43 protein-coding genes, 4 pseudogenes and 1 riboswitch (1 of these 48 running past the window's edge) are annotated in these 57,671 nt (G+C 36.2%); of the genes and pseudogenes, 10 read left to right on the top strand and 37 right to left on the bottom strand.

The features are described from left to right. From mgtA to GQ593_RS14215, 8 genes and pseudogenes are all read right to left on the bottom strand, one after another. Positions 1-1,765, bottom strand: partial view of a magnesium-translocating P-type ATPase gene (gene mgtA, locus GQ593_RS07860; RefSeq protein WP_202115420.1) — the 5' portion only. The gene continues 944 nt to the left of window position 1, outside the view; the window shows 1,765 of its 2,709 coding nt (coding positions 1-1,765); the start codon lies at positions 1,763-1,765; its stop codon lies off the left edge, out of view. A 368-nt stretch (positions 1,766-2,133) separates the two neighbouring features. Further along, the gene (locus GQ593_RS07855) at positions 2,134-2,307 is read right to left on the bottom strand and encodes a hypothetical protein (protein ID WP_160431542.1); all 174 of its coding nucleotides are present in this window, start codon (positions 2,305-2,307) and stop codon (positions 2,134-2,136) included. Between the two features lie 625 nt (positions 2,308-2,932). Beyond that, positions 2,933-4,825 (bottom strand): DNA topoisomerase III, encoded by a 1,893-nt coding sequence (locus GQ593_RS07850; RefSeq protein WP_160431541.1) that lies wholly within the window; start codon positions 4,823-4,825, stop codon positions 2,933-2,935. A 71-nt stretch (positions 4,826-4,896) separates the two neighbouring features. Further along, on the bottom strand, positions 4,897-5,898 hold the full coding sequence (zntB, locus tag GQ593_RS07845) for a zinc transporter ZntB (RefSeq protein WP_160431540.1): 1,002 nt from the start codon (positions 5,896-5,898) through the stop codon (positions 4,897-4,899). A 630-nt stretch (positions 5,899-6,528) separates the two neighbouring features. Continuing rightward, positions 6,529-7,296: an endonuclease gene (locus GQ593_RS07840; RefSeq protein WP_160431539.1), complete on the bottom strand. Its 768-nt coding sequence runs from the start codon at positions 7,294-7,296 to the stop codon at positions 6,529-6,531. A gap of 495 nt (positions 7,297-7,791) precedes the next feature. Then, complete coding sequence (locus tag GQ593_RS07835; RefSeq protein WP_160431538.1) at positions 7,792-8,070, bottom strand: DUF6966 domain-containing protein; 279 nt, start codon at positions 8,068-8,070, stop codon at positions 7,792-7,794. 332 nt (positions 8,071-8,402) lie between these two features. Next, positions 8,403-8,659 (bottom strand): annotated as a pseudogene (locus GQ593_RS14220) (IS3 family transposase); the annotation flags it as partial. 76 nt (positions 8,660-8,735) lie between these two features. Further along, a pseudogene (locus GQ593_RS14215) lies at positions 8,736-8,954 on the bottom strand (transposase); the annotation flags it as partial. A gap of 151 nt (positions 8,955-9,105) precedes the next feature. Here GQ593_RS14215 and GQ593_RS07820 point away from each other — a divergent pair. After that, the gene (locus GQ593_RS07820) at positions 9,106-10,386 is read left to right on the top strand and encodes a hypothetical protein (protein ID WP_160431535.1); all 1,281 of its coding nucleotides are present in this window, start codon (positions 9,106-9,108) and stop codon (positions 10,384-10,386) included. Positions 10,387-10,526: 140 nt separating this feature from the next. Here the strand turns inward: GQ593_RS07820 and GQ593_RS07815 are convergent, their stop codons facing one another. The 10 genes from GQ593_RS07815 to ilvI all read right to left on the bottom strand — a co-directional run bounded on the left by GQ593_RS07815 (position 10,527) and on the right by ilvI (position 28,497). After that, positions 10,527-11,435, bottom strand: coding sequence for a lysine exporter LysO family protein (locus GQ593_RS07815; RefSeq protein WP_160431534.1), 909 nt, complete (start codon positions 11,433-11,435; stop codon positions 10,527-10,529). An 80-nt stretch (positions 11,436-11,515) separates the two neighbouring features. Continuing rightward, entirely contained in the window at positions 11,516-12,460 is a 945-nt protein-coding gene (locus tag GQ593_RS07810; protein WP_160431533.1) for a VirK/YbjX family protein, read from the bottom strand. A gap of 228 nt (positions 12,461-12,688) precedes the next feature. After that, a complete protein-coding gene (eno, locus tag GQ593_RS07805; RefSeq protein ID WP_160431532.1) occupies positions 12,689-13,990 on the bottom strand; it encodes a phosphopyruvate hydratase in 1,302 nt (433 codons plus the stop codon). 47 nt (positions 13,991-14,037) lie between these two features. Further along, a complete protein-coding gene (gene pyrG, locus GQ593_RS07800; protein WP_160431531.1) occupies positions 14,038-15,675 on the bottom strand; it encodes a glutamine hydrolyzing CTP synthase in 1,638 nt (545 codons plus the stop codon). Positions 15,676-16,353: 678 nt separating this feature from the next. Further along, on the bottom strand, positions 16,354-18,471 hold the full coding sequence (locus GQ593_RS07795) for a TonB-dependent receptor (protein WP_160431530.1): 2,118 nt from the start codon (positions 18,469-18,471) through the stop codon (positions 16,354-16,356). An 875-nt stretch (positions 18,472-19,346) separates the two neighbouring features. Then, on the bottom strand, positions 19,347-20,747 hold the full coding sequence (locus GQ593_RS07790) for a hypothetical protein (RefSeq protein ID WP_160431529.1): 1,401 nt from the start codon (positions 20,745-20,747) through the stop codon (positions 19,347-19,349). A gap of 572 nt (positions 20,748-21,319) precedes the next feature. Beyond that, positions 21,320-23,884: an IgaA/UmoB family intracellular growth attenuator gene (locus GQ593_RS07785; protein ID WP_160431528.1), complete on the bottom strand. Its 2,565-nt coding sequence runs from the start codon at positions 23,882-23,884 to the stop codon at positions 21,320-21,322. 114 nt (positions 23,885-23,998) lie between these two features. Beyond that, positions 23,999-26,182, bottom strand: a complete 2,184-nt coding sequence (locus GQ593_RS07780) for an IgaA/UmoB family intracellular growth attenuator (RefSeq protein WP_160431527.1) — start codon at positions 26,180-26,182, stop codon at positions 23,999-24,001. A 102-nt stretch (positions 26,183-26,284) separates the two neighbouring features. Further along, positions 26,285-26,779, bottom strand: coding sequence for an acetolactate synthase small subunit (gene ilvN, locus GQ593_RS07775; RefSeq protein WP_065586122.1), 495 nt, complete (start codon positions 26,777-26,779; stop codon positions 26,285-26,287). After that, positions 26,779-28,497 carry an acetolactate synthase 3 large subunit gene (gene ilvI, locus GQ593_RS07770; RefSeq protein ID WP_160431526.1) on the bottom strand — a complete coding sequence of 573 codons (1,719 nt, stop codon included), beginning with the start codon at positions 28,495-28,497 and terminating at the stop codon, positions 26,779-26,781. Before ilvI ends, ilvN begins: the two co-directional genes overlap by 1 nt. Before the next feature lie 280 nt (positions 28,498-28,777). On the opposite strand from ilvI, the gene ygfZ reads away from it, so the two are divergent. Continuing rightward, positions 28,778-29,653, top strand: coding sequence for a tRNA-modifying protein YgfZ (gene ygfZ, locus GQ593_RS07765; protein ID WP_160431525.1), 876 nt, complete (start codon positions 28,778-28,780; stop codon positions 29,651-29,653). A 70-nt stretch (positions 29,654-29,723) separates the two neighbouring features. Here the strand turns inward: ygfZ and GQ593_RS07760 are convergent, their stop codons facing one another. The 5 genes from GQ593_RS07760 to ppdD all read right to left on the bottom strand — a co-directional run bounded on the left by GQ593_RS07760 (position 29,724) and on the right by ppdD (position 35,222). Beyond that, complete coding sequence (locus GQ593_RS07760; protein WP_160431524.1) at positions 29,724-30,881, bottom strand: M20 aminoacylase family protein; 1,158 nt, start codon at positions 30,879-30,881, stop codon at positions 29,724-29,726. Between the two features lie 839 nt (positions 30,882-31,720). Further along, a complete protein-coding gene (locus GQ593_RS07755) occupies positions 31,721-32,470 on the bottom strand; it encodes a prepilin peptidase (RefSeq protein WP_160431523.1) in 750 nt (249 codons plus the stop codon). Further along, positions 32,470-33,645: a protein transport protein HofC gene (gene hofC / locus GQ593_RS07750; RefSeq protein ID WP_160431522.1), complete on the bottom strand. Its 1,176-nt coding sequence runs from the start codon at positions 33,643-33,645 to the stop codon at positions 32,470-32,472. Before hofC ends, GQ593_RS07755 begins: the two co-directional genes overlap by 1 nt. Continuing rightward, positions 33,642-34,751 (bottom strand): ATPase, T2SS/T4P/T4SS family, encoded by a 1,110-nt coding sequence (locus GQ593_RS07745; RefSeq protein WP_160431521.1) that lies wholly within the window; start codon positions 34,749-34,751, stop codon positions 33,642-33,644. The genes hofC and GQ593_RS07745 overlap by 4 nt, the downstream gene beginning before the upstream one ends. Positions 34,752-34,790: 39 nt before the next feature. After that, positions 34,791-35,222: a prepilin peptidase-dependent pilin gene (gene ppdD, locus GQ593_RS07740; protein ID WP_160431520.1), complete on the bottom strand. Its 432-nt coding sequence runs from the start codon at positions 35,220-35,222 to the stop codon at positions 34,791-34,793. A 201-nt stretch (positions 35,223-35,423) separates the two neighbouring features. On the opposite strand from ppdD, the pseudogene ampD reads away from it, so the two are divergent. Further along, a pseudogene (gene ampD / locus GQ593_RS14210) lies at positions 35,424-35,972 on the top strand (1,6-anhydro-N-acetylmuramyl-L-alanine amidase AmpD); the annotation flags it as partial. Then, positions 35,952-36,275, top strand: coding sequence for a YqcC family protein (locus GQ593_RS14205; RefSeq protein ID WP_442903599.1), 324 nt, complete (start codon positions 35,952-35,954; stop codon positions 36,273-36,275). The pseudogene ampD and the gene GQ593_RS14205, both read left to right, overlap by 21 nt. 122 nt (positions 36,276-36,397) lie before the next feature. Here the strand turns inward: GQ593_RS14205 and mltG are convergent, their stop codons facing one another. From mltG to GQ593_RS07720, 3 genes are all read right to left on the bottom strand, one after another. Further along, the gene (gene mltG, locus GQ593_RS07730; RefSeq protein WP_160431518.1) at positions 36,398-37,420 is read right to left on the bottom strand and encodes an endolytic transglycosylase MltG; all 1,023 of its coding nucleotides are present in this window, start codon (positions 37,418-37,420) and stop codon (positions 36,398-36,400) included. A 7-nt stretch (positions 37,421-37,427) separates the two neighbouring features. After that, positions 37,428-38,513: an alanine racemase gene (gene alr, locus GQ593_RS07725; protein WP_160431517.1), complete on the bottom strand. Its 1,086-nt coding sequence runs from the start codon at positions 38,511-38,513 to the stop codon at positions 37,428-37,430. Between the two features lie 209 nt (positions 38,514-38,722). Further along, on the bottom strand, positions 38,723-39,052 hold the full coding sequence (locus GQ593_RS07720) for a nitrous oxide-stimulated promoter family protein (RefSeq protein WP_160431516.1): 330 nt from the start codon (positions 39,050-39,052) through the stop codon (positions 38,723-38,725). Positions 39,053-39,122: 70 nt separating this feature from the next. Between GQ593_RS07720 and GQ593_RS07715 the strand changes: the two genes are divergently transcribed. Then, positions 39,123-39,953, top strand: a complete 831-nt coding sequence (locus GQ593_RS07715) for a shikimate 5-dehydrogenase (RefSeq protein ID WP_160431515.1) — start codon at positions 39,123-39,125, stop codon at positions 39,951-39,953. Positions 39,954-40,007: 54 nt separating this feature from the next. Here GQ593_RS07715 and ycaO read toward each other — a convergent pair whose 3' ends face one another. The 5 genes from ycaO to coaE form a co-directional block, all read right to left on the bottom strand. Beyond that, positions 40,008-41,771: a 30S ribosomal protein S12 methylthiotransferase accessory factor YcaO gene (gene ycaO, locus GQ593_RS07710; RefSeq protein ID WP_160431514.1), complete on the bottom strand. Its 1,764-nt coding sequence runs from the start codon at positions 41,769-41,771 to the stop codon at positions 40,008-40,010. A gap of 564 nt (positions 41,772-42,335) precedes the next feature. Beyond that, the gene (gene tsaD, locus GQ593_RS07705; RefSeq protein ID WP_160431513.1) at positions 42,336-43,361 is read right to left on the bottom strand and encodes a tRNA (adenosine(37)-N6)-threonylcarbamoyltransferase complex transferase subunit TsaD; all 1,026 of its coding nucleotides are present in this window, start codon (positions 43,359-43,361) and stop codon (positions 42,336-42,338) included. Continuing rightward, a complete protein-coding gene (gene yacG / locus GQ593_RS07700) occupies positions 43,361-43,579 on the bottom strand; it encodes a DNA gyrase inhibitor YacG (protein WP_160431512.1) in 219 nt (72 codons plus the stop codon). Before yacG ends, tsaD begins: the two co-directional genes overlap by 1 nt. 39 nt (positions 43,580-43,618) lie before the next feature. Then, on the bottom strand, positions 43,619-44,356 hold the full coding sequence (gene zapD / locus GQ593_RS07695; protein ID WP_160431511.1) for a cell division protein ZapD: 738 nt from the start codon (positions 44,354-44,356) through the stop codon (positions 43,619-43,621). A gap of 4 nt (positions 44,357-44,360) precedes the next feature. Continuing rightward, positions 44,361-44,966 carry a dephospho-CoA kinase gene (gene coaE, locus GQ593_RS07690; RefSeq protein ID WP_160431510.1) on the bottom strand — a complete coding sequence of 202 codons (606 nt, stop codon included), beginning with the start codon at positions 44,964-44,966 and terminating at the stop codon, positions 44,361-44,363. Between the two features lie 254 nt (positions 44,967-45,220). On the opposite strand from coaE, the gene lexA reads away from it, so the two are divergent. Together lexA and GQ593_RS07680 are read left to right on the top strand one after the other, a co-directional pair. Beyond that, positions 45,221-45,847 (top strand): transcriptional repressor LexA, encoded by a 627-nt coding sequence (gene lexA / locus GQ593_RS07685; RefSeq protein WP_160431509.1) that lies wholly within the window; start codon positions 45,221-45,223, stop codon positions 45,845-45,847. Positions 45,848-45,939: 92 nt separating this feature from the next. Then, positions 45,940-46,317 (top strand): hypothetical protein, encoded by a 378-nt coding sequence (locus GQ593_RS07680; RefSeq protein WP_160431508.1) that lies wholly within the window; start codon positions 45,940-45,942, stop codon positions 46,315-46,317. Between the two features lie 645 nt (positions 46,318-46,962). Here the strand turns inward: GQ593_RS07680 and GQ593_RS07675 are convergent. From GQ593_RS07675 to clpB, 3 genes are all read right to left on the bottom strand, one after another. Next, positions 46,963-47,883 carry a hypothetical protein gene (locus GQ593_RS07675; RefSeq protein ID WP_160431507.1) on the bottom strand — a complete coding sequence of 307 codons (921 nt, stop codon included), beginning with the start codon at positions 47,881-47,883 and terminating at the stop codon, positions 46,963-46,965. Positions 47,884-48,450: 567 nt separating this feature from the next. Further along, the gene (locus GQ593_RS07670) at positions 48,451-49,614 is read right to left on the bottom strand and encodes a hypothetical protein (protein ID WP_160431506.1); all 1,164 of its coding nucleotides are present in this window, start codon (positions 49,612-49,614) and stop codon (positions 48,451-48,453) included. Between the two features lie 532 nt (positions 49,615-50,146). Continuing rightward, positions 50,147-52,717 (bottom strand): ATP-dependent chaperone ClpB, encoded by a 2,571-nt coding sequence (gene clpB / locus GQ593_RS07665; RefSeq protein ID WP_160431505.1) that lies wholly within the window; start codon positions 52,715-52,717, stop codon positions 50,147-50,149. A 286-nt stretch (positions 52,718-53,003) separates the two neighbouring features. Further along, a riboswitch (PreQ1 riboswitch) is annotated at positions 53,004-53,049 on the top strand. Between the two features lie 3 nt (positions 53,050-53,052). Between clpB and queD the strand changes: the two genes are divergently transcribed. Continuing rightward, positions 53,053-53,481, top strand: a complete 429-nt coding sequence (gene queD, locus GQ593_RS07660; protein WP_160431504.1) for a 6-carboxytetrahydropterin synthase QueD — start codon at positions 53,053-53,055, stop codon at positions 53,479-53,481. Next, positions 53,478-54,092, top strand: a complete 615-nt coding sequence (locus GQ593_RS07655) for a 7-carboxy-7-deazaguanine synthase QueE (RefSeq protein ID WP_160431503.1) — start codon at positions 53,478-53,480, stop codon at positions 54,090-54,092. Before queD ends, GQ593_RS07655 begins: the two co-directional genes overlap by 4 nt. A gap of 234 nt (positions 54,093-54,326) precedes the next feature. On the opposite strand, the gene pgeF is transcribed toward GQ593_RS07655, so the two are convergent. Continuing rightward, entirely contained in the window at positions 54,327-55,082 is a 756-nt protein-coding gene (gene pgeF, locus GQ593_RS07650; protein WP_160431549.1) for a peptidoglycan editing factor PgeF, read from the bottom strand. Between the two features lie 8 nt (positions 55,083-55,090). Beyond that, positions 55,091-56,065 (bottom strand): 23S rRNA pseudouridine(1911/1915/1917) synthase RluD, encoded by a 975-nt coding sequence (gene rluD, locus GQ593_RS07645; protein WP_160431502.1) that lies wholly within the window; start codon positions 56,063-56,065, stop codon positions 55,091-55,093. A 92-nt stretch (positions 56,066-56,157) separates the two neighbouring features. On the opposite strand from rluD, the pseudogene bamD reads away from it, so the two are divergent. Beyond that, positions 56,158-56,880: pseudogene (gene bamD / locus GQ593_RS07640) on the top strand (outer membrane protein assembly factor BamD); the annotation flags it as partial. 511 nt (positions 56,881-57,391) lie between these two features. On the opposite strand, the gene GQ593_RS07635 reads toward bamD, so the two are convergent. Continuing rightward, entirely contained in the window at positions 57,392-57,613 is a 222-nt protein-coding gene (locus GQ593_RS07635) for a hypothetical protein (protein WP_160431500.1), read from the bottom strand. Positions 57,614-57,671 lie beyond the last annotated feature (58 nt).

The following is a 57,671-nucleotide window of genomic DNA, read 5'->3' as shown; positions in this document are numbered from 1 at the left end:
CTAAACCGACTTCTCGACACACTTTGATGGTGATAATTTCGTTATCACCAGTTAAGACTTTAACGCCGACACCATGTTCATTCAATGCTGAAATTGCCTCGAACGCACTTTCTTTTGGTGGATCTAAAAAGGTTAAAAAGCCACGAATAGCAAGCGCTGTTTCGTCTTGTACCGTGTATTGTTCTTTTGTTTCGCTAGCTGGAATGTCTTTTATGCCAACCGCTAATACTCTAAAACCATCTTTGTTGTAGTCATGTGCAAGTGCAATTAACGCTTGTTTGCGTTTATCGTCGAGCGGTAAGTATTCTCCATTTTCATAAACATGACTAGCAATAGATAGCATTTCTTCAACTGCGCCTTTGCAAATCATCAAATGGTTATCACTGCCATTTTGCACAACCACCGATAAACGACGACGGACAAAATCAAACGGTAACTCATCAATTTTTTTGTATAAACCAACACCCACCTTTTTCATATTGGTTTTTTCTTCGGTGAAACGGATGATAGCTTTATCCATTAAGTTTTTCATACCACTTTGATAATAGCTGTTAAGCCAAGCGAGTTCTAAAACAGAAGAGTCAACTTGCCCCTTTATATCAAGATGATGTTCTAAAATGATTTTATCTTGCGTTAAGGTGCCTGTTTTATCGGTACATAAAATGTCCATCGCGCCAAAATTTTGGATAGCGTTAAGTCGTTTAACTACAACTTTACGTTTTGCCATACCAACGGCACCTTTAGCTAGGTTAGCACTGACGATCATTGGTAACATTTCAGGCGTTAAACCAACCGCAACGGCTAATGCAAAGAGTGCCGCATCGCCCCAATCGTTTTTTGAAAAGCCATTAATAAAAAAGACAATTGGCACCATGATTAACATAAAGCGAATAAGCAACCAACTAACACTGTTAACACCACGATCAAATGAAGTTTCAGCACGCGATCCAACAATTGATTTTGCTAATGAGCCAAAATGCGTATCAGCACCGGTTGCAACCACAATGGCAGTTGCGGTGCCACTAACAACATTAGTGCCCATAAAACAGATGTTATTAACATCAAGTAAATTATTTTTATTAATATCTGATGCTTCGATATTATCGGTATTTTTTTGTGTTACCGCGCCTAATGTGTCGTATTTTTCAACCGGAATCGATTCGCCAGTGAGTACAGCTTGACTAACAAATAAGTCACGAGATTCGATTAATCGGATATCAGCAGGGATCATGTCACCTGCTGATAAATAAACAATATCTCCTGGAACAATTTCACTTAATGGAATTTCAATGCGTTCTGGGGTCATATCTTTATGGGCACGTCTTAGCACAGTTGCGGTTGTGCGAATCATTGATTTTAGCGCTTCGGCCGCTTTGTTTGATCTAAACTCTTGCCAAAAACGCAATATCCCACTGAGCGATACCATGGTTAGGATAATAATAATTCCTGTTAAATCAGTTTCTTCACCATTTTGCAAAGGCAACCAATAATCGGTCACAAAACTGACACTAGCCAATGCTAATAATACAAATATAAATGGGTTATTAAATGCCATTAATAGTTGCACTATCACTGATGGCGCTTTTTCTCGTGCGACTTCGTTTTTACCATATTGTTCAATTCTCGATTTGACACTTTCTTGTGTTAATCCTGAAAGGCTGGATTGAAATTTAGATAAAATGCTATCTAGGCTGTTTTGTGCTTCGTTGATAGCCTTGATATCTACACTATTTTGTGTTTTGGTTTTTGATGTGTTTTTTGTCATCATGAGTACCTATATTCATAATTTTGGCAAAAGCATGCCAACTCATTGTTACCAAGTAACGATAAGTCATTAAATTTTGAGATGAGCTAAAATTTTTAGTGCATAGCAAAACTAGCCCATAAAGCTATTTTGTATAGCTAGTGCTGAGCATTAAATTTAATTAGCAAATAGAATTAATTAAGAATTTAGATACAACTCGGTGGTTCTAAATGTTTTTCTGAAAGATGTAAAACACGCAACATTAAGCTTTGTGCGCATTGATGTTTTGAATTTGTGTGATAGCGTGTAAAAAAATGCATATCGTTCACCATTACCGTTTTATCAATTTCGGCTTGTGAACTGAAAAAATGGTGATTTAGACAGGTTCATTAACCGATAATGATGTGTTTAAAATTATCTCCCCACATTTTGGGGTGACCCGATTGAGTGTCCATATTTCTCCTGTAAATTGAACTCTTCACTTTGTATTTCAACTTCCCTTCACCCTCATTTTTAACTTCCATAATAGCTAAAAAAGGAAGAAAAGCTTTAAAGGCGGGCATTTTATACGCCTTTCCGAAACAGAAGTCAACCCATACAGCCTTAAAAGAGTGATAATTGTTGGAAAACAGCATTTATCGCCGTTTTTATCTTCATTTTATATCGAATTTATACCCAAATTACCTAATATAAGATGCCATCACTTTACAATTAATTAACAGGAATATTTTACATGAATTGCGTACTCACTATGAGGTATTTATTTAACTATTCACTTTTTAGGCTGTGATTTTTGTAAAAAATATTCAGGAGTCTATACCGTTTCGCGATTAATTGAGACTTTGCAGTATCTGTTCGTTAAAACATGTGATAACCATTGTATCAATCAAAAATTCACTAAACCTGCCTACCCACGAACGAATAGCAAAGCCGAAAGTCTGATACGAAAATTTATCAAGCAGTAACCTGATCAACAATAGTTAGCCATTCAAAAGAAAGAAAATCAAAGGTTAAGCTATAATACGGTTAAACCACATAATGCGATTTCAGGTAATTTAGAAGAAATGACCAAATAAGAAAAATAACAAATTCAGTGACGAGATTAAAATAGTCAGTCAATATGACTATTTTAATAAACAGGATGAAACGTTTTTGTTAAATGTTATCCTGTTTTTCGTTTATATCAAATCAAGCCCGAATATTGAGTCTGGTATTTTTTAACTGATTAACCAGCTCTAGTAGTGATGTATTGAGCTGATGCATAAACTGCTGGTATGTAAAGGCTTTCTTACTAATTTCGTCCAATTGTAATTCCCAATGTGCAGTCATGTCAGGCATCGACATGATATCGGGTAGAGATAAAATCAGATTTTTACCCACGTCAGTTGAGCGAATCGCTTTACCTTGACGAGTTAAAAATTGGCGTTTAAATAACAATTCAATAATGCCGGCCCTTGTTGCTTCGGTACCTAAACCATCGGTTTCACGCAGTATTTTTTTGATTTCAGGATCTTTAACAAATCGGGCAATTCCTGTCATAGCAGACAATAATGTTGCATCAGTAAAAGGTCTTGGCGGTTGGGTTTCTTTACTAACCAGCTCGGTATCAATACATTGCACAGTTTCGCCCTTTTTAACTAATTTAGTTAATAAACCATTACTTTCATTGTCATTTGTCTCGGTGTCAGCTTGGTAGTTTTTACTTCTAAATAAAACTTTCCAACCTTCGTCAAGCATCTGGTTGGCTTTAGAAATAAATTTTCCCCCTTGAATGTCAACATCAATTTGCAATTCTGCATATTTATAAGCTGGGTAAAATTGAGCTAAATATTGCGTTGCCACAACTTGATACACTGCTTTTTCGTTATCAGTTAAGCTTTCCATTCTAGCTTTGCGCAAAGTTGGAATAATAGCGTGATGTGCTTCAACTTTTTTATCATTCCAAGCCTTGGAACGTAATGCAAAATTAGCATCACTAATAGCGGTTTGTAGTTCAGGGCAATTATTTTCAATGGCGGACTTTATGCCTGTAATTTGTTTTAAATGTTCTTCGGGTAGAAAGCGACAATCCGACCTTGGATAGGTGATTAATTTGTGTTTTTCATATAACGATTGGCAAATGTCGAGCACATCTTGAGCGCTCAATCCATTTTTTTTGGCCATTTCAATTTGCAATGCCGATAAATTAAATGGCATGGGTGGCGCTAGTTCTTTCTTTTTATTACTGACTTTATCAATTTTTCCAGATTGATTATTAATGCGTTGACAAACATTTTCGGCTAATTTTTTGACTAATACACGCCCTTCTTCATCCTGATAAGGCGCGCAGGCTTCGCTGGGTTGCCATTTCGCTTTGAATATTTCATTATCTTTGGTTTGCAGCACAGCAAAAACTTCATAAAATGGTTTAGGTACAAATTGCGTTATCTCTAAATCTCGTCTAACCACCAATCCTAAAATAGGCGTTTGCACTCGCCCTATTGATAATACGCCTCGATAACCGTTTTTTTGCCCAACAATAGTACAAAGCCGGCTCATATTAATACCATAAAGCCAATCGGCTCGAGCTCTTGCTAATGCAGAAGTAGATAAAGGGATAAAATCTTGATTACTACGTAATTGTTGTAAGGATTTTTCAACAGCGCTGGCATTCAAATCACTGATTAAACACCGCTGTATTGCTTTGCGTTTATGTGGTGGTAATTGACAATAATTTAAGACTTCATCAACCAATAACTGCCCTTCTCTATCTGGGTCACCTGCGTGCACAATTTGATCGGCTGATTTAATCAGATCCACTAAAATATTAAATTGCTTTTTGGTATTGTCTTTTGGCATTAATATCCATTGCTGGGGCACGATGGGTAAATCGTTAATCGCCCATTTTTTATAACGAGGATCATAGACTTCGGGTGTTGCTTGCTCTAATAGATGCCCAATACACCAGCTCACAACATCGCCATTACTTGCTTTAATAAAGCCATTGCCTTTTTGATGAGGTTTAGGTAAGACATCAGCAATAGCCCGAGCTAAGCTAGGTTTTTCGGCAATAAATAAACGATAAGAGTGTTTAGATTGCATAACAATAATTGTTCATTAAAAATTCCAAAAGGTATAAGCTATTGTTTATTTTTATAAAAAGATGAGTCTAATTACCACCACTTTTTATATTTAAGCCAAATGACTGAAACAATACAAATGACAACAAGCAATAATATTAACCCAGTAAAAGACCATTCTTGTTGACTAAAGGGAATACCGGCTAAATTGACCCCCAGCAAACTGGTTAAAAAAGTAATCGGCGTAAAGATAATAGTAAATAGCGACATTAAGTAAATTCGTTTATTGGTCGATTCAGCCAAGAAACTATTAATCTGCTCCATGATTGAGGCTATTCGTAATAAACAGCTATCAATATCAGACACATAATGGTTTTGTTGATAAGAAATATCGTGTAATCGCTGACGATCGTTATCGTCAATCCATGATATTCGTTCTGTTGAAATCTTCACAAAAATATCACGTTGTGGCGATAATAATCGACGTAAGACGATCAATTGTTTACGGACTCGACCTATTTCTTTATAAGAAAAAATACGTTGATTTAATACAGATTCTTCTAACTTAATGATTTTATTGTGAACACTATCAAAAGATAAATTAACTTGATCACTAATTAAATCTGACATTTGAATCAACCAATCTGCCACATCAACCGGTCCAATACCTTTTTCTAAACGATCTTTTAATTCAGCAATAGCTGCAATTTCTTGATGCCGAGTTGAAATGATCATGTTATCGGTAATAAAAAAACGAAAAGTAACAATAGGATCAGGCAGTTCATTAGGAATAAAGTTAACGCCTTTTAACACGACTAAAACCCCCGATTCGAAACGGATTTCTTTAGGTATTTGGTTTGGTTTTACCAATTCGTTTTTGATCAAATCAGGCACAAGATTTGTGGCATTTATCCAATCGATAGTTTCTTGCTTAGCAAAATCTAGATGGATCCAAAATGGCTGCGAAACGGAAGGCTTACTCTGTTCATTGAGTGGCATTGCTTTGCCTTTACCGTCTAATTGACAGACAAAAGCAGGTTGAGCATCTAAAAGATGAGAAACAAAAATCACACTTTCACTATCTTGGTTCGTCATTACTAGCCCCATTTATTATTGTTTTTTCAAATTATATACTGAATTTAGATTAAAATGGAGTTATCTATTAACGTTTATTTATTTTGCTTAAAGCATTAGATAGATTTGTGGTACACAACAATTATTTGGATGATAATAAACGCCTAATTCTACTCCATACCAGCGATTAATATTGTCTTACAGTTAAAATGTCTTTCGGTGCCCCTTGTTCAACAATTTAACCCTGATTAATTAATAAGATTTTATCAGTATATAATGCCGCTAAATTGGGATCATGCAAGACACAACATACCGCCAATTTCTGCTTATGAGCAAGTTGTTTTAATAATCTTAAGGTCTGTTGTTGGTGAGGTAGATTATATTTAATCTGACACTTGCTAATTATTCAGCGGAATTCATGTTAGCATAATGATAAACCAATAAAGTGAAAAAATTCTCTAGTTGCTTTGCTTAACTAGCACTTTATGTCATAACATTCGGTTTTCATCATTTTATTGGATCGTACACCAATCTTTTTCGTTTGAGGACTAGAGGGCTTTGGTAGGCTTAATATCCTCTAAATGGAGATAATATTTAAGAGATGTATTTAAACGTTTGTATAAAAAACCGACTTTGGTCGGCTTAATTTGGTTAGTTACATTGTGCAGTAATAAGTTTATTATCGTTACCCTGAATTTGTTTAATTCGTTGATTGCGCTTGCATTCCCATTGTTCAGGCGGATACATTTTGTTCCACTCGGTCATTAACTTATGTTCAGAATCCGACAGGTTGATATTGTATTTATTCGACATATAAAAATAGGTTCGTGCTATCGTTCCTCGAATCTCATCGCGCGGTTGAAACTTTCTTCCTTTAAAATCAACAGCTGATTGGCATTGCCCATATTGATTAAATTCTTTTGTGAATTGCGAATAGCGATAATTTGACCTGTCACCGTTTACTTCACCGATAGCGGGCTGTAGATTGTGCATATCCCCCTCCATGAAGTTGAACGTAACATCTTTTTTACACGCTTTACGTCCACCATCACGCCAGCACTGCAAGTGACGTCCAAAATTTTCGGCTGGCATAACATGTTCCCACTCAATGCGTTCTGCTCTTGTTGGATTTTTTCTTGGCATGTAACCGCATTTTGTGAAGTCAACAGTCCCTTTTTTATTGTTAAAACTGAATTCACATCCGCAATAAAATTCTGTTTGTTCAGGGTTTTCGTTATAGATTTTAACTAACTGGTTTTTTGCCCAATTAAAATTTTGCTTGCTGTTAACGGCTGGTTGCTCAACTTGTACCAATGAAATTGAACCATCACGTGAATTTACAACATAAACACCCATGGTATCAGCATAACTAAGATTAAAGCACGAGAAGATAAATAATGCGATGAATAGCTTTTTCATAAATCCTTTTAAAAACAACTCCAAAACATATAAAAATATTAATATTTTTATATAAAAAACATTGACCTTTAATATAAGATAACTTACAACGTCAGCTATTAAATGAGGGAATCGATAAAGTAATCACCAAAACTAAAACAAGGGTTTAAGAAGAATTAGCATGAAGTTCAAAATATTCATTTTAATTCTGCTACTTTTGATTAGCTCACCAGCATTCTAAAGTAGTTCAAATTTGACAGTGACGCCCTATCAATGCTTTTCAATATAACAACTATTATTTAATAAATCAAGGTGATTATATGGCATTAATTCAAGCCAAAATTAACAAACCGAGTAATAAATAGGAGGTTTTTATATCGCTATCCAATTAGTGATCAGCTGATAGGAAAACGTGATATTTCCTTCAACCTGTCTTGCCAGTTAAATTAAACCCAAGCAACCACAAAAAGTAAAATAAAACCCTCCTCTGACTTAGAGGGAATTTTATCTGATAAACTAATTATTTGTAAGTAATTTATACAGTTGAGTTCTTAAATCATCCAATCTGTTATTTTCATTAATTAATGGTTTTTTATTTCTATGCAACACTATATCATTAAAAGAGCCCATACCCCCATATAGTATTAATATTTGATTTTTTACAGCTTCAAAATTAATTTCTATGTCTTCACTAAATTTCATAAAACTATTTCCCCAGTCAGGATAATTCCCTTCTTTCAATAATATTGATATTTTAATAAGAATTAATTTTATTTTTTTTATATGATTATTCATTTTAATGGCTTATCTTCATAATTTATGTTCCCTTTATTACCCATGATTTAGGTACAACGATTGCTTGTGTTCCGCCTCCAGATCATTTTGTTAGATCCCGTAAAATGCCTTGGGGGAAGATTCTACACTGAAAAATTGACCGAAAGGCTTATCCACCGTTCACCATTCCTGCACGAAATAAAACTGTATTTTGTTCAAATACAATTTCTTTATATCTACCTCCAGCAAACGTTCCAGCTAAATCATCTTTTAATGGACAGGGTTTAATTGCTCTATATTCCCAAATATTTCTGTTTGTCGTTTCGGTAATATTGTTGTTCAGGCGATACCTAGCCGTTGGCTGAATGACGGCATATACGATTATAATAGATTTCAATATATACAAATAGTGCTTGATTAGCCAGCTTCCTCGTTTTGTAGTAACAGTGATGAATAATATGGATTTTGAGTGTATGAAAAAACTTTCAATAACCGCATTATCAAAGCAGTTCCCTCTTCGACTCATGCTTTGCCTTAGTCCATATTGTAACAATGAATGCTTGAAATCAGCACTGCGATATTGGCTTCCTCGGTCACTGTGAATGAGCACATATTTAGAAAACTAATGCAGAAACAAAGCTAGCTTTAATGTATTACATACTAAAATGACGGTCTATGTAGCGACTGAGTTCTTTAATCTCTTTTTCTAACGCCATAATCCGCTGTTGCTCAGCTGTTAACTCTCGACGGCTAGTTTTATTCGGGGAAAGTTGCCTAATCCATTTATCTAGGGTTGATTTACCCACACCTAGATGGTTGGCAAGTTCGCTGATAGAAAGGTGTGCATTAGATAACGCATAATCCATTGATTGTTGTTTGAATTCGATACTAAATTTTTTGACCATGATATTTGTCTCCTATGATTTTTGTTTATATCATAGAGGTGGCTTTTGTCCACTTTTTTGGCGAGGATCAGTATATACTGTAGATTATTAATCTTTTTATTTTAGTTAACTGTAACTAATAAAAATATTTAATACTAGATAGGTGAAAATCATGAATGATATCAAAACACAAGAAGCTTTGTTTAACCTTTCTCAACAAGCGACACCAATTGATGCAATTAAATTTTATAAAGACAACTACGAAATATTAAAACATTGGCGTTATATTTATGCATCTGATAACAATCAAGGAACATTCAAATTAAAAAATACTATTATTGATGAAACAGTAGGTATCCAATCAATTTATAAAGGCAACTCATTATTTATTATTGATTCTAATATGATTGGTCACAATAATACAGTCCCATATTTATGTGGTTTGGGTACTTATTTCGATTCTAATACTGCCAGTTATATTTATTCTCTTGCCTATAAAAATCATCATACAGAACAATTAAAAAAGAGATTGAAGCAAATTCAAGACCTAAAGATTGATTACAGTAATGTAAATCCTTATTTTTATCTTTATGAAGCACAACGGCATTATCAATCTAACCCTGAAACTATCGAATATAGTAAAAAAACATTTGCAGCCATAAATGCTTTAAAAAAAATTAATGTCCCTTTGAATGAAGAGTGGTCACGTATATATCAGACCTATTTTCGTGAGCAATCTGAACTTGAGATTGAGCCAATATTCAATGGTTTTCTGAATAATCTAAAAAATGGATTCAGTGAGGCTATTAATTTTCAGTGCGCATTAATTGAACTTTTATTGACTCAGACTAAAATTCTTGAGATATCTTCTCGTACATCACCTGAGAATAAATTAGAACAACTCTTTCACTTCATGGATAACGACTTGGAAATACTCATGATTCGAGAGCTAGCATGCTGTGCAGATATTTTGTTCCATGATAATTTTTCTTCATTAACACAAAAGCTCAATGGATTGCATCAAAAGCAAGATCCTATTAAATTCATTCAAAACTGTGCATGGGATCTTTTTATTTTTCGATTGATGGATGATTTGAGTAATGCATATACTGGACCTAAGAAGCCAGATTTTTATATTTCACATTTAGTCGCTTGTGATAGAGATATATGGGGGATAGCCAAACTATCATCCTTAAAAGGTATTGCATTGCATACCAAATCTAGCCTTGTTATCCCTTTCATGGAACACGATCCTCAACAATGGTTAGAACAAAAAATAGGTAGTAAAAAACTGGCAAAGCTATATCACTGTTTTTCTCCAGAGTCAAGAGAAAGAAGACTTGGCTGGATGCACTCCAATAATAAAGATAGTGAATTTCAGCATAAAATGGAAAAAATTTTTGATTTGGCCGATAAAAAAAGAAAAGAATTACTTGATCACCTTAGCAAATAAAATGTAAATACCCCATAGTTAGTACAAAACAGACGTAGAAAATCATGCTGCTTGTTTTTATATTTTAAATTCAATGGGCGTCATATTATTTAGTGCCTCATGTGGTCTTTCAGTATTATGTTAGCTTTGCTTTCTTTAAGCTAAAATCCACCATAGTTAAATAGCGTGATAAATATCGGCATTATAAGTGTCAATAAAAAACCTTGAGCAATAGCTGCCGGTACAATGGCTATCCCCCCACCTTTTTGTAGCATGGGTAGAGTAAAGTCCATTGATGTTGCACCACATAGCCCTAATGTTGTTAATTGATAACGCTTAATCAATGTAGGAATTAAAATAATCGCACACAATTCTCGTAATATATCATTTAAAAATGTGGCACTACCAATAATTGGACCATGGGCTTCTGTCATTAAAATACCAGATAATGAATACCATCCAAAACCAGAAGACATGGCAAGACCAACGCGAACAGGCAAGTTTAAAATAAATGAGCCGATAACGCCTCCAAGGAAAGCACTTATCACAACCAATAGTGTTGTCGCTATACCTATTTTGTTGAGTAGAATTTGCTTTATTGAAATATTATTACTACGTAGTTGAATTCCGATTAAGAATAATAAAAGAACCAATACAATTTGAGTAACATTTTCAGCATATTGCCAAATAAATAATGGCAATAATCCACAAATAAACCCAATAATTAATGCAATACAGACACGTAATGACTCAATAATCATTTTAAAACGTGAAGCATAAGTATGATCTGTTTTATCTGCCTTGCGAGGGAAAATGTAATCAAAAATAATTAAAACAATAAAATTCCCACCAAATGTACAAATAAAAAGAACAATTGCATAATATAAAATAATTTGCAAATTAGTGGTTAAATTATCTAAATGAGCAAGCTCAGTGCCCATAATGAATAAAATAAGGTAAACCATCCAACTCAACGTTTGGTTAATTTTGGTCATCCAGCTGTTGTTTTTAATTTTAATTAAATAGCCTAAACCCAACGGTACTAGCGCAATCAAAATACCAAAATACATATTTTATTCCTTAACTATTCCTTGCTTACATTGTTAAATTATGGGGTAACGTATATGTTTTAATCTATTACTACTAATCATTAGGTTAATGATGCTAACGTTTGCTCAATATTAAGTTGAAGCTGATCCAACAACGCATAACGGTTACGGTATTCTGAACGTTTTTTACTGGCAATTTCTTCAATTGATTTTCGGTTAATTTGGTTTGGTAGTATAAATAAACCATTAGTATCTTGTTTTCCATCAAGGGTTAACCAAAAATCGTCATAATCAGACAAAATGCGTTCTTGACGGCTGTTATAGCGCCAATTGTTATAGATATGAGTTTTGTTACCAACAGCAACAATTTGCGTTAATTGATAGTAACGGGCAACAGTTAATGCGGCTTCAACTGCAACACGTTTAGGAAATAACCCATAGCAGGCTTTAGTTGCTTTTTGTACACGAGTACGTGCGTCATCGTGTCCTGTGCCTTGTAATCCAGCAATAAAGAGTGTTGGTTTGCCTTGATATTCAACAATTGAAAACGTTAATGTAGCTAAATCTATCCCATCGCTATCATAAAAATAAAGGCTCACTTCGCCTTCTCTGGCAAATTTGTTACGAGCTTGAATGGCTATTTGGATATTTGTTTCATTTTTAACAGCAACATTCGCCAATACAAAAGATGATTGCGGATTATAAAAAGCTTTAGTTACGCTATCGGGTTGTTTTGCTAAAAAGTCATAATGATAGACCAATGCATCATAACGTTCTTTTTGGCTCAAACAAGATGCCAAATACGGTCGCTGTAATTTACATGGTAAATTAGTTTGGCAGGAAAAATAATAGCCAAGCAATGGATACTGTCTTAATTTATCAAGCCATTTGAAAGTAATTGGGCTTAAGAACAAGGTTCTTAAAAAAAACTTATAACGATAGGTCGGGTTAAGCCATAATTCGTTTAGCGGTAATTTACCGGTATAGAGCCAGTTAAAGAGTTGCCATTTGCTTTTTGGCTGAGACATATTCGTAATATTATTCATAAGTAGAACTTTAAATCGAGTTAGTTATTTTAACAATTATAGGGCGACTAAATTAATCAATACACATTAGTTATTAATAAGTCATAAAAAAATCAAATAATAAGAGTACAACACAACTTTAGTCGGTGCAACTATTCCTACATAAAGCAGGTTTAAATTATATGAAAATAAAAAACGGTGAACTAGTCACCGTTTTTTTAAGTGATAATTTAGTTTATAAAAAACTAATTATTGACCTTTAACTTCTTTTAAACCATTGAATGCTGCTTTTGAACCTAATGCTTCTTCAATACGAATTAATTGGTTGTATTTTGCAACACGATCAGAACGGCTCATAGAACCAGTTTTGATTTGACCAGCAGCTAAACCAACAGCTAGATCAGCGATTGTTGAATCTTCAGTTTCACCACTACGATGAGAAATAACAGCAGTATAACCCGCATCTTTCGCCATTTTAACTGCAGCAATAGACTCAGTTAATGTACCGATTTGGTTTACTTTAATTAAAATAGAGTTAGCAATACCTTTTTCAATACCTTGTTTGAAGATTTTTGTATTGGTTACAAATAGATCGTCACCCACTAATTGGATTTTGTGACCTAATGCTTTAGTTTGGTATGCCCAACCTTCCCAATCGCTTTCGTCTAAACCATCTTCGATTGATACGATTGGATATTGTTCTGTTAAACCTTCTAAATAATGAGTAAATTCTTGCGCAGTGAATTCTTTATTACCTTCACCTTTTAATACGTATTTACCTGTTTCTTTGTTATAGAACTCAGAAGCGGCACAGTCCATTGCTAAAGTAATGTCTTTACCTAATACATAACCTGCTTTTTCAACAGCTTCTTTAATGCAAGCTAATGCCTCAGCATTTGAACCTAAGTTAGGCGCAAAACCACCTTCATCACCTACTGCTGTATTCATGCCTTTAGCATGTAATACTTTAGCTAAGTTGTGGAATACTTCAGAACCCATGCGAATTGCTTCACGTACTGTTTTAGCACCAACTGGTTGAATCATAAATTCTTGTAAGTCAATGTTGTTATCCGCATGTTCACCACCGTTGATGATGTTCATCATTGGTAATGGCATTGAATATTGACCTGGAGTGCCGTTAAGATCTGCAATGTGTTGATAAAGTGGAACACCTTTAGCGGCAGCTGCTGCTTTAGCCGTTGCTAAAGATACTGCAAGAATTGAGTTTGCACCTAAGTTAGATTTGAAATCAGTACCATCTAAGTCAAGCATGATTTGGTCGATAGCAGCTTGATCTAATGCATCTTTACCAACAACAGCTTTAGCGATTGGTCCATTTACGTTTTCTACCGCTTTTAATACGCCCTTACCTAAAAAGCGAGATTTGTCACCATCACGAAGTTCTAACGCTTCACGTGAACCCGTTGATGCCCCTGATGGAACGATTGCAAGACCAACAAACCCACCTTCTAAATGAACTTCGGCTTCAACAGTTGGATTACCACGAGAGTCGATGACTTCACGACCATGTACTTTAACGATTTTTGCCATGTTATTTTCCTCTATATGACAGATATATTACAAATGTTAATTCAAAACTATTTTTGTTGCTGCTCTTGATAATCTTTGGCAGCTTTAATAAAACTACTAAATAGTGGGTGCCCATCACGTGGTGTTGAGGTGAATTCCGGATGGAACTGACACGCAACAAACCATGGATGATCTGGAATTTCGATAATTTCGACCAGCTTTCTATCCGTTGAAAGACCTGTCACTTTTAACCCTGCTTTAACCACTTCAGGTAATAAATTGTTGTTTACTTCGTAACGATGTCGATGACGCTCAGTAATCGATTCATTTTTATACATACCGTATACTAATGAATTTGGTTCTAAATGGCAAATTTGTGAACCTAAACGCATTGTGCCACCTAAATCACTGTTTTCATTACGTTGTACCACATTGCCGGATTCATCACTCCATTCTGTGATTAAAGCAATGATTGGGCTTGCACAATCTTTAACAAATTCGGTTGAGTTAGCATCTTTAATACCTGCAACATTACGCGCATATTCAATCATAGCTACTTGTAAACCAAGGCAAATACCTAAATATGGAATTTTGTTTTCACGCGCATAGCGAGCTGCCATAATTTTACCTTCAACGCCACGATAACCAAATCCACCTGGAATTAAGATCGCATCTAAGCCTTGAAGTAATTCTGTGCCACGCGATTCAAGATCTTCTGAATCAATATAACGAATGTGCACTGTTAAACGATTTTTTAATCCCCCGTGTTTTAACGCTTCATTCACTGATTTATAAGCATCGGGTAAAGCAATATATTTACCCACCATACCAATGGTTACTTCACCCACTGGGTTGGCTTCTTCATAAATCACTTGTTCCCATTGTGATAAATCAGCTTCTTTACATTCAAGATTAAATCGTTTGCAAACGAAGGTATCTAAGTTTTGCGATTTTAATAACGCAGGTATTTTGTAAATAGAATCAACATCTTTAAGCGAAATAACAGCACGCTCAGGCACATTACAAAATAGTGCGATTTTGGCACGTTCATGAGCAGGAATAATGCGATCAGAGCGGCAAATTAAAACATCCGGTTGAATACCAATTGACAGTAACTCTTTTACTGAATGCTGTGTTGGTTTGGTTTTCACTTCACCAGCAGATGCTAAATAAGGCACTAGCGTTAGATGCATAAATAACGTGTGTTCACGACCCACATCCACCGCTAATTGACGGATCGCTTCTAAAAATGGAAGAGATTCAATATCACCCACTGTACCACCGATTTCAACAATGGCAACATCAAAACCTTTTGCCCCATCAATCACACGTGATTTAATTGCATTAGTGATATGTGGTATAACTTGAACCGTTGCCCCTAAATAATCGCCACGGCGCTCTTTGCGTAACACATCAGAATAAATGCGACCTGTAGTGAAATTATTTTTTCGCGTCATTTTAGTGCGAATAAAACGTTCATAATGACCCAAATCAAGATCGGTTTCAGCACCATCTTCTGTCACAAACACTTCACCATGTTGAATAGGACTCATTGTGCCCGGATCGACATTAATGTAGGGATCAAGCTTGAGCATGGTGACTTTTAAATTGCGGGCTTCTAAAATTGCAGCGAGAGATGCTGCGGCAATGCCTTTACCAAGAGAAGAAACGACACCGCCTGTAACAAAAATATAATTCGTGACCATTAATATTAGACCATTATTAATTTATTAGAACAATATTGCATCGATTTTTAGACATCAAAACCAATACAACATACAAGAATCAGACGGGAATGCAGTATAACAGAATCCGCCTTACCTCACAATTGAATAATGAGTTTTAACTAATTCTTTTAAAAGGGGCATTAGCCAAATTTACTCCTATTTGGGTTAGTACCTTTAATAATGCATAAAGAATTTTATTACCCTCATCTAGATCGAGTTATTTTTTTAATTAGCCTTGCTAATTATATCGGTGACAGCTTGTTATGCTTTTTAGTTAGCGTCAACACACCCTTTTATCATTTTTTAATGTTTTATGTGATCCCAAAAGACCGTTTACTTTAATATTAAATGCGCCATTAGATAATGGTTTATTGCTAAAACTGTATTGACAGAAGGAAAAATAGAATTGGTATCAAATGCTATGTTGAACTCACTCAAATCATTTAAATTGCAATTTAATGACTTAGTTATCGCCGCCAATATTCAATCTTAAATTATCACTCTCTCCACTAATTAAAAAAGAGTTGATAAACTTATGTTTAGTACTAACATACCTCAATTTATTAACAAAATGCTGAATAAATAGGTTGAGTTATCTTACTAATAATTACTTAACTCATTTTTAATCCTCAATCAATTCAGCATTTTTAAATTACGCTACAGCTTATAAGTTGCAGTCAGCAAAAAGGCTCTCGGTGTACCAGGCATACTACTTGAACGCCAATACTCTTTACCTAATAAATTAGTTAATGCTAAAGTCACGTCAAAACGCCGAGATTGATAACCAACTGCTGTATTCCATACGGTATAACCTGGGCGTTTGAATTGATTCTTATTATCGTTATACATCGAGCCTTTATAATTGAGTTCCACTTCTGTAAACCAATTATCGTAAGGTAAATAACGAACGCTTAAATAACCACTATGCTTAGCCGTATTAGGCAAATATTTGTCCCGATTGGCTGGCGTTTTTTTATCTTTATGAACTTTAGCTTGTTGATAGCCAATACCACTATTAACGTACCATTTTGTTGCCAGCTGACCAATAACACTTAGTTCAAAACCTTGGCTACGATCACTCCCTTTAACCTGCCAATTATAAGGGTCATTAACAGCATCAGGCTGATAACGAACATTATATAGTTCAAGATCATAAATGGCAATTTGAGAGGAAAGCTTATCATCTAGCCAGTCACTTTTAATTCCAACCTCATATTGACGCGAATATTGGGGTTTATCATCATAAACTGTTTTTGAGTCGGTCGAAATTGTAATAAGACCTCGCCCGCCATAAGGTGCAAAATTTTTACTATAAGAAGCATAAAAACTCTGCGATTCTATAGGCTGCCAAATTATACCAACTCGAGGACTTAATGAGTGACCGTCATACGAACGGTTTTGGTGTTTTAATTTATCATTTGATGCAAAATTATAATTATCGTAACGTAGTCCTGCTAATAATTTCCATTGTGCTGTCAAACTAATCAAGTCTTGCCAATAAAATCCTTTCGATGTGGCTTTATGATTGGTTTTGGTATTCAATTTACTATAATGAGGCTTTTTGGAATACCAATGCGGATGAAATGGATCAACCACTTCTGGATAAGCGCTGGTTAGGGCTAATCTTGGCTGACGTTTTTCAATGTTATATTCAATACCAATAAGCATATCATGCACAATACTTGCTGTATTAAATTTACCCATTAAATCGGCAGTATTACTGTATGTCTTATTAGCGGTTTCTTGCCAAGCTCGGCGAAATTGCAATTTACCTTGATAATGACAATCTTTACCATTATTCAGTTTGCCATTTAAATGACAATAATTACCTGCATAAATATGATCGAAGTTTTGAGAGGCTTGACGGTATAAATTAGTTAATTTAATAGACCAGTCAGGGTTGAGTTCAAATCCCATGACAGAACGTAATGAACGATAATTATCTTTCACATAATCATCCGGGTGTGCATAGGCCGTTTTAATCGATACGCCTTTAGGTAAATCATAATAAGCCGGCGCCCTATCTGGCTTACGCCATAAATTATCATAAGTATATTGAACTAACCAATTAAATCCATCTAAGTTGTCATAGAGTATACTTGGCGATACCATTGTATCTCTTTGCTTAATTCCTTTACGAAAACTTCTGTCTGATTGATGATCGACAGTCATTCGTATGGCAAGTTTATCATATAAAACCTGATTGATATCCACCATACCACCATACTTATCCCATGAACCACTACGTAAACTTAAGATCGAAGGTGAATCAAAATTAGCTTGTTTACTAATCATATTAATGATTCCACCACCTGATCCACGTCCATAAAGCACAGATGCAGGACCTTTTAACACTTCAATCCGCTCTATGTTTGCAGTACTTTGCCTAACCTGCCCACTAGCACGAATACCATCGCGATAAATATCACCAGAACTTGCCGAAAAACCTCGAATTTTTATACCTTCATCCCGCATGTCATAGGTTGTATCAACCCCTGGCAATTTATTGACTATCACATTGAGATCATTTTGCCCATAAATTTTTTGTTGCTCAAGGTTAACAGCATTAATTGTTTGAGGAATATCTTTGATATCAAAAGGCATTTTTGTTGCTGTTGATGATTTTTTTATCCGCTGATCATTATTATCCTTAATATTAGCAAAAACCTTCATTGTCTCGATATTAGTATCATCATTAAATTTTTCTTGTGCACCAACAATAACAGACGTGGTACCCAATAAGCTGAATATTGCTAATTGATTAACTAACTTCATTGTTTGTCCGTCCTATCGTTTATGATTTTACTTTATTACTTAAAACTAGAATAACAATATTATGATAATGATTATCATTTTCATGATCAACTTATATTATATTTTTTATCCATATTACGTGAAAAACTCGCACCATTTACAGTAAATTAAGCAACAACGGTAATGGATAGGGATATACCTTATAACAGGCAAGAGAAACAACACCTATATCATAAAGAAAAAATACTCTCACCAATCGGCAATAAATTGTGCTCTCAAAGGGTCGTCAAGCATGATACTATTTGAGCAAAATCATTTTTCTTTGCATTAACATACTCTGTCATAATATTTCCTAAGCAATTGAAGAATTGACAATACTTATAGTAATGATTTTTCTATTTTTACTAGGGCATAAGTCCGAAGCCCATGTTCTATGCCACATTTTTATAAAATTGTTTGATGACTAAGTCGTTGGATGAATTAAATTAGGTGTGGTGATTTTTGGACGTTTTACTTTGATGATAATGTAGCTACAGTTAGCTCAAACAAATTGGTGTGTTTTTAGTAAAAAATTATATAAAATCAATAATTTTTCTGATATTTTTTTTGCAAAAAAGTTTTTTTGTTTTGTGATTGGAATGGATTGGATACAGTGGTTTCAGACGTTTGTAGTTTAGTGTTCAAAATAGCTACTATGACCACGAGTTTAAAATCGCAATAGCGTATAATCCATGAATAGCTAACCACGCCTTTGGCTTCGTCTGGAGGCGGGGGGGGACACCGCAAACAGCGCAACCACAATAAGGCACCCCAACTACTTCTGGGCGCTATTGGTTGTTATATTGCCTTCTTGTTGGCACTATCCCCCCCGCGGCCTAAGGATTAAGGACTAAAAACTAAGGTACGGTGCAAACAACATTATTGCGGAACTGTGGAAAGTCGAGAAGGACCTTGCCGTCAATCGGGCTGACAGAAAACCACTTACTACCTGACGCGTCGCTCGTCCAGTTTTGGTAGCGACCAAAGCCCGGACCGCTGTAACTTATCACCGGCCCCCACTCAGTGAAAAATCCTGCACCTATTTGTCGTTGGTAAACATTATAAGATGATGACGGTGTTGCGCCATCGATCCCGTTTACACATGGAAAACTATAATGTATACCACACTTCGCGTTAGTTAAATCCCTTATATGCGGCATTCGATACCCCAAACTATGACACCAAGCTGTTTGAGTGTCAATATCAAAGAACTCATACCCCCGATTGACAAACCACTGCTTCAACATAAACCCATACTTGAGTACCACATTACCACTACTGTCCTTACCCACTAACTCAAATGTCTGCGGCAAAGATAGCAACGGAGTAAGCGGACTAGGATTATCAGAAGCCACCTGACTAGGAGTCGCCCTAGGCCCCGTTAATGTTACCCGAGCTACACGGGTTCTATTAAAAATCCAATCATCACTTCTGTTTGGTCTTACCCATGTGACTGTAGCAGTTATCCCGCTCCCGCCCAAGTTGACAGTTGACCACGTCAACCCATTTCCATCTCCGCCACGGACAATTAAATCAAAATACAAACCATGAGCACCCGTAGTAGGAAAATTATTACCGTAAGATAACGGACTGGTTGACTGAACTAAAAAACCGTTGTCGGGATCCCATATGTTAGCAGGGCCTCTAAAATCATGTAAGCCATTATTGAGATTCGGCCTTATATAACAAATACTAGAGTCATACGGATTGATATAATACGACACTGAGTAACCATCGAAATGGCTTGTATTAGGGATTCCGTACTGTGTAGTTAAACTTCCATCTGTACTACTTAATGTCATCTTATATGGGGCCTTACAGGGATCTAATGTATCATTACGACCTACCGTATTACCATCCTTATCAGTAAAATTCACCGAGATACTACCCGTCACAGTAACACCATCAGTACCCTGACCATCTCCGTCATCATCTCCCCAATAATGATAGGTGTTCACTAAATCATTTAAACTTACTGAATCAGCTGGTGGTGGTATCAACGTGCCTATATCCCCCAATGTAATCCCTGCATAAGGTAATCTTATTGGATTCATGGCATTTGATGTATTAAACGTTGGTTTAATGATTCGACCGTCCGGCAACGTGATAGCTAATAAAGTCTTCGCTGAAAACTCCTTAGTTCGCCCCCCATCAAACGTTAAATACGGCTCTCTACCTTCAATAACTTTTGATGTACTTGACATATAAACAGATAACGCTTGTGTACCAAACGAACACGACAGTAACAACAATGACACAAAAGCCAATGAAGACTTTGATAAGGAGGATAAAAGCTTACAACTCGACCTCGATGACGCCAAGCTCAATGATTTCGATAATAAAAATGGAGTCTGTTTTAGACTATAGAGGTATTGAAAATGGTAACGCACTTCGATCATCCTATCAACCTTTTGTTTAATTTGTATTTTTTATAATGACCGCTCAACTAATGAGCATTAATCTAATTTAAAAAAGGTTAAATTATAATCTATTGAAAAACAATGTGCTAGTTTTTTGTTAAAAATATGTAAATTTTTTCAGAGTGGAGGTTAAGTTTTTGTTGGTGAATTTTGGAGAATGATTTGTCTGGCGCTTAAAAAAAACATCAAACAAAAAAACAATAAAATCAAATTATTATAACCATTTTGGGATATAAATTTGTTTCTATAACCCAATTGCTTATGCACTAAAAGCAATAAATAGAATATAAAAACCAAAAGTCTGAAGGCTCTATCAAATAACATAGCCTAAATCATTCCTATACAAATGGTTTAGTTATCGTTTTTCGATAAAGCCTTCATTTTTGCTGTAAATCAGTTATAAATAGTCATTATATTATTTTATTTTCATATGATTTAATGATTTTATTTTTTCTCTGTCGATTCGCAATTAATTTATAGCAAATGGTTATGCCATGAAACAACGCTATTAAGGCAGTGATAATAAAAATAGAAATGCCGATAAATATTGGCGAGGTGAATGACAATAACTGTTCTTGATGAAACCTATATAAAAAATCATTATTAATAGTTAGATCTAAAATTGTGTTATCACTTTGATAATTTACCCCCGTCACTAGTCCTGAAACTTTCACCTTTCCGCCCTTTCCTAATAACGCATTATAGTATGTTTCTGTCAAGCTTATATCTTCGTCATCGGGATAACTGATTTTTATCTCTTGTGTATTTGCTAATGCTAAGCCGACACTTTGTGCTGATTGTTGATAATCAGTTAGCGCTGTGTTTGCTTTTTCTAGGTAGTAAGATAACACACTTCTTTTTAAGTTATTGATTTGTGGTTCTAGGTGTTCGAGCATGCCAGCAACGATAATCTTTTCGTAGTTTGGGTGCTGTTTGCTATATTCGACAAGTTGAGGCCATTGGTCGAGTGTGCTGGCGGTTGGTTTAATGGTTTGGATTAAAATCTGCTTGGCTCGTCTACATTTGTCCTCTTCTAACAATTGGCAGCTTTCGTCGATAGTTAGAATTAAGCGATCAATATGTAATAGTTTGGTTAATATTACGCCCGATTGGTAATCCGCGTTGTAGTCTGTGTTTTTTCTGTTGTTTAGCTGGTTTTCAAGCTCTGTTACGTCATTATCTCGTACTGTTTTAATTAAGTTATTGCCAAAAAACGCGTTTAACAAATCGTTCTCAAATGAGGCATCTTCGGCATTGTTTGCGGTTTGCTCGTTAATAAACACTTTATCGCAATGTTCTAAATATATGTTGCTTTGCGCATTACATGATGCGCCGTTGAGTTTTATATTAACCAAGTCGCCCTTTTTGATTGGGCTGTTTTTTAAAGATTTAGCATCTTTAATGTTCCAAATACTGACATGGTCATTAAAAGGATAACTAGCCAGTGGCAAATTATCGGAGATATTAACTAATTTAAAGATGCTAATAGATAAAATAAGCGCTGTAACAAATAGTATTAGATTGCGCATTATAAATTTTGGCGGCCCAAATTCTTCTATTTCACGACTGATGGATAATGAATTGCCATAACGAAGCAGTTTTTTGCTATTTGCAACGATATCCATGTCGATATTTTCATTCGTTTTATCAGGCAGAAATGGAATCCAATAAGCAGGGTATTTTAAAGTGAGATTATCACCAACTACCATTTGGTTTTTTATGTCGTCTTTGTGTCGAATTTTCGCTTTTATGCGGTTAACATCTAATGTGTAAGATTCAGCTTTACGCAAGTAAAAGAAAACAGTAGCAGATAAACTAAGCATGATAAGTACAGGTAAAAAACGATCAAAAGAGTGCCAGTACTTAACAAATAACATAGCAGCTACCACTAAAAAAACGGCAGCAAATATGCCAGTATTTTTTTTACTTCGAATCGCCGATTCTAGAGGTGTTTCTTCACGTTGTTCGACTATTTCACAACTAAATTTGCTTTTTAATTCAATATTTTTATCAATTTTAATTATGCTGTCATTTGCGTCAGTTAGGTTTTGTTCAATTTCGAGTTCAGCTTGTGTTTTTTTGCTTTCCCAAGGCTTGACAAAATGCGGTTTTTTGTTTGGTTGTTTTTGATTTTGTTGTGCTGTTTTTAGGTCATATTGATTGAGTTTGACCACTAATGCATAGCGTTCAGTAAATACGACTTGTACGATATTGATGTCTTCAACGTATTGTTCCATGTCATAAGGAAAAAAGACAACGGTATCACCAATTCGATAAGTATAGATAGGATCATTACGCTTATTAGACTGGTTAATAGCAATACAAGAGCCAACGATAACTGAAACAGTTGGACTAACTAATGAAGGCCCATGTTCATAAGGCCCTACCATAGATGGGTCGTTAAGATAAGGTTCAAGTAGTTGGTATTCTTCTTCTTTTATTGTTCGACTTAAGTTAGAGAAAAATGATAAACCATATTTGTTATTTTCATCATTGGAATTATCACTAAAATCTGCTAACGTATCAAAACCATAGCCATTAAAACTAACGGCAATCGCATAGCGCGATGTGAAAACAACTTCCACAATATTATAATCTAAAGCAAATAGTTGTAAATTATAAGGGAATAGGACTTCGATACCATCGATTTTGTAATAAAATTCAGTTTCTTTTGAATCGGTATAAAAACTATGACGAACACAGGCGCCCTCAATAATAGATACTTCAGAATTCACTAATGAAGATTGCAATTTATAAGGTTTTACCAATTTTTTATCGGTGAGATAAGGGGTTATCAGCTCAAGTTCTTCTGATGTTAACCTTCTTATTGTTTTACAATTATTTATACGCTCTTCTAGGTTTCTTCTGTTTTGTCGACGTTCAGATTTAAAATCACACCACTTCGCAAATCCGATTAAGGTAATAAATAACATAATTAGGAGCAAAATGATTTTTAAAGTAAAAATAGTATCCATTTTTTGGCGTTTTCCTTTTTATTTCATTGTATTTCTATTTTTTTATGTTTAACAATGTAGAAAACCAAATGCGATTACATTTAATTTTCTATATAACAATATGTTACATAATAATTATATTATTCGCTCTTTATATATAGCTAAAATTTTATTCTTGCGTCGATGATTAGCCAACAATTTGTAACAAATTGCAACGCCATTTAAAATCGAAACTAAAGCCGTAATCATAAAAACAGCAAGACTAACAAAAATTGGGGATACGAATGAAAATAGTTCATCTAAATTCGTACTGTAATGAGAGTTTGCGTTAATCTTCAAACCCGATATTGAATTATCATCTCGATAATAAATATCGCTAACCCGTCCAACAACGTCAATATTCCCCGCTTTTGCAAATAGCACATCATAATAGTGCTCTACTGTTAATAATGAAACAGGTCCTGATTTGTCATTATTTATATGTTCTAGTTTGCCCATTTCTAAGTAACTATTTTCGGATAAATCAACCCTAAAACTTGATTTATCATGCTGATAATCTGAAACAGTACTCTTTAATCTTGCGATTACATCTGCCTTCAATCTTGAGATTGAATTATCAAGCTTAGAAACATTTCTGACGGAAACAATCTCATCATGATTTGGATTAATTTCAGATTCATTAACAAATTTTTCCCAATCAGATAAATCATCTGAAACCTGTATATCAAACAAGGCAGTCAACTCTTTCTTGACGCTAAGACAATCGATTTCAGAAACTTTACAAACTTTATTCACAGTAATTACGATTTTTCCAATATCTATTAGTTTTGTAAATGATTCTTTGATATATCGTTGATATTGAGATGATATCCTATCAAAGGATTTATACAATTCAATCAATCGGTCTTGATATTGCTGGACTGCAATAACATCTTGATCAACACGAGTATTTATAAAATTATCTTTAAATAAATTTTTCATTGGTTCAGCTATTGATGCTATGTAATTCGTTTCGATATCAATAGGTTGATTATTGATGAATAATGTATGACACCTATTTTCATTTACATCGCATGATGCACCACTTATTTTTATATTGACTAAATCACCTTTTTGAATTGGACTATTTTTTAAGGTTGATTCATCCTGTAAATTTCTAGTGGTTATATCGCTGTTGAAAAATTGATAAGCTAATATTGCATTAACAGCTAAACTTGTTTGAAAATAGACAACAGCAGATAAAATAATTCCAGTAATTAAGAGTATCAAATTACGCCTAGCAAATTTTGGTGCTCCAAATTGTTCGATTTCTTGGCTAATTGAAAGTGTATTTTCATAACGAATTAGCTTTCTATCACTCACTGATATGTCCATGTTTGCAGGCAAAAACGACTTCTCAGGAAGAAAAGGCAGCCAATGGTGGGGAATGTTTAAAATATAATCTTCACCAATGATAACTTCTTTTTTAGAAACGTTTTTATTTTTAATTAAGCCCTTAACGCAAATTACGTTGTTTAAATCGTATTTAGATCTAGGCTGATACCAATAAAAAATAACGGAAAGTATCGTACTAAAAATAACTAAAATAAGGATGGTAGAATTATTGGAATACCAATAGATAAGGAAAAACACAGTCATCAAAGTTAAAAAAATAGCTGATAATAGACCGTTACCTTTTTTATTTCTATTTCTTAATTCTAATGGAGTTTCTTCACGTTCCAACAATTTTACAAAATCTATTTTTTTGTCAGGGTTCGGTTTTACGCTCACAACAGTATCATTACTTGTTTGTTCATCTTCTGGCATTTTAGAATCAAAAGATTGCTCATACATCCAAGGTTCATCTAATTCTGAGCATATGATTCCGCCTTGAGATTCTGCGGCAGTTTTTAGATCATAATCATTGATTTTAACCACAAATGCATATTTCTCGGTAAAAACGACTTCAGCAACGTTAAAATCTGAAATATGGAGGTACATGTTATAAGGGAAAAAGAGTTCAATCCCATCAATCTCATAATAAAAAGATGTTTCTTCAGTATTCGTATATAAACTATGACGGACACAATTTCCTGCTATCTTTGATACTTCTAAATCAATTAATGATGATTGATATTTATACGGAAACACTAACCATTTATTATTCAGATAAGGTTCTAAAAGTTCAAATTCGTTTTCGGTTAATTTTCTTATTGATATGCGATCTTTAATGACATCCTTTAAATTTTGCTTATTTGTATGTCTTTTTGAGCTATAATTAATCCAAGAAAATATAGCAAGACCTATTAAAAAAATCTTAATTAACCAATAAAACTCCATTTCACTATTTTCCTTATATTATATTATTTTTTTATTCTAATATTTTTAATAACATTAAGGCGCACAATGCGCCTTAATTAAATATGTTAACAATAAATATAGCTATTTAACTGTTTTTTCACTGCGCGATAAGCCAATAATCCCAGAGCGTACAGTTTCGACAATATTACAAGTTTCGCGAATTGAAGCTAAGAATGAGTCTAGCTTTTCACTTGTGCCCGATAATTGTACGATGTAATGAGTTGCAGTCACATCGACAATCGATCCTCTAAAAATATCGGCACAACGTTTTACCTCGTCACGCGCATCAGAACCTTTTGCAGCAACTTTGACTAGCATGATCTCACGCTCTACATGTGGCCCTTCGGTTAAATCATGCACACGATAAACATTAACTAATTTATGCAACTGTTTTTGGATCTGTTCAAGAACATGCTCATCCCCCGTTGTTTGAATCGTCATACGATGCATAGTTGGGTCTTCAGTTTGCGCGGTAGTAATTGTTTCAATGTTAAAACCACGTTGTGAAAATAAGCCAATTATTCTTGATAATGCGCCGGGTTCGTTTTCGGTTAAAATTGATAAGATATAACGCATTAGGTTCTCTCCGTTTTACTAAGCCACATTTCGTTCATTGCCCCACCTCGCACTTGCATTGGATACACATGTTCAGTGGCATCGGTCATGACATCAACAAAAACCAACCGGTTTTTAATTGCTAACGCTTGTTTCAGTTTAGGTTCAAGCTCTTCACGTTTGGTTATAACCATTCCAACATGGCCATAGGCTTCTGCAATTTTGGCAAAATCAGGTAAAGATTCCATATAAGAACTGGAATGCCGTCCAGCATAAATCATATCTTGCCACTGCTTAACCATGCCTAAAAAACGGTTATTTAAATTTAAAACCAGTACAGGTAATCCATATTGCAATGCGGTTGATAGCTCTTGAATATTCATTTGAATACTACCGTCGCCAGTTACGCAGACAACGGTTTTTTTAGGGAATGCCAATTTAACCCCTAAAGCTGCTGGCAAGCCAAATCCCATGGTGCCAAGTCCACCCGATGTAATAAAGTGACGCGGTTTGTCAAATGGGTAATAAAGTGCTGTAAACATTTGATGTTGACCCACATCGGTTGCCACAAAGGCATCCCCTTTGGTCAATTTGTATAATACTTCAATGGCTTCCTGCGGTTTGATGCTTTCACCGTCATGACGATAAGCCAAACAGTGACGAGCTCGCCAATGTTCGATTTGCTTCCACCAATCGACTAATGCATCCAAATCACGGTCTACATTTAGCTCATCGATTTGAGATAACATTGTTTCAACCACCATTTTTGCATCACCCACAACCGGTATACTTGCCATAATGGTTTTTGATATTGAGGTTGGGTCAATATCAATATGGATAATTTTGGCTTTTGGGCAATATTTTTCAACATTATTTGTTGTTCTATCATCAAACCGTGCGCCTATAGCCAAAATGACATCGGCATTATGCATAGCCATATTCGCTTCATAAACACCGTGCATACCAATCATGCCAAGGTTATGTTTGTCTGTACCAGGAAAGGCGCTAATACCCATTAATGTTAAAGCAACTGGTAAATTTAGTTTTTTAGCAAGCGTTTTGATCGCATCACTCGCATTGGCTGCAATTACGCCACCACCAATAAATAAAACGGGTTTTTTAGCTGCTAGCAAAGTCGTTAACGCTTTTTTAATTTGTCCTTTGTGACCTTGTATCGTTGGGTTGTAAGAACGCATGGTGACAGATTTTGGATAATGATAGTTATACTTATTGGCAGGATTAACCACATCTTTTGGCAAATCAATCACCACTGGCCCTGGCCTACCTGTCGATGCGATATAAAACGCTTTTTTGATCGTTTCAGGGATATCTTTACTATCTTTAATTAAAAAACTGTGTTTCACAATGGGGCGTGAAATTCCAACCATATCACATTCTTGGAATGCATCGTTACCAATCAAATTACTCGCAACCTGCCCAGACAATATTACTAGTGGTACAGAATCCATGTATGCCGTTGCAATGCCGGTAATGGTATTTGTTGCCCCAGGGCCTGACGTCACTAACACAACGCCAACATCGCCCGTTGCCCTTGCATAACCATCAGCCATATGTACCGCGGCTTGTTCATGTCGCACCAAAATATGTTCAATGCCACCTATCGTGTGAATAGCATCATAAATATCAAGAACACTACCACCGGGATAACCAAATATCTGTTTTACTCCTTGGTCAATCAAAGATTGAATAACCATCTCTGCGCCTGACAGTTTTGCCATGGTTGTTGCCTCCAATGTAACTGATTTGTCATTTTATGAATCATTTTGCATCAACTTGTAAGCAAAATCAATAAAGTCAATTAGCTAAGTTCATTACAAATAAAATTGAGCACTCACAATATTAATTTTTGAAATATTATGAATAATATCCATAGCCTATCAATTTTATTTAAATATTGCCGATTGATTTATTGTTATTTTTTTATTTTTTATATACACTCAGAACCTGTATTTCTAGTCATAACAGTACTAGAATTCTTCATTACCCAAAGGTACCAATATGAGCAATATTTCATCTAAACCAACCTCACTTGCGGACTGGCAATTAGTTAAAGTTACTGGCGAGGATAACCGTATTTTTCTGCAAGGGCAAATAACCAATGACATTAACCGACTTTCAGAACAATCAACGCTCTATGCCGCTCATTGCGACAATAAAGGCAAAATGTGGAGTACTTTATTGTTATTTCAACGCGGTAACGATATTTACTATATTGAGCGTAAAAGCGTTGTAAAAAAACAAGTTGCCGAACTTGCAAAATATGCTGTTTTTTCAAAAGTGACTATCGAGCCAGTCCAAGATTTAAATATGATCGGTTTGGTCGGTGATGCGATTCCCACAGCAATCGCTGAAAAACTAAGTGATATAAGCTGCTTAACTGAAAATAACATCACCTATATCAAAGTACCTTTACCAGAAATGCGCGTTATTATGGTCACGCCAGAACCTATTGCTGATGATTTAAATCCATGCAGTGAGTGGTTAAAACTTGATTTGCAAGCGGGTTATCCTATTATTGATGATAGCAATATGGCAATTTTATTACCGCAAGCCTGTAATTTACAATCTTATGATGCAATTAGCTTTGAAAAAGGTTGCTACTGTGGTCAAGAAATGGTCGCTAGAGCACAGTTTCGCGGTGCTAATACTCGTGGAATGTATGTAATAAAAGGCACCAGTGATGTTCTTCCTAAAATTGGCAATACGCTCGAATATAAGCTTGCTGGTAGTTGGCGAGAAGGTGGACTAGTATTAGCCGCAGCCAAACTTGATGACAAAGACGGCGTTTGTGTTCAAGTCGTATTGAATAATGGAATTGATTTAAATACGCCATTTAGAGTTTGTGGAAACGATAATAGTCGAATGACGTTTTAATTGTTTTTTGACCAACAAGCTGGAATAACATCACGTTTATTCCAGCTGTCTTTGTGCCTATCGTTTTAACTTAGTTCGCAAGTTCTTGGTTAACAATTTCAATAAAATAGCGTACGCCAGTTGTTAACACTTCATCATTAAAGTTAAAGGCTGGATTATGTAAGTTAGCACCTTTACCAGCACCTAGCCAAACATATACTCCTGGTATTTTTTGCAACATAAAAGCAAAATCTTCTGAGCCCATTGAAGGAAGAGGATCAATAATTAAGTTGTCTTGCCCGACGGCTTTTTTAGCAGCAACAATAGCAATATCGGCTTGTTTGGCATAATTAATCGTCGCTGGGTAACGGCGTTGATAATCCACTTCAGCCTTGGCTTCAAAAGTTGTTGCAATACCTGTTGCTATTTGCTTAATACGGCTTTCAGCCATATCTTGCACTTGGGCACTAAAAGTCCTAACAGTGCCTCGAATCACCGCTTCTTGCGGTAACACATTCCAAGTATCACCGCTATGAATTTGCGTTACGCTAACCACCAACGAACTTAAAGGATCGGCATTACGACTGACAATACTTTGTAAACCATTAACGATTTGTGTGGCAGTTAGTATCGTATCTTTGCCCAAATGAGGAGCAGCGGCATGTGCACCAACACCTGTGATTTTGATTTCAAAAACATCATACGATGCCATCATGGGACCATGATTGATATAAAAGTGATTTAACTCCATATTAGGCTGATTATGAATGCCATACACCGCTTCAATCGGGAATTGTTCAAATAAACCATTTTCAACCATAACGCGTGCCCCGCCCTCGTTTTCTTCAGCAGGTTGAAAAATAACTACAACGGTACCAGCAAAATCACGGTGCTCGCTAAGATATTTGGCGGTGCCTAGCAACATAGCTGTGTGCCCATCATGTCCACATGCATGCATTTTGCCATGCATGGTTGAACAATAATCGATATTATTTTCTTCAACAATATCTAATGCATCAATATCAGCCCGAAGCGCAATCCACCGTCCTTCTTGATTACCTTTAATAATACCAACAACCCCCGTTGGGGCAAAATCAGTATATAGCTCGGTAATGCCAAATGATTGCAGTTTTTCGATGATAAATTGGGTGGTATTGACTTCTTGGAAAGCAGTTTCAGGATGAGCATGAATATGATGGCGCCACGCAATCATTTCGCTTTTTAGTTCATTTATACTATTTGATATCATGATATGATTCCTTAATTAGCAACTGATTTACAGCATAACACGCTGATTTAGCTAGCACTATAACGCGATTTTCATTTTTATAAAAATAACTATTTTTACTATGGATAGCAATTTTGGTTATATGTTGCATATATTGAACAGAATGATTACGTTATGCACTTTTAACACAGTATTGATTAACAAAAATTGACTGAAACGTAAGGTTTCCTGAAACTTTTTAACAACAATTTCAAGTAATACTCATACGCAGGAATTATTCGTGTTATTTACAGTAATTCAAAAAATTGCTGTAATGAATAGGCATCACACCACCTCGCAAACAAAAGAGATAGCCCTTATAACATAAAGTAAAATCACCGTCACCAATTGGACTAACTGTTTTATGTTGGTCGTTTATTTATAACACTGAAAGACCTCATAGGCATTAAATATGCCTGACGCAATTGCATATAAAACACGACAACAGACTGCCCAATTTTCTACATGAGTAGTGTGCTCGCTATGGGATATTTACATAACTATTAACATGTTATGCTCTATTTTTTGTAAAAAATATTCAGGATTCTATACCGTTTGGTGATTAATTGAGACTCCACAGTATTTATTGAATAACGTATGATAACCATTGTATAAATCAAACATTCACGAATACTGCCAACTTTCAAATCAATGGGTAAGCTGAAAGCGTGATATGTACTTTAATGGCGATATAGCATAATTAGCACATAGTTAGCGATTCAAAAGATAAAACACAAAAGGTTAAGCGATTTTCGACAAAGCGCCTTATAAGATTTTAGAAGGTTATTTTAATCATAAAATGTAAACCAGCCGATTCTTCCCTATAAATAATAATAGATCACATAACCCGATATTAATAAAAAAGGACCAAATGGAATAATCTTTGTAATATTTTGATTGAGTGCATATCGCAAAAAAAGATAGTACATAATCCCCAGTAACGAGGAAAAAAACAATAATAGGGGTAATAATGTATAAGGTAGCCAAGCTCCCAATGCGGCAAGTAGTTTGATATCCCCACCCCCTAATCCCTCTTTTTTAGAGATTAAATAAAATAATGTGGCGGGTATCTTTAATAACAGATATCCTAAAAAAATGCCCAGTAAAGCATCGGCTAACCCAATGTTTGTTATATTAAAATAGGCAAGCATAATACCTATCCACATCAACGGTTGCGTAAACAGATCAGGTAATAAATAGTATTTAAAATCAATGAACGCCAACAGCAAAAAATAGCAGCCAAGAAGCATTAAAATACAACTTTGAAAATTAATACCTTTATCAAAATAGATAATCGCAAATAATGCTGCGACAAATAATTCAACAATAAGATAACGACATGAAATCTTGGCTTTGCAATAATGACAGCGCCCTTTTAGTATTAGCCAAGCAACAACTGGCACCAATTGCCAAGCATTGAGTCGATGATGACAATGTGGGCAAGCAGATCGGTACACACTAATGTGGTATAAATATTGGCAAGGCGTCAGTGTTGGCAAATAGCGACAATAGGCGACATGCACAAAGCTACCCATGCCAAGCCCCAAACAGATGATCATAAACATTAGCATTAGTGAATCACCTCGCCCATTTGAAAAATAGGTAAATACATCGCCACAATTAAACTACCAATAATCAAGGCTAATACAAGCATTAATAATGGCTCAAACGCTTGTGATAGATTATCAGTTAAAGTCTGATTTTGCTCTTGATAATAGGTTGCTAGCTTATCAAGCATTAAATCTAACGTACCTGACTCTTCTCCCACAAAAATGAGTTGAGCGCATAAGTGGGGAAAGTGTACTTGCCGATGTAATACATGGCTAAATGAATACCCTTGTTCAATGTCTGTAATGATTTGAGAAAGACTATCACGATAAAGACCATAATAAGTGGTATTAGCCGCTGCAGCTAAACCGGCTAATAATGGTATGCCTGCTTTTTGGGTGATAGCAATGGTTTGAAAAATTTGGGCTAAGCAACTGGTTTTAATCACATGACCGATAAAGGGAAATTTAATTACCATCGCCTCTATTTTATGGCGATAACGCACTTTTAAATAGCGTTGATAACATAAATAACTGATAAAAAAGACCACGCACCAAATTAACCAACTTTGTTGTAAATGGTTGGAAAAATCGATAATCGCTTGTGTAAAAGCTGGCAACTCGGCATCGAAATCTTGATAAATATCCGAAAATTTTGGTAAAACAAATAACAACATCACTAAACTTACAATTACCGCAACTAATAATAAAAATAGTGGATAACGCATTGCCTTTTTGAGTTTTTTTTGTAATTTGATTGATTTTTCAAGTAATAACGCTAACTGCTCAAAGCTTTCGTCAAGCTGCCCTGTGAGTTCACCGGTTGCAATAATTTCGCAATACAGTGCAGAAAACACCGCGTGATGTTGCTGTAATACTTGCGATAAAAATTCCCCTTTAGCAATTTGCTGTTTAATATCAAGTAGCAGATATTGCCAGTGTGGTTTGGTTTGTTCTTGGGCGAGCAACTGTAATGTATCAATGATGGATAACCCCGCCTTTAACATGGTCGCTAATTGTTTAGTAATGATCAGCAGGTCAGCACGATTAAAACTGCGTGCGGTAATAATATTACCTGCTTTGATCTTAATGGCGATTTTACCTTGTAACAATAACTGACGTTTAACCGCTTGTTGTGATTTAGCGATGATTTTGTGTTGATTAAAATCTATATCATACCAATAATAGAGCCGTTTCATACCGTATCACCCAATACGCGATTTAATTCAGCTAGCGTTGTAATGCCCTGTTTAACTAATATTTGCCCAGCCATTTTTAGCGAAGTCATATTTGAAGGAAAAATAGTTTGATTCGCTAATATCTGCTGTTGAATATTGGGGGTGATAACTAAAAGTTCGTATAGTCCAATTCGTCCTTTATAACCGCCAATACAATTAGGACAACCTGTGGCCAAATAATGTGGCTCGAGTTCATTTCCCAACCTAACCAAATCACTTGCCACCACCTTGCAGTGAGGACACAATTTTCGTACTAGCCGCTGGGCGATGACTAATTTTAAACTTGATGAAAGTAGATAATTTTCAATGCCCATTTGATTTAAGCGGGTTATTGCCTCAACACTTGAATTAGTATGCAAAGTTGAGAGGACTAAATGTCCTGTTTGCGCAGCTTGAATAGCAATTTCGGCAGTTTCACGATCGCGAATTTCACCAATCATCATTACATCAGGATCTTGCCGTAGTAAGGCCCGTAAGACCATAGCAAAGGTTAACCCAGCTTTAAGATTAATAGCAGTTTGGTTAATGCCCTCAAGAGGAATTTCAATAGGGTCTTCAACACTGCAAATATTACGTTCGGTTTTATTTAACCATTTTAATCCACTATATAATGTGACTGTTTTACCACTACCAGTTGGTCCAGTAACTAAAATCAATCCTTGCGGATAATCTAGAATTTGTTTGAACGTTAATAGATCAGTATCAGTTAACCGCAAGTCATTGATTGTTAATTCAGATTCATGATTATCCATTACTCTTAAGACAATCTTTTCACCATGCATAACCGGTAAAGAGGCTATACGCATTGTGTAACGGTCAATCACAAGTTGACCATCTTGGGGCAATCGATGCTCAGCGATATTTAACTTAGACATGATTTTTAGCCTTGCCGTTATCTGTTTAGCCAACGCAAGCTGTGGTGATAACATATCATGTAAAACCCCATCAATGCGCATGCGAATACGATAGCTATGTTGGTAAGGTTCAAAATGAATATCCGAAGCGCGCTTTTCTAATGCTTCAAGCAACAATTTGTCGATACTTTCAATTAGCTGTTCTTCTTGCATAAAGGCACTTCCTTATTTATTAATCGTCAAATACGAACATTAAAATTTAAAGATATCTTCACAAGCGCTGGTTAAACTTGCATCGACTGGCGATGTGGTGCAAACGCGATTCCAATCTAAATTACCGTGAGTGGCATTGATTGTTGGTGTCAGTGTGGTAGTTAACCCCGCTAAGGCACTAGTTCCAACCAAGGTAATAACGCCATTATTGACCGTGATTGAAGTTACATAGTTAGACGTTCGGCTTGCTGGTACGCCATTATTACCATTACTACAATTGGTTAAACTGCCTTGCTCTACAGCACAAATTTCGACAGCCGTTTTATAAGATGTCATAATTTGCAGCATATCAGTCAGTGCGGCTTTTTTAACATATCCTTGATATGCAGGCACACCAATAGCCGTTAAGATAGCAATAACAATAATGGCTATCATAAGTTCAAACAATGTAAACCCCGATTGATTAGACATAAATACCTCGATTTTTCAGTCAATCATTTAATAGAAGATTCTTTATAACAAAACAAAAAAATGGAATAATAGCGAAGTAGTAAGTTTGGAAAGAAAAATCCATTACGCAATTCATTATTACGTTGTATGCTCAATTTTCGCGAAGCAGATCGCAAAACAAACAAATCCATACATCGGTTTATTAGATAAGTTGGAGTCAATATGTCCCTAAAAATTGTTAACGGTTGGTTACAAGATATAAAACACGTCGTTTCACCTTTTTATAATGAACGACCAGCCAATAAACCGATATCATTACTTGTTATCCATAATATCAGCCTACCGCCCAATCAATATGGGGGGCCTTATGTTGAACAATTATTTACAGGTCAGCTCGATCCTAACAAGCATCCCTACTTTGCATCAATTTATCAACTTGAAGTTTCAAGCCATCTATTTATTAGGCGAGACGGCGAAATTATTCAATTTGTGCCATTTGATAAACGCGCTTGGCATGCAGGGAAATCCGTATTTGCAGGGCAAGAGAATTGTAACGATTTTTCAATTGGTATTGAAATAGAAGGATGCGATAGCGACAGTTTTACTGAACAACAATATCAGCAATTAGCGAACGTGACACTATTATTACAACAAACTTATGGGATCGAAAACATAGCTGGCCACAGCGATATTGCCCCAGATCGTAAAACAGATCCTGGCCCCTGTTTTGATTGGCACCATTATAAAAGTTTGCTAGCGAAAAAATCACAAGAACAAAAGCTACTCAATCAAATCGAGCAAATTATTGCAGAGTTACAAAAAATCAATTTATGGCAAATCACACCACCAAAACCTGATGCATTTTTAAGCCAAGAGCCCTTTGCGCTTGACACCATGCAAGCACACGAATGGTTACAATGGATTTTTATTCCACGAATACAAGCTCTCATTGATGCTAAAGGTAATATTCCCAAATTTGCTCTGCATCCTTATTTTGAGGAAGCGTTAAAAGAGCAAGAGCAAGATGTTAATCACCTGCTCAATCTTATTAAACAGCTTGATGAATTATCATAAATTAACAAGATAAAATGTACCGCATTAATATACGGTACATTAGTGTGTAATAATGGTTAAAGCCGAAAAAATCGAATAAAAATCGGTCAGAAAAGCTATTGATTTTATTGAATTTTTTAAATCTAATTTCCACCATTCGATAACTGTCGATATACATTCACCGCTTGCTGATGGTTGCTATAAGTGGTTGAAAAGGTATGCCCACCAGTTCCATTCGCAACAAAAAACAGATAATTAGTTTTAGCTGGGTGCGCGGCTGCCTCTAATGAAGCAAGGCTTGGCATTGCAATGGGTGTTGGCGGTAATCCATCAATAACATAGGTATTATAGGGATTTTCAGTATCGGTTAAATCAACGCGTCTAATCGTGCCTTTATAGTTATCACCTAAACCATAAATTATGGTTGGATCAGTTTGCAACTTCATTTTGGCATTTAAGCGATTAACAAATACCGAAGCTACATTAGCACGCTCAGAACTAACTCCAGTTTCTTTTTCAATGATTGATGCAATAATTAGTAATTCATAAGGTGATTGATAAGGAAGATTACTATCGCGATTATCCCAAATTTTTTGTAGATTACTTTTCATCGTCATATGTGCACGCTTTAAGATATTAATATCTAAAGTGTCTGCGGTATAAAGGTAAGTATCGGGCGATAACCACCCTTCAATCGATCCTTCAATACCTAATAACTTAGCAATTTCGTCCTCTGTTTTGCCAGCTAAGGTTTGTTGAATATACGGGGTGGTTTGAATAACATTTAACCAATCTTTGGCTCGCTTACCTTCAACAAATTGAATTGAAAAATTGCTCTCTTTACCCGACACCAACAATTGCAAAAATTCTTCAACTGTCATATGCGGGTGTAATTGGTAAGTTCCAGCTTTAATGGATCTTAATGAAGGATTTAGCTTACACAAATAAGGAAGCAAATAAGCACTTTGCATTAATTGACTTTCTTTAATTTGCGAAACTAACTGGTACATGGATGTCCCTTTTTTCAAAACAAACATCTGGTTTTCGGTGGTGACTTGCATTTGCTGTTTCGCAAACTGTTGTAAAAAATAATAACCAATACTGAGCGAACCACCCACAATTAATATCAGGGTAAGTAAAGTGTATAAAAATATTTTTTTAATCATAATTTATTTATCTACTATAGTGGATTTTTGCGCGTGAAGTTAAGCGCGTGATTAATTCGTAAGCACTAATACCAGTGTGCTTAGCGATTTCTTCAACGGGGAGTTCTGGTCCCCAAAATATGACTTCGTCTCCAGGTTTTTCAAGGCTGTTTATGCCCAAATCAATCACAATCATATCCATTGAAACTCGACCAACAATGGGCACTTTACGTCCATTAATCAAAACGGGGGTATTTTGCGGAATGTTGCGTGGATAGCCGTCACCATAGCCCATCGCAACTACGCCGAGTTGAGTATCTTGTTCACAACACCAAGTCTGACCATAGCCAACCGATTCACCTTGTTTATGCTTTCGCACTGCGATTAATTCGGATTTAAATGTCATGGCAGGCTGTAGCTCGGCAATTGGTGAGTCAAAAGGCGAAACGCCATATAAAGCAATTCCCTGACGCACAACATCACGCTGAGCCATTGGCCAAGCCAATGTACCTCCCGATGCAGCAATTGAACATTTGCCAATGAGTGACTTGTCATCAATTGACGCAATAAACTGATCAAACAGTTCAAGTTGCTTTAACGTTTGAGCAGAAGTAAGATCATCAGCCGAACTAAAATGACTCATAATATTAATTGGCTTTCGAACCACAGAGCAACTGGCTAAGCGATAAAATTCTTCTTTGGCTTCATCAAGACAAAAGCCGAGCCGATGCATACCGGTATCGAGTTTAAACCATATAGTCATTTGATCTTCAAGAGAGAATGATAGCAATGCATCAATTTGCCATTTGCTGTGAATGGCGGGCTGAATATTAAAATCAATCAAATTATCTATCTTGTCATGCGGAAAAAATCCTTCTAAAGCTATAATTGGGGTATTAATACCCTTATTCCGGACTAAGATTGCCTCGGATAGTCGCGATACACCAAAATAATCTACTTTATCGCTTAACAACTGTGCAATCCCCTCGATACCATGCGAATAAGCGTTGGCTTTAATAATTGCTACTAGCTGACTATCAGGGGCTATTTTTTTGAGGTATTCAAGATTATGAATAACTGCTTGACGATTGACTTCAACAACTGCGATAGACATTTCTTGGATCCAAACTCTTATCAAATGGTTATTGTAAATTTTGTTTTCAATAATAACAAATTTTTCTTAGTATACAAATTGGTTGGAATTAGATGCAATTTTAAGCATGAGTACTTTTAATTCAATAAATTGACTAAATTGTAATATCAACTTTATGATAATTAACCATATATTTTGTGTTTTGCCACATAAAAATCGTTAACAATAAGTTATTTGCTCACCAAATTCTTATAAAGATGCCTAAAGGCCATAATGGGGTGGTAAATCATCATCCTTGGACCAGCATAGCGCATAACTTGTTTTATTTTTTGTTTATAATCCTTACGATAACAATGTTTTGGGCAACGCTCACAGGTTGTTTTGGCTTCACCAAAACGACACATTGTTAAACGTTGCATAGCATATTGCAATAGATCATTGCATTGATTACATAACTGGTAACGTGAGGTGTGATGTGTTTGATGACAATATAAAAAGATCATCGTACTTACTGTTGATTTTTCTTGCTGTATTTTAGGACCAGTATTGTTTGCAACCATAAGACATACACATTAATGAAGAAAGTGGTAAAATAAAATCACCAAACTATGATTACAAGGATTTATTGTAATGGCAAGAATTATCAATAAAGACACGACTGTTTGCATGTCCCTTTCAGCCAGACCAAGCAATTTCGGTACTCGCTTTCATAATTATTTATATGAAAAACTCGATCTTAATTACTTATATAAAGCCTTTACTACCAATAATTTAAAAGATGCAATTTATGGCATTAAAGCCTTAGCAATTCGAGGTTGCGCCATTTCAATGCCTTATAAAGAAGCTTGCATAGAATTTATTGATGAATTAGATGACTCGGTAAAATCTATTCAATCGGTCAATACCATTGTTAACACAAACCATCATTTAAAAGCATATAACACCGATTATATTGCGGTTGCCAAGCTCATTACCGAAAATAAAATCGATAATACTACACCATTTGTGTTAAAAGGCAGCGGCGGTATGGCTAATGCGGTGATTGGTGCTTTTTATGATGCAGGATTTAAAAATGGCATTATTGCAGCGCGTAACCAAGCAAAAGGCGAAGCGTTAGCCAAACGCTACGGTTATAAATGGGTCAAAAATGAACAAGACATATTGCCAAAACAAGCCAAACTGATTATTAATGTGACCCCAATTGGTATGCTTGGAGGTGTTGAATCTGAAGAGCTCGCATTCCCCTCGGTCATGATAGAAAATGCCGATATTGTGTTTGATGTGGTTGCATTACCCATTGAAACACCGATGATAAAATATGCCCAAAAGCTAAACAAAACCATTATTTCAGGTGCCGATGTCGCGGTGATTCAAGCTCTTGAACAATTTGTGTTATATACGGGGGTAACACCCAGCGAAGAGTTGGTGAAACAAGCAGGTGCGTTTGCAAGGCAAAGCTAAATAGTGTTATTCATTCCACTGAGTATATCGGTGGAATGAATAACAAATAGGTTATCACATCACCTGATGTAATTTGTTATACACAGCTAATAATTTTTGATGCATAGCAAATTGCGCTAAATTATCATTATTCGCTTTATCGGCTGTCGCAGAATCAGCCAAGCCAAAAAATGTTTTTTCGCCATTGGCGTATTGCCACATATCGTCAACGCAAGCTTTACCATACATTTTATTAAATGCAGTTTGATAGTTGTTAAACTGTTTTTTGTCACGCTGCAAAATAAAGTTAACCAGCGTTTGCAAGCAACGATAAGCATGATTGCGCTCTGGAGTAAATATAGACTCATTCATTTCAACGGTCCAATCAATCCATTGTTGTGCTTGCACTAGGTCTTTACCTGCCAATGCCAACATTGCTTTTAATTCACCAACGCGCAGTGTAAACCAAGCATTATCGTTACCGCTTGCAATGCCAAGTAGTTCGCGAACACGTGCATAATCATCAAGACCTTCGTCATCAAGCTGTTCAATAATGGCTAGGTACTGTTTGGCAGTGCGTTTTTGATAAGGTAACGACAAAATAAGCTCACGCAGACCAATTGCCATATTGCTATTAGCAATTAAAAGATCTTCAGGGGGATAGATTTCCGACATACCAACGGCTAAAATTCGACAAGCATAAACGCCAAGATGCTCATAGTCCATAATTAACACTTCGGTGTTGTGACGGGTAAAAATAGCCATTAAATTAGCAAATTCTTGCTCGGTCGTGCCTGAAAAGTCCCAATCGACAAATTCATAATCAGCTTGCTCATTGAATAGATCCCATGAAATCAAACCGCTTGAATCAATAAAATGCGTTTCTAAATTGCTAAGATCAGCAATATCATCATTATCAAAACTTGGTGGTGAAAATACATCAAGATCTTTTAAACTACGCCCTTGTAATAGCTCAGTCACAGTTCGTTCAAGTGCAACGCCAAAATTTGGATGTGCACCAAACGATGCATAACATGTTCCATTTTGCGGATTAAATAACACCACACAAATAACCGGAAACTCACCACCTAATGAAGCATCAAAACAATAAAGTGGAAATCCCTCGCTTTCAAGCGCCTCAATGGCAGCTAAAACAGCGGGATAGCGATTAATAACTTCGGTTGGAATAATCGGTAAGCTAATGGCCTCGGCAATAATTTTGTTTTTGGTATAACGTTCAAAAATTTCCGATAACCCTTGCACGCGCGCTTCATTACGGGTATTTCCTGCTGACATGCCATTAGAGGCATATAAATTAGCAATTAAATTAACGGGCACATAGACCGTTTGCTTGTCAGACTGCTGCTCAAATGGTAATGCGCAAATGCCTCGCTTGCCATTACTTGATTGTAAATCAATTAAATCAGTTGCACTTAACTCATGATCGGGATCATAAAATTTAAGTAGTTTTTCAGATAATAACTCTTTAGGGAGGGAATTATCTTCAGGAATAGAGAACCATTTTTCGGTCGGATAATGCACAAAGTCAGCATTTGCAGCTTTTTTGCCTAAATAAAAATCGGAAAAAAAGTAATTGGTTGATAATCGTTCAAAATACTCTCCTAATGCTGATGCCAACGCCGCTTTTTTGCTTGCACCTTTACCATTAGCAAAACACAGTGGGCACTTTGTATTTTGAATATGCACTGACCACACATTAGGCACAGGGTTGAGCCAAGAAGCTTCTTGCACTTCTAAATCATATTTTGCTAATTGTTGCTGAAAATAGTTAATGGAATCTTCAAGGGCAGCATCTTTGCCTGGGATATAAGTTTTCATAGTTAATCTCAAAATAATTTTACGCTATAATTTTCGATTCTTATCGCTTTTAAGAATTTATCACTTTATACGCAAATATAAAAAAATAGAAGTAATAAAATTAGCCACCTTAAATAAGAAAATAAAATATACACAATAGTAAATATTAACGTTATTATTTTTAAATAATTTTTCTTTGATAAAAAAAGGCACTTTATACTTATCACTATCGTGTATAGCATTGCATTAGTTTTTATTGGAATTAGCACATTGATCATGCTACTTGGTAGTTTTGCTGTATTGACTCATAGTTTTACTATGGATTTAGGCCCCTGTTTACCAGTGATTAACACCACTTTCTATAAAGACTTTATTTCAACTCGTATTGATTTGTGTGCTATTTAATATTAATCACAATATTCAAAAATTAGCTAAAAAAACAGTTTCCGAAAAACAAGAAGAATCGTCTAGCACCAATACTATTAATTAATAGTATTGATTCAACTATATAGGCAAAAAAGCGGGAACTGATCCCCGCATTTTTTTGTTTTTTTAATCTACATGCTTTTAAATCAAAATAATCGGTTAACTAGCATTAAGCTCGCTAAGTGGCCACCTTGGTCTAACATTGATTGCTAAATCTGAATACTGCCTCGCTTTTAAATGAATCATCCCCGCATAGGCAATCATGGCACCATTATCGGTACAAAATTCGAGTCGTGGATAATAAACCTGTCCTTTACGTTGATGCATCAACTCAGTTAACCTATTACGCAGTGTTTGATTAGCGCTTACTCCACCGGCTATCACTAAATTTTTAAATCCAGTTTGCTCAAGCGCTCGCCGTGATTTAATTACTAATGTATCAACCAAGGCATCTTCAAAGGCTCTAGCAATATCAGCTTTAGTTTGCGCATCAATAATATGATTATCACTATGTTGATGAATGATATTGGCAGCGGCTGTTTTAAGACCTGAAAAACTAAAATCCAGCCCCGGACGATCGGTCATTGGTCGAGGAAAATGGAACCTAGCTCCATTACCCTGCTCCGCTAATTTCGACAATTTTGCCCCGCCAGGATAATCTAAACCAAGTAATTTAGCAGTTTTATCAAAAGCTTCGCCTGCTGCATCATCAATGGATTCGCCAATAAGTTCATATTGACCAATACCTGTTACGCTAATAAGCTGTGTATGCCCCCCCGAAACTAATAATGCAACAAAGGGAAATTCAGGTGGATTAGATTCTAACATTGGCGCCAATAAGTGCCCTTCCATATGATGCACGGCAATAGCAGGTACATTCCACGCATAAGCCAGCGAACGACCAATTGATGCACCGACCATCAAAGCACCAATTAAGCCTGGACCTGCAGTATAAGCCACACCAGCAATATCTGCTGGCACCACATTTGCTTCCTTTAATGCTGCTTGAATTAAGGGTACGGTTTTTCGAATATGATCGCGCGATGCAAGCTCGGGCACTACACCGCCATAATCAGCATGTAACTTAATTTGCGAATAAAGCTGGTTTGCAAGCAAACCATTGGCATCATCATAAATGGCAATACCTGTTTCGTCGCACGAGGTTTCAATACCTAAAATCTTCATTAATGTTTACCTGCAAAATCGGTAAGATCTTCTTCACTCCAAAGATCTTGTTCGGTGATGTCTTTATCGGCAATGCGATGTTCCTCAGTTGCCCAAGCGCCTAAATCAATAAGCTGGCAACGTTTGCTACAAAATGGACGATAAGCACTCTCTTTGCGCCATTCGACTTTTTTTTGACAAGTTGGACAATTAACAAATATGGCTGTATTTTTATTCATTTAAACTCTTTCTTTTTCAATAATCGGCATTTAACGTCATTAACAACAAGCTAATTCAAATTCAATATCATCGGTATTAACATTATCACAGGTATCAAGCGGTAAGAACCGAATGCTATAGCGTGACATATGACCAGACACTTGGGGATAGACATTTTTATCTAACGAAACCCGAATACGAATCAAATTAACATCACCACTCGTTTCTTGAAAAAAATTATTAGAACAAATAAATGGCTTAAACTCACCCATTTGTCTAATTAACTGCATATAACATGTTAGAGATTTATCAAGAATTGACAGGTGTTGTAACCAATTTTTAACTTGAATATTGCGTCTTTCTTGCGGGATTTTGAGCCATAAATGGAACGACGGCAAATCAAAACTACAACATCCACCAGGGATCGTTAAACGTTGACGAATAGCAGTGATAAAACGGTCTTCTTTCAATGGCTGTCCTAAGCGCATTGTCACATAAAATTGAGCTAAAAACTCATCAAACTGGTGGATCAAACTGTTAAGCAAATCATAGTCAACACCAGTGAACGTTAGCCACAAGGTTAACTTTTGTTTTTGTGATTCAAGCTCTTTCATCAGATCGCTTTTAACATCGTTACGTTCAATAATTTCTAACAACTCGGACAGTGCATGAAAAAAAATCAACGCATTATTTTGATCTAAATGGCAATGCGTATGTAATTGATTTAATAAAAATTCAATACGAAGCCAAGTGCGCATTTTTTCGTTTAATGGATGTTCAAAAATAATATTACTCATCTATCTAAATCTTACCATTAAAGTTATCTAAATATTGTTGATGCAATAAATTAACTTGTGCAGTTAGTGATACCAAATTGTCATCATTGACAATAATATCATCCGCATAAGATAAACGCTTTTTTAAAGACACTTGCGACAATATCATCTTTTTCGCTAATGATTCGCTAATATTATCTCTTTTTACTAATCGCGCCAATTGTAGCGACTCTGGAGCATCGATGATCAGCACCCGATCGGCTAAAGTATGCAAATTGTTTTCAATCAATAACGGCACAACCCAAATCACATAGATTGAGCTTTGCATCGCAATTTGTTTTTGAGTTTCTTGTTGAATAATAGGATGCAACAAGTGATTAAGCCAAAGTCGTTCATGGTCATTATTAAATATAATTTCACGTAGCTGACCGCGATCAAGTTCACCATTAGCAAGCAAAATTTCTTGACTAAAATGCTTAACAATTTGATTAAACGCATCACTACCAACTTGCACAACTTGCCTTGCAATAAGGTCGGCATCAATAACTGGCACACCTAATTGGGCAAACAAATCGGCAATGGTGCTTTTACCGCTGGCAATCCCGCCACTGAGCGCAACAACATAAGGCATAAGGCAAATTCCAATCTAATAAAAAATTAGGTTATTATAGCATATAAGTACGTTGATTAAATAATGCAAAATACTGGCAGTAATTTAGTTATTAATTCGCATCAAGTGGGGAAAATTACTCACCCAATTACCCTATAATAACCACAATGTAAAAAATTTATCGTCAAATGAAAAATAAATTAAATAAAATAGTTGTTTTATATCATTAGCTGTATATAATCACATATATCTGTATATAAAAACAGGAATAAGTAATGAGACCGTTAACCGAACGTCAACAACAAATTTATAATTTAATAAAAGACAACATCCAAACCACCGGCATGCCACCCACTCGTGCCGAAATTGCTCAAAAATTAGGATTTCGTTCCGCTAACGCAGCTGAAGAACATCTTAAAGCGCTTGCCAAAAAAGGCGCGATCGAAATGATCGCAGGCTCATCGCGCGGAATTCGTCTTTTGCTTGAAAGCCCTGTTGAGCAAAATGAACTAGAGGGATTACCGCTTATTGGGCAAGTCGCAGCGGGTTCGCCAATATTAGCGCAAGAGCATATCGAAAGTCATTACCAAGTTGATCCATCACTGTTTAAACCCCATGCTGACTTTTTATTAAGGGTGCACGGTATGTCAATGAAAGACATCGGCATATTAGATGGTGACTTATTGGCTGTACATAAAACCCAAGATGTTAAAAACGGTCAAGTTGTGGTTGCTCGCATTGATGACGAAGTTACGGTTAAACGACTGTCACGCAAAGGCAAGCATGTTCACCTAATTGCCGAAAACAAAGAATTCTCACCTATCGAAGTTGATTTAGAACAACAAAATTTTGCCATTGAAGGACTCGCTGTTGGTGTTATTCGTAATGGTTCTTGGATATAAATTTATGGTGTAAATATACACAATTACAAGCATATAGATGTATAGGCAAAGTTAGTATAAAATAACAGTTAACTAACGTGTGGGAGATGACTATGTGGCTATTTTGGTTATACGAATGTTTAGGGCTTATTGCAGTTATAGTGCTCATTTATGGATACTGCCGTTTTAGAGGGATAGGATTTTGGTCCTTTATTTGGAAGTATTTAAAATGGGTCACTTTAGCCGTACTCATTGTTTGGTTAGCTATTGCATTGCTTTGCCGAGGAGATTTATACAATGCAGCTCATTGCTATTTTAGAGGTGAAAGTATGCATGCAAACACCAAATATTCTATCTTTTTAGGCGAATGTCAAGTTGAAACACCTAGTGGCAGTTATGTTCCTATTGAACGAGCTAGAGCGTTACCAGGCTCAAGTCACCATGATGATAACAACAGCGACTCAACAAACGAGTTTTATCCTGTTAATTAGCACATTAGCAAATCAATAGAACCACTAAAAATCCAGCAAATGTTATCGCAATTGCTGGATTTTTTATTTTAACCAGTTGAACAATAATATAATGAATAAATAGAAGAATGTGTAAATCATCAGATAAATTAATTGTTTTACCCATTAACCAGCTAAAAAACCATACAACGCTATTCTAAATTTTTAAACCCAAAAATGAACGTAAAGCTCACACGTTTATTGATAACACTAGCAGAAAAAACCATACCCAATGATTTGTGTCAAGTTTTTTAACGTGCTTGGTTATGGGCTTTAAATTAAATCCTAACAATTGATTCATAACATAAATTGAATGATTATAGGCTTTTAAAAAATCTCTCTTAAAAATATAATCGGATTTTCACTTCATGCTCATTTTTGCTCAATTTCTATTGTTACGCTTAATTAGTGATTTTTTATGATTTCGCTTGCTTGAACTGTCAACCATGCCTTTGGCTTCATCGGTCAGAAGCGTTTTTGTGACTTTCAGTCATTAAAACTCAGGACTCGCAGGCTTTGCCTGCTCAGCGCCCCAACTTACGCGGGGGCTTTATTCTTTGTTATATTATCCTCTCAAGCACCATAACCACCCCCGCGACCTAAGGATTAAGAAATAAACGCTAAAAGCTAAGGTGCGGTGCAAAGGACTGGGCGGGTGGCGTCGGCAATGAGGCCGCCGTCGTTGCGGACGTAGTGGACGTTGCCGTGGCTCACGTCGACACCGAACTTCTCGCCGCCACCTGCTGCGTCGCTCGTCCAGAAGGCGTCGTTGTTGTCGAGGAAGCCCGCATCAGTGTAGAGGCTCATGTGGCCCCACTCCGTGAAAAAGCCAGCGCCTATGTGACGCGTGTAATGATTACCATAGTCAGCAGAGGATGAGCATGCACCTAAATTACTACAGATTGAATTGGTTAAATCTCTTACCCGTGGCATTCGATAACCCAAACTATTACACCATGCTAACTGGTTACTATAAGTTCTAAATTGACCATTACGGACGAACCACTGCCTTAATACAAATCCATATTTTACTACCTCACCGCCATATATATCTCTACCCACTAACTCAAACGTCTGCGGTAACCTTGGTACAGTAATTCGTCTAGGATTCGGATTATCCCATTGATTGCTTGCCTCTGGACCTGTTAGCTTAACACGAGCTACAACTTGTCTCCTATCTTCATAAGGAATCCAAATATCATTAGCTACAACATTTGTCACTGTCGCGGTGATTCCCTCATGCGTGACAGGTTCCCATGTCAATTCTTCTATATCTCCAGTTATGAGTAAATCAAAATATAAATTATGCGCACCCGTGGTCGGGAAATTTAGGTTGTATGATTCAGGATTGGTTGATTGAACTAAGAAGCCTTTATCAGGATTCCATATGTCAACTGGGCCTGCATATTCGCCGCTACCCCAAAATAAAGCCGGCCTTACATAATCAATAACTGCAACTACCGTTGAAGGTAAAATTATCGCATCACTACGATTATCCGCTCGAGCTATTTTACCATTCAATGCCTGTAAATTCCATGAAGATGACAACAATAACAGCCCCAACACCAATAAGCTTTTTCGGGACAATTTCGATAATAAGTTGAAAGATAATTTCGAAGATATAAATAAGTTTTGTGTAAAAACTCGTCGAATAGGATTATTTGATAAATTTAAGACATAGGTTTGCCAGTGCTGGTGTCTGGTGTCTGGTGTCTAAAATGATAATGCATTATGGTTCACCTGTCAAGCAAATTGTTGTTTTATTTATCCTTTTTATGTTCTTTCGCTTATTAAATAATCCGTTTTTTAAGTTGATGAAAGTATAACCATAAAAAAAAAACTTGGCTAGTTTTTTTGGGGGATTTTTGGTAAAAATTATTTAGATGTAACTTCGATTAAGTTTTATAAAAACTTTAAAAAAATTTAAATATTTGTTATTTTATTAAAATAGCAATAAAATTAAAAATCAAATAAAATCAATACATTCATACAAATTTTTGCCTGATATTGAGTTTTTGTTTTGGTGGGGTGGGGGCTTCATTCTTTGTTATGTTCTCCGCTATTTGCACCATAAGCCCCCCCTGCGCACAAGAATTAAGAAATAAACGCTAAAAACTAAGGTGTAACGCACATAGCATAATGAATACCTCGTACAATGTCGACGCCGACGCCGCCATCGTACGAGGCAACAATGAGATCACCATGCTGATAACTACCATCCGGTACTGGCATACCATCACTCGTCCAGTAGCTATAGTAAAGGCGCGCTCTATCGTAGCGGTTCATGGGGCTCCACTCCGTGAATAATCCAGAACCAATTCGTCTCTGGTAATGATTACCACTTGATGATGGTGTAGCACCAAAACGTCCTGCTCTAGCATTAGTCAGATCCCTGACCTGTGGCAAACGATAACCTATACTATTACACCAAGATTGTTGCTCGGGTAGGATTGTTAATGACTGCCCTCGAGCCACGAACCACTTTTGCAATGTAAATCCATATTTAAGTATCTCACTACCCTCACTATCTTTACCCACTAACTCAAAGGTCTGCGGTAAATTTGGCTTAGCAATTGGACCCGGATAAGGATTAAGCCATTGATTTCCTGCCTCTGGACCTGTTAGTGTAACACGATACTCGGTATGGCATTCTTCACTACCACATTGTATCCATGGTCTTACAGCTGCTTTAATTCCCTCATGCGTGACTGGCTCCCATAATTGAACTACTTCTCCCTCTCCCTCTACGACTATATAAAAATATAATGCATTAGCCCCCGTAGTTGGAAAATTAAGCGCGTATGATGCTGGATTGGTTGATTGAAGCAGAAAGCCATAATCGGGATCCCATAGTTCAGCAGGGCCTGCATATGGACCAACGCCGTAGTCACGATCAAAATAAAACCCCTCCGACTTTGCGGATTTGATTCTTCCCCATTGTCCTGGTGGTAGAATTATGGCATCACTGCGATCACCGCCTCGACTATTTTGACCCGATAATGCTTGTGAATTCAACGAAGACAACAATAATGATAGGAGTACCAACGCCAACGGGATTTTTCGGGATAGTTTTGATAATAATTTTAGGGATAACTTCGAGGATATTAACGAGGCAAGAGTAAAAATTCGTCTAATGCGTCTATTTGATAAATTTAAGACATAGGTTTGCCATGTTTGGTGTTTGGTGTTTGGTGTTTGGTGTTTGGTGTTTAAAATGATAATGCATTGCGGTTTACCTGTCAAGTAAATTATTGTTTTATTTATCCTTTTTGCGTTCATTCGCTTATTAAATAATCCTTTTTTAAGTTGATGAAAGTATAACCATAAAAAAAAAGCTTGGCTAGTTTTTTTGGGGGATTTTTTGGTAAAAATTATTTAGGTGTGACTCGATTAAGTGTAGGAATTCCTCACGTTGTTTACAGTAATTAGAGTAAATACTGTAATGAATATACATAAAAAAACAAAATTAACGCCTTATGAGTTTTTAGAGGATTATTTTAACCATGAAGTGTAAACACTCAGTGTTTTGCTACACATCGCTTATTTTATTTATAAAGCTATCTACCATGTTATAAATTGATAGTAACAATCCACTATTTACTTTTTCTCATATTAATAATATTAAATTATTTAATATTATATTTTTTTAAAATATGCTGAACTACTAAATCACGTTCAATAATTTTACCTTTAAAAATTCAGTCAACACTCATTCTTTTACATATACCCTTTATTCTGAACCAAAGGCTGGATTGTCTATTTCTGATATAAAAAACCGACCATAAAGGCCGGTTTGTTGTTTGATGGTTAATTACTGTTTAGCTTCGATGTTGTCGCCAACTAAATCTAGATGAATAGTTTTACCCGGAACTAATTTGCCAGACAGTATTTGCTGTGCCAATGGGTTTTCGATCTCTTGTTGGATTGCTCGTTTTAGTGGTCTTGCCCCATAAATTGGGTCAAAGCCGACTTTAGCAAGTTGTTCCAACGCTGCATCCGAGATATCCAATTGATAACCACGTTCATCTAACCGTTTTTCAACATGTGCTAATTGAATTTTTGCAATCGCTTTGATGTTTTCTTGACCGAGTGGGTGGAAGACCACTGTTTCGTCAATACGATTGATAAATTCTGGTCTAAAGTGTTTAGCAACAACTGTCATCACTAGCGCTTTCATTTCGTCATAACTTAACTCAACTTGACCTTGAATTAGATCTGAACCTAAGTTTGATGTCATAATTATGACAGTATTACGAAAATCAACCGTGCGACCTTGGCCATCGGTTAAGCGTCCATCATCCAGAACTTGCAGTAAGATATTAAAGACATCTGGATGCGCTTTTTCGACTTCGTCAAGTAAAATAACTGAATAAGGTCGACGTCTAACAGCTTCTGTTAAGTATCCGCCTTCTTCATAACCAACATAACCCGGAGGTGCACCAATTAAGCGAGCAACAGAGTGTTTTTCCATAAACTCTGACATATCAATACGCACCATGGCATCTTCGCTATCAAACATAAAGTTAGCCAGTGATTTGCAAAGCTCGGTTTTACCTACCCCTGTTGGTCCTAAGAATAGGAACGATCCAATTGGTCTGTTTGGATCTGAAAGCCCAGCTCGGCTACGGCGAATCGCATTAGCAACCGCTAATACCGCTTCATTTTGGCCAATGACACGTTTATGTAAAGCATCTTCCATATGTAATAATTTGTCTTTTTCGCTCTCAAGCATTCTAGAAACCGGAATACCTGTCGCTTTAGATAGCACTTCGGCAATTTCGTTATCGGTCACTTTGTTACGCAATAACTTCATGGTTTTGCCTTCTAACTGAGTTGCTGAAGCAAGTTTCTTTTCGAGCTCTGGTATTTTGCCGTATTGTAATTCAGACATTTTGCTCAAGTCGCCAGCTCGACGTGCTTGCTCTATTTCAGTACGCGCTTTTTCTAGCTCAGCTTTGATGCTTTGCGTGCCCGAAACAGCTGCTTTTTCTGATTTCCATTCTTCTTCAAGTGATGCATATTCCTTTTCTTTTTCAGAAAGTTCATCGTTTAACATCTCAAGTCGTTTTTTACTGGCATCGTCAGACTCTTTTTTAAGTGCTTGTTGTTCAAGTTTAAGTTGAATTATGCGCCTTTCAAGTCGATCTAAAGATTCTGGTTTGGAATCCATTTGCATACGAATGCTCGATGCAGCTTCGTCAATTAAGTCAATTGCTTTGTCAGGTAACATGCGATCTGAAATATAACGATGCGATAGCGTTGCCGCAGCCACAATTGCCGGATCGGTAATTTGTACATGATGATGCAGTTCATAACGTTCTTTTAAGCCACGCAAAATGGCAATAGTATCTTCAACTGTTGGCTCGGCAACATAGACTTTTTGGAAACGACGTTCTAACGCCGGATCTTTTTCAATATATTGACGATATTCATCAAGCGTTGTTGCGCCCACGCAGTGCAATTCTCCACGCGCTAATGCAGGTTTTAGCATATTACCGGCATCCATTGCACCATCGCTTTTACCTGCACCAACCATGGTATGGATTTCGTCGATGAACAATATAATGCGACCTTCTTCTTTTGCTAAGTCTTTAAGCACGGCTTTTAACCGTTCTTCAAATTCACCACGATATTTAGCACCCGCAATTAATGCGCCCATATCTAGCGATAAAACGCGTTTATTCCGCAATCCTTCAGGCACTTCGCGGTTAACAATACGTTGAGCTAAACCTTCTACAATAGCGGTTTTACCCACGCCTGGTTCACCAATTAATACCGGATTATTTTTAGTACGGCGTTGTAATACCTGAATTGTTCGGCGAATTTCTTCATCACGACCAATAACAGGATCAAGCTTACCTTGTTCTGCTCGTTGAGTTAAATCAATAGTATATTTTTTAAGAGCACCACGTTGATCTTCTGCATTAGGGTCGTTCACGTTATCGCTACCTCTTACTTGATTGACTGCTTGGCTAAATTTGTCTTTATTGACGCCTGATCTTTTAAGAATATCACTTAAGCTACCTTTGTCTTCTAAAGCAGCTAATATAAAGAGTTCTGATGATATATAACTATCGCCATTTTTTTGGGATAATTTGTCGCATAGATTTAATACACGAACAAACTCTTGCGATGGCATAACATCGCCACCCACACCTTGAACTTGGGGTAATCGATCAACGGCTTGTGTTAATTCTTGTTGTAAAACAGCGACATTTGCACCAGCAGTAGTCAATAATGGCGTTACACTGCTACCTTCTTGATTAAGCATGGCTGATAGAACATGCACAGGCTCTATATATTGATTGTCCTTACCTAACGCCATTGACTGCGCATCAGCTAAAGCTTGTTGAAACTTGTTTGTTAGTTTATCTAACCTCATAGTATTTATCTCCTGAGCAATAGATTTGGGTTCAATGCTTGACACATTCAACCCATTTGCATGTGATCTAAATGTGTGTTGCAAGCTAAATTTCAAGAGCAAATCCACAATATTTTTTATAAAATTTATACAGCAAGATCAGCAAGTATTTAAAGCTTAACTAGCGTCAAAAATAAAGGTCACCACAATTCTATCAATTACCACTCAATGTTGTTTTAAATAAAACTTGCAAGATGACAAATCAGCTTTTATCTATTATATTAGCGCTTTTATTTTGTTAGGTTCGCTAACCGTGGTTCGTAATCCATCCCACGTAAAAAAACTAGGAATATAAAATGTTCAAAATAGCCAAAGAGTTTCAATTTGATGCTTGTCATATGTTAGATGGGCACAATAAAAAGTGTCACAATCTGCATGGTCATACTTATCGCTTATTAGTCGAAATTAGCGGTGATCTTATCGATACTGGTTCGAGTCAAGACATGGTCATGGATTATGCTGATCTAAAAATGATAGTTAAACAGCATATTATCGATCCACTGGATCACGCTTATCTTTACAACCAAAATAACCCAAATGAGTGCCGTATAGCCACATTACTGCAAGAAATGGATCGCAAAATCTTCGCCTTTCCATGCCGGACTACTGCCGAAGCAATGAGCAAATTCATATTTGATTGCCTGTCGCAATACTTGCCTATTTCGATGATCAAATTATGGGAAACACCAACTTCGTATTGTGAATATCATCGGAGCCAAAAATGATCGAATTTCGCATCGTTGAAATCTTCGAATCTTTACAGGGCGAAGGTTATAATACTGGCATGCCTGCTGTTTTTATCCGTTTTGCTGGGTGCAATTTAAATTGTGCTTGGTGTGATACTAATTTCCGCCAATTTACCCGGATTACGTTAGATACGCTGCTTGCTAAAGTGAATGAATATAACAGCAAAAACATTATTATTACTGGCGGCGAACCCACTATGGTTAAAGCATTACCTCAATTGCTTGTACCATTAAAAAATGCGGGTTATTTTATTGCCATTGAAAGTAATGGACTTGGCAAAGTTGATCCGCTTATTGATTATATAGCACTTAGCCCTAAGTTTTGTTATCGGTCACGCTATCAAGAAATAGTACAAACTACTGCCAATGAAGTGCGGATTGTTGCCGAAAATCATGCTGATTTTATCCCTTTTTGCCAATATATCGAAACTCAAATTCACGCCAAACGCTATTACCTTTCACCGTGCGAAAAAAATGGTGCGTTTAATATGTTTGAAACCATTGAACTATTGGGGAAAATCAACAAAGATCGCTTTGATAATAAATGGCTTTTGAGTGTACAAAGCCATAAATTTGCGGATATTGAGTAATGTTTTGTTATTGCTTTTGGGTGAGGTAGTTTCTGACAATTTACTTTTTGATGCAAAAAAAATCACCTCTACGAACAAAGTATAGATAAATTTTTATGTTTGCCATGCTAACCTTACTCGGTGGGCGGCACAGTTCGACCTTGAATAAATGACAATATTAATCTTTAAGAATGGTAAAAACCGGTATATTTCTGTGTGAAAATATTCAGGTAGCATATTGATTTATTTTTACACTCACTCAAACCAGATCATTGATGCCATTCTGCCGGTTCTCTTTTCGCGCCGATAAGAAAAGAACTTATCTTGTTCAGTATAAGTACAATAATCACCACCAAAAATCTGTGTTATTCCCAGCGCTTGTAAGCGTTGTTTAGCAATTAAATAGAGGTTGGCTAGATATTTTTGTTCAGTTGGATTGATTAATTTAAATGCTTCTTGTGCTTTTCGATCGACTTTTTCAAATTGCTGTTTAACTTCAAGACCAACTTCGAATTTTTTGGCACTAATTGCCGGCCCCATCCAAGCGATGATATTTGATGGTGAGCTTGAAAATTTTTTGATGGTTTCTTCTAATATGCCGTTACATAATCCTCGCCAACCGGCATGAGCAGCAGCAACTTCATCGCCTGTTTTTGTGCAAAAGAGTATTGGCATGCAATCTGCGGTTAGTACCACGCAGACTTGCTTTGGTTGATTGGTATATGAAGCATCAGCTTCAAAAGTTTGATTGCTACTGGGTGCTTGTAAGGCAATTTGTGATATATCTAGTGCTATAGTGCTATGGGTTTGCACTAACCAATACGGTTCGCTTGGTATTTGTTCGACTTGAGTGATTCGACGACGATTTTCAGCAATATGCTCTAGATTATCACCGGTTCGATCACCCATATTTAAACTCGCAAATGGCGCTAAACTGACGCCACCTGTTCGTGTTGAGGTAAACGCATGTATGCTTTTGGGTGCTGTCCAATATGGGTAAATCGATTTAATCATATTTATCACCAATCTAATTCATCTTTATGCTGTTCAGTATCTTCTTGTAAAGCTTGGATTAAATTTTGCATATCTTCAGGAATAGGCGCATGCCATTCCATTTGCTCGCCTGTTATAGGATGATATAAGCGTAACATGGTAGCGTGTAATGCTTGGCGGTCAAAATCGCGCAAGGTTTGAATAAATGATTCGCTTGCGCCTTTCGGCGGTCTTGGACGCCCACCATAAAGTGGATCACCAATTAATGGGTGGGCAATATATGCCATATGCACACGAATTTGGTGAGTTCGACCTGTTTCTAAGCGCAAGCGCAAGCGTGTATGTAGACGGTACTTTTCCATTACTCGATAATGGGTGACTGCTGGTTTTCCCGTTGGAAATACTGCCATATGTGTGCGTTTGGTTGGATGGCGCGTAATAGGCTGATCAACCGTGCCACCTGCAGTAATAATACCCATAACAACCGCTTCATATTCACGCGTAATTTCACGCAGTTGGAGTGATTCAACTAAGTGTGTTTGGGCCATAATGGTTTTAGCAACAACCATTAAGCCCGTTGTATCTTTATCTAGACGATGCACAATACCTGCGCGAGGTACGCGCGCTATGTCGGGATAGTAGTGTAATAAGGCATTTAATACCGTACCATTAGGATTACCGGCACCGGGATGCACGACTAAATTGCGAGGTTTGTTGATCACTAAAATATCGTCATCTTCATAAACAATATTGAGTTTTATATCTTCGGGTTGATGATAGGTTTCTTCTTCGATTTCAGCATTGATTATTATTTTTTCGCCACCGAGCACTCTTTCTTTGGGTTTATTAACGATAACATCGTTGACAGTAACTTTATTATTCACAATCCAATCTTTTATTCTTGAACGTGAATAATCAGGAAAAAGCGCTGATAATGCTTGATCTAAACGCATTCCTAGTTGGGTTTGTTCTATTTCAGTTGATAATTTTAACTCGTGCATGTGTAATTTATCTATTTTAAGCTGTTTTGTTTTAGAGTATTATATACCAATCATCGCCTTTAATGTTTAATTATATTTGGATTGAAAACTGAATGAAATTGCGTTTACACTCTTTGTTAGCTATCGCTTTAAGTGGTATGTTAATTGGCTGTACTTCTTCCAAGTCCGATGTTGAAAATATGCCCGAAATTGAACTACATAACAAAGCGAAATCATATCTCGAGAATGGTAATATTAAATCCAGTATCACTGTCTTAGAGGCTTTGGACAAGAATTATCCATTTGGTCCCTATTCTCAACAAGTACAACTTGACTTGATTTATGCTTACTATAAATCAGGTGATTTAACACTAGCTGTTGCGTCAATTGACCGATTTTTAAAACTAAATCCAACGCATCCAAACATTGATTGGGTTATTTATATGCGCGGTATTTCGAATATGGCGCAAGATGATAATATGATTCAAGGGTGGTTCAACGTTGATCGTTCAGATCGCGATGCTGATTATGCCGCAGCAGCGTTTAAGGATTTTACTTATTTAACGACAAGCTTTCCAAACAGTCAATATGCCGCCGATGCGCAAAAACGCCTTGTGTTTTTGAAAAACAGATTGGCTCGCTATCAATTAAAAATTGCGCAGTTCTATACAAAACGCGGCGCTTATGTCGCAGTGATTAATCGTGTGACAGAAATGCTAGTTACGTTTCCAGATACCGATTCAACTAAAGAAGCATTGCTTTTAATGCGCAACGCCTATAACGAGTTAGGCCTAGTTGATGAAGCCCAAAAAGTCGAACAGTTGATTCTAGCAAATCTTGAAAATATGCCTAAAGAAGAACAACGTTCGTTATTATCACGCTTTACCAGCGTTTTTAATGGTGGTTAGATGTTCTAAATTTAAGATCCCGTTTTTGGATAATTTTGTATGACTTCAATTGCTATTTAATTAAACTTAAATAGCAACTAGTTTGTTAGATTGCAGCCCTTTCTGTCTAACCTATTATCGTTTAGATATTTATTTGTAGGAATTAATAATTTTTTCACATTTCATTTTTTTAAAAAGTATCACCACCATTTTACTAAATCACAATCAGATACTGCTAAGTCTCAACTAATCACGAAACGGCATAGAATCCTGAATATTTTTAACAAAAAACAACCTAAAAAGTGATTACTTTTTATGTGTAGTCATTCAAATGTTCATACAATTGTGAGACTCGCGACATTTCATTACCGTCGATTTGACTTAATATATAATGAAATAGGATATACTGAACATCTGATTGAAAATGTTCACCTAACATAATTATGGTATCTGGATAAAGTCAAATAGTATCAACTAATTTGAACTGCTTTTCTTTTCCTTTTAGGAGTGCCTGTTCAATAACCCGTCTACTGTTTTTTTCAGTCATTAACTGAGCCCATAGTGGAAACACTTCCTTACAATGACTATAGTAATATGTAATGTCACGAACCTGTGCCAATTCATCAAACATAGCAATATCTTTTTCAGTAATCACTAGGGGCTGTTGATCTTTGCTGTACATAAATTGCTCAACAATACATTGGCAGCCACATCAACATAAATGCCAGTGATACCATACT

Source organism: Gilliamella sp. Pas-s25 (assembly GCF_009795885.1).
Classification (GTDB): Bacteria; Pseudomonadota; Gammaproteobacteria; order Enterobacterales; family Orbaceae; genus Gilliamella.
The sequence above is the reverse complement of the archived record's forward strand: the minus strand, read 5'-3'. Positions and strand labels throughout refer to the sequence as shown.

Coding starts and splice junctions, on each gene's coding strand:
- GQ593_RS07855 (WP_160431542.1), bottom strand. CDS start 2,307: ATGCCCGCCTTTAAAGCTTTTCTTCCTTTTTTAGCTATTATGGAAGTT.
- GQ593_RS07850 (WP_160431541.1), bottom strand. CDS start 4,825: ATGCAATCTAAACACTCTTATCGTTTATTTATTGCCGAAAAACCTAGC.
- zntB (WP_160431540.1), bottom strand. CDS start 5,898: ATGACGAACCAAGATAGTGAAAGTGTGATTTTTGTTTCTCATCTTTTA.
- GQ593_RS07840 (WP_160431539.1), bottom strand. CDS start 7,296: ATGAAAAAGCTATTCATCGCATTATTTATCTTCTCGTGCTTTAATCTT.
- GQ593_RS07835 (WP_160431538.1), bottom strand. CDS start 8,070: ATGAATAATCATATAAAAAAAATAAAATTAATTCTTATTAAAATATCA.
- GQ593_RS07820 (WP_160431535.1), top strand. CDS start 9,106: ATGAATGATATCAAAACACAAGAAGCTTTGTTTAACCTTTCTCAACAA.
- GQ593_RS07815 (WP_160431534.1), bottom strand. CDS start 11,435: ATGTATTTTGGTATTTTGATTGCGCTAGTACCGTTGGGTTTAGGCTAT.
- GQ593_RS07810 (WP_160431533.1), bottom strand. CDS start 12,460: ATGAATAATATTACGAATATGTCTCAGCCAAAAAGCAAATGGCAACTC.
- eno (WP_160431532.1), bottom strand. CDS start 13,990: ATGGCAAAAATCGTTAAAGTACATGGTCGTGAAGTCATCGACTCTCGT.
- pyrG (WP_160431531.1), bottom strand. CDS start 15,675: ATGGTCACGAATTATATTTTTGTTACAGGCGGTGTCGTTTCTTCTCTT.
- GQ593_RS07795 (WP_160431530.1), bottom strand. CDS start 18,471: ATGAAGTTAGTTAATCAATTAGCAATATTCAGCTTATTGGGTACCACG.
- GQ593_RS07785 (WP_160431528.1), bottom strand. CDS start 23,884: ATGGATACTATTTTTACTTTAAAAATCATTTTGCTCCTAATTATGTTA.
- GQ593_RS07780 (WP_160431527.1), bottom strand. CDS start 26,182: ATGGAGTTTTATTGGTTAATTAAGATTTTTTTAATAGGTCTTGCTATA.
- ilvN (WP_065586122.1), bottom strand. CDS start 26,779: ATGCGTTATATCTTATCAATTTTAACCGAAAACGAACCCGGCGCATTA.
- ilvI (WP_160431526.1), bottom strand. CDS start 28,497: ATGGCAAAACTGTCAGGCGCAGAGATGGTTATTCAATCTTTGATTGAC.
- ygfZ (WP_160431525.1), top strand. CDS start 28,778: ATGAGCAATATTTCATCTAAACCAACCTCACTTGCGGACTGGCAATTA.
- GQ593_RS07760 (WP_160431524.1), bottom strand. CDS start 30,881: ATGATATCAAATAGTATAAATGAACTAAAAAGCGAAATGATTGCGTGG.
- GQ593_RS07755 (WP_160431523.1), bottom strand. CDS start 32,470: ATGCTAATGTTTATGATCATCTGTTTGGGGCTTGGCATGGGTAGCTTT.
- hofC (WP_160431522.1), bottom strand. CDS start 33,645: ATGAAACGGCTCTATTATTGGTATGATATAGATTTTAATCAACACAAA.
- GQ593_RS07745 (WP_160431521.1), bottom strand. CDS start 34,751: ATGCAAGAAGAACAGCTAATTGAAAGTATCGACAAATTGTTGCTTGAA.
- ppdD (WP_160431520.1), bottom strand. CDS start 35,222: ATGTCTAATCAATCGGGGTTTACATTGTTTGAACTTATGATAGCCATT.
- mltG (WP_160431518.1), bottom strand. CDS start 37,420: ATGATTAAAAAAATATTTTTATACACTTTACTTACCCTGATATTAATT.
- alr (WP_160431517.1), bottom strand. CDS start 38,513: ATGTCTATCGCAGTTGTTGAAGTCAATCGTCAAGCAGTTATTCATAAT.
- GQ593_RS07720 (WP_160431516.1), bottom strand. CDS start 39,052: ATGGTTGCAAACAATACTGGTCCTAAAATACAGCAAGAAAAATCAACA.
- GQ593_RS07715 (WP_160431515.1), top strand. CDS start 39,123: ATGGCAAGAATTATCAATAAAGACACGACTGTTTGCATGTCCCTTTCA.
- ycaO (WP_160431514.1), bottom strand. CDS start 41,771: ATGAAAACTTATATCCCAGGCAAAGATGCTGCCCTTGAAGATTCCATT.
- tsaD (WP_160431513.1), bottom strand. CDS start 43,361: ATGAAGATTTTAGGTATTGAAACCTCGTGCGACGAAACAGGTATTGCC.
- yacG (WP_160431512.1), bottom strand. CDS start 43,579: ATGAATAAAAATACAGCCATATTTGTTAATTGTCCAACTTGTCAAAAA.
- zapD (WP_160431511.1), bottom strand. CDS start 44,356: ATGAGTAATATTATTTTTGAACATCCATTAAACGAAAAAATGCGCACT.
- coaE (WP_160431510.1), bottom strand. CDS start 44,966: ATGCCTTATGTTGTTGCGCTCAGTGGCGGGATTGCCAGCGGTAAAAGC.
- lexA (WP_160431509.1), top strand. CDS start 45,221: ATGAGACCGTTAACCGAACGTCAACAACAAATTTATAATTTAATAAAA.
- GQ593_RS07680 (WP_160431508.1), top strand. CDS start 45,940: ATGTGGCTATTTTGGTTATACGAATGTTTAGGGCTTATTGCAGTTATA.
- GQ593_RS07670 (WP_160431506.1), bottom strand. CDS start 49,614: ATGAACGCAAAAAGGATAAATAAAACAATAATTTACTTGACAGGTAAA.
- clpB (WP_160431505.1), bottom strand. CDS start 52,717: ATGAGGTTAGATAAACTAACAAACAAGTTTCAACAAGCTTTAGCTGAT.
- queD (WP_160431504.1), top strand. CDS start 53,053: ATGTTCAAAATAGCCAAAGAGTTTCAATTTGATGCTTGTCATATGTTA.
- GQ593_RS07655 (WP_160431503.1), top strand. CDS start 53,478: ATGATCGAATTTCGCATCGTTGAAATCTTCGAATCTTTACAGGGCGAA.
- rluD (WP_160431502.1), bottom strand. CDS start 56,065: ATGCACGAGTTAAAATTATCAACTGAAATAGAACAAACCCAACTAGGA.
- GQ593_RS07635 (WP_160431500.1), bottom strand. CDS start 57,613: ATGTACAGCAAAGATCAACAGCCCCTAGTGATTACTGAAAAAGATATT.